Source organism: Butyrivibrio sp. INlla18 (assembly GCF_900103635.1).
Taxonomy (GTDB): Bacteria; Bacillota; Clostridia; order Lachnospirales; family Lachnospiraceae; genus Butyrivibrio.
The window spans coordinates 1-57,671 of the sequence record NZ_FMXK01000022.1; the positions used below are offsets into that span (position 1 = coordinate 1).

Sequence of the window (57,671 nt, forward strand, 5' to 3'; positions counted from 1 at the left end):
TATTGGATGAAGGGAATTTTAATAAGAGTGACAGGATCCATGCTGGGCCTGCCCATGTCTGAAGAATACTTATCTTCAACAAGATCATATATGAATGACCAGTCTATGGCTTTATCAATAAGCCTGAGCATGTGATCCTGAGGTACCAGGTCATCCATGCTCACAAACTGCATTTGCTCACGTTTTCTTTCGGTATTAGAAGTCATCATAAAGGCTATCCCCATCCCCAACTTTGATACTTCTATTATACCATAAAAAGTGCTGCAATCTCAGATGAATACTGGGTTTATAGCGCTTTTGCAAAGAAAAATCCACGGCGCATGCCGTGGACTTTGTCTACAGTCTGAAGAGTGCAGAATAATCTGCACTCTTTTTATTATCATTTAAGGTCATATTCAAGCTTAACTGTAATAGTTGCTGTCTTGTATCTGGAGCTTGTATCAAATGCTCCATCATAAGAATAGCTGCTTGTTCCTGAATTCTTGGCTGTTATCTGGAATACACCAAGACTTGAATTCTTGAGTTTTCCAAGCTTAGCACCAGAGTTCTTGGCAACTATATCAATTCTATCCTTGGCATTTATTGAGGCCTTATCAATAAGATCAAGCTTAAGAGCATCAAGATCTGAGTAGTAGTACTCAGGTGCACCTGATGAAAGTTCTACGCCCTGATCAAGAAGGCTTGAAATGTCGCGTGAGATCTTTTCGATATTATCAAGGTTTGAAGATGAAACAGTTACATCCTGTGTGAGCTGATAACCATCTGCCTCAGATCCAACATAATTACCATTTACATCATAGACATCTCTATAGGTCCTACTGATATCTACTGAGTTAAATACGATCTCCTCATCAGTTACGCCGTTACTTGTAAGATAATTCTTAACAAGCTCAGCATCCTGCTTAATCTTGGAGTATGCATCCTGTGAAGTATAAGCCACAGCTGAGAAAGAACCTCTCCAGATAATTATATCTGCTTCAAAATCTACACTGGCACTTCCAGTAGCTGTAATAACATGACTTGACTCTGATCTGAAATGAGCAAGTCCAATTGCGAGCGAAACGCAGCTTACCACGATACAAAGGCCAATAATAAGCGCGTTAACCGGACTGTTTTTCTTTTGTTCCATAACACTTTCCTCCCTAACAACAAAACTCTACTAACGCCTCTATTGTACCCTACTAGTAAGATATCAACAAGTTTTAGACAGAAACGTCAAAGCCTCCACTTATAACAGGTGCTGCCACTTTGGCGCCGCCGACCTCTCCCGGCATCGATATTACAGGATGAACCTTAGGTGATGGGTCTATTCCAAGACTTTGAGCAGATACCCCAGTATTCACAGGCATTCCTGCCTCTGCCTTACTCTTTTCATGTTCCATCATACCCTTTAAATACTCTTTATCAGCTTGTGCTATCTCCTTAAGCTCTTTATATCTATGCTTTATCTTGAGCATCTTAAGGTCATCCTCTGACATGTTAGGGTCAGGAGCATACATAGATTCTGCTAGATCAGTAAGGTCAAGCTCCTCCATCATGTCCATCATTTCATCAGAAAACTCATCCATAAGATCTGACATAGACTCAGTCATCATATCCATAAGGTCTTCATCTGAATATTCATAAGCAATTACATCCGGATCAAGGTAATACTCATCACCATAAGACGCGCCAGCAAGCTCTTCCTCTAATAATTCCTCATCTTCAGGAATTTCTTCCAGCTCTTCTTCAGGTGTTCCCTCTGTTTCCTGCTCATCTGTCTTTAATTCTTCTTCAAGTGACGCCACACCTTTGCCACCACGCTCTATCATCTCTTCCTGCTCGAGGTGACTTACTTTTTTCTTGGCAACCTTCTCCATTGCCTTGGCATGATCTATAGCAAGCTGGAGTTCCTCTTCATCGTATTCTCCACCTGCCTTAAGCCGTTTAAGGCGCATTATCTCTCTCTTTGTGGCTTGAACGGCTTTTCTAGCACTTACTGAATTTTTACTTCTGATTATTTGTGAAGATATCTTCTTGAAACTGTATTGTAGCTTTTTCTTCTGAAGAGAATTATCCTTGGACTTAGCCCTTGAAGCACTGAGTTGCTTAGCATAGCTTAAGGACTGATCTACAACACTACTTTGCTTATTACTATCCCTCTGCTGATATTCCATTTTTCTAAGGGATGTTTTGTCTCTGGAATTTGCTGATTTTTGCGCAGAACTATCCTGTGATCCATTCTTGACGAACATATTAGCAAAAGCATTTTTACTAATAGCATTAAGAATCATCGCATCCTCCGTGACGCATAAACCAAATTCCATTTTACATATTATGTTTCGGCAATTCTATAGTAAAACTTAACCCTTATAAAGAGCAGATCCAGTCTGCATGTTTGATACAGATATCCATGCACGCCATGCCCATAGCAAAAAATGACATCAAAATGATCACAAAAACTGCTGACTTATCATATACAAACTTATCAGTGAGCATATTTGTTATCAGGATCTCAACGCCCAATCCCACCAGGATAAATGGCCACATGCTAAAAACAAATTCATAGCTAAGGACATTAAAGATCGTAGAAAAAACAAACATGACTCCAAAAGCGATCAGTGTAACACCTGCAGTTATAGTACCTGTTTTATGCATTCTGGTTGTTTCCATCATCTACCTCCTCTATAGAATCAATCTCTTTCTTCTTTCCTTTTATCAAAAGAACTCCGATCACAATAAGGATCACTGCTATCACGATCTGTGGAAGACCATCTACGATAGGATAAAGATCCTCCCACATGCTATCAGGAATGATTCTACAGAATATATCTTTTATATAGCCCCATAAGATCGAAGTACCAAAGATTATAAGAAGGGCCGCGCCCCAAGTGCGCACCTTTTTATCAGTGAATTTAACTGAACCTTCACCAAGGTACTCTTCCCAGATATATCTGTCTTCGTAGTTTGCGAACTCTTCAGCATCCATTGACGCAACTGACCTTGCGTGGAAAAAGCTTACAATATAGATAATAGCCACAAATCCCATAAAAATGTCGCTGATCCCGCCAACCATCACGCAGGCAAATATCATAAATATTGCAAGAAGACTAAATCCGCTCTTGTTAAATCCCATATAGAGCTCTGCAGCTCCTGGCATGAATGAAAATATAAATGTCATAAAAGCATTTTTCTTTTTTGGTTTCATTTTTAACCTCCGATTTATCTTAAATATTCTTCAATCTTGTTTTCTATAAGTAACTGAACATCACTGATCTTTTCCAAAGCTCCTTTATCTTTTATGGCTTCTTCTTTTGTCATGATGTCCCTTTCTGCCATTGCTTCTTCTTTGGATGCAACCACTCTAGACTGCTCAACAACCTCTCTTGAAGGAACCTCTGTCTGCACTAAAGGATTAAACGGTCCAACAAACAATATAGCTATGGCTGCTGCCACCGAAAGACCCACTCGCATACAATATAGACGAAAGTATGTAACTTTCTTTTTCTTGATGTGTATCTCTCGAAGTACATTTTTTTCGATCCTATCAGGAGCTTTGGCCAAGCCTTCATCTTCGACTTCAGCCATTAGCCTTAATAGTTCTTCATCAGAAAGATAATTATTACTCATGCCAGTAGATCCTCCTTTCTCATAGTTTTTTTAAGCATATCTCTCGCCCTGTAGATATGTGTTTGAACCGTTTTTAAAGGCTTTCCTCTCTTTTCAGCAATCTCTTTTGCCGTTAGTTCATTTATAAAATAGTCTTCAGCCACTTCTCTGTAAGGCTCTGGAAGCGCATTGCAATCGTCTCTGAATTTCACCAGCACATCCTTGTTTACAAAGGATTGCAGTGGCCCATCCCTTTCCTGAGTGATCTCCTGCGGCATCTCATCTTCTTCTGTCGCTATAGCGCGCCTCTCTGCCGCTCTCATATAGTCAATACATTTATTAGTGGCTATTCTACAAAGCCAAGCCTTTTCGGCTGTTCCATCAAATTTGTCCAAGTGCTGATAAGCAGAAATAAAGGTTTCCTGAGTTATATCCTCCGCGGCAAAATAATCACCAGTCATCTTAAGGCATACAGAGAAAACCAGATTCTTATACTGATTCATCAGCTCTATTAACTTTTTCTCAGAATCTATTTTCCCCACCTTCTTTTTCCTTTATTTTTGCCTCTCATTTATATAAACGAGACACTGATAATAATGTCTTCAAATAATTATCATCTTTTTTTAGTATAGTGCCATTTACCTGTTTAGGCCACATAAAAAGAGCCATAACCATCACGGTTACAGCCCTTATCATTTCATTAAAGATTATCTTTGATCTTCTGGATCATCTCATCATATTCAGCATCTGTAAGGAACTTCTTTTGAGGATTCATCTCAAAAACGCCGCCCCACTCAAATTCATCCTTATACTTTGGTACAAGGTGCATATGAAGATGGCAACCAGTGTCAGCATATGCTCCGTAATTAACCTTATCTGGGTTAAATGCTGCATGAATAGCCTTTGATGCTCTTGCAACATCAGCAAAAAATGCATCTCTTTCCTTATCTGAGATATCTACAAGCTCACTGATGTGATCCTTGTAAGCTACGATGCAACGTCCAGGATGACTCTGCTCCTTAAAAAGAATAAGCTGGCTCACCTCAAGATCACAGATCTTGATACCAAACTTTGCAAGAGGCTCTCCTCCAACGCAATATCCACAATTACAGTCTTTCATACCTTTTTCTCCCGTTTTGTCTTTATTTAAAAAGTATACTGCAGAACAAGCTCACTAAGTGTTCTGTAGGTTCCTCTTGGAACTGCAAATTCCGTGCCATCCTCCATGGCAATTGTTTCTTTGGTGATCCTAAGAACCCTTTTCAGATTGATTATCACATTTTTACCCAGAAGATAAAAATATGGTTCCTTGTTAAGATCACTTAAAAGCTCCTGAATAGTGCTGCGAACCAGATAACTCTTATCAGTTGTGATGATCCTCTTGTAATGGTCCTCAGATTGAATGTACATTATGTCATTCATGGCAACTTTACTAAGTTCGCCGCTATCTCTGATGGTGAGATAATGTATCTCTTCAGCAATACACACTCTGTCCATTGCAGCAAAAAACTCTTCTTCAAGAATAGGCTTTTCTAGATAATGAACCGCATGGATCCTGAAGGCCTCTTTATAAAATGCATTAGAAGAAGTCATAAAGATTATCTGACCATTATCATCTCTTTTCCTGATAAGATCAGCAATCTCTATGCCATTCATTTTGTCTATGTAGATATCAAGAAGGTAAATATCATAGATATTCTTTTCAATTGCCCCCAAAAGCTCAATTGAAGAATTAAAGATATCCACATCCATCACGATGGAAGGATGAACTTTTCTATACTTATCTAAAAGCTCTGCCGCAGCAACAGCAGAGCTTTTTTCATCATCACATATAGCGATTCTGTACATATTGCCCCCAGTTAAGGTCATTAGCCCTTGAAGTCTATGTTCTGCCCCACATTTTTCTCCATCGGAGTCATTACCGTGTCTGCTCTTAAATTGAAGTTAAAATCATCTATCTTTTTGAGAAGTTCCTCTACGGAATCAGCCATGAGAATCTCATAATCTTCCTCATCTTCAGAGCCCTTTTCCCGTATCTTTTCTAGCTGCGCTTCTCTGGCTTCTTTCTTTTCTGCCTTTTTCTCAGCTTCTTTTTCAGCCTTCTTGCCTGCTGCTCTCTTTGCTGCAAGCTTCTCTGTCATATCCTGTGATGACTTCTGCATAACTGCAAAGAAAGAAGCTGTTCCATTATCATTAACCTGCATTCCAATGGTCTTTACATTGCCCTTGGTCTGCATAATAGACTTAAGTTCAGGCATCTGAGACTGTGCTTTGGCGATAAGGCCTTCATACTTAGCTCTGTATGTCTCATCGGTAGCCATTCTCTCGATCTTTTCTTCATCGATGAGAACTACCATTCTGTTAGCATTACCAAAAGAGCTTGCATTCTGCTTGGCGTATTCCTTCATATCCTTACTTACAAGAACAAAGTCCATGTTGGAATACTTTTTCTTGAGCTCTTCATAGTACTTGGCACCTTCCTCAGAAAGCTGAGCTTTTCCGATGGTCTTTCCGTAGTTGCCTGTCTTGGTAGTTGTAGTATCTTTTACGCCTGCACTTTTGGCTGCATCGTAAATACTAGAATTATTGTTAAAAACATCAGATATTGCCATGGTTCCCTCCAATCCCGGACTCACCGTCCGCTAAGCATCCTTGCTATCAACAGATCATTTTATAGGCTCACCTGTTTTTGTGCTGTACTCTGCTGATTCTATAATGACATCATCATTTCCATATTCTCTTTTGCTAAAAAGAACCTTTTTAGCCTTTTCATCTATCTCTTTCGCATATATATATCGGCTACCACCTTCAATTACTTCACGGTATCCATACCAAAATGGGCAATTATTTATAAAAATATTAGAATTGCATTTGCTGTCGGTACTAATAGTTTACCACACTTTTTATTTCCACATGTCTGACACAAAATACATAAGCGCAGCCCAGGTAAATACAGAATAGAAATGTCCTTTGTCATCTCTTCCGTTCTTTAATAGCTCTTTTGCCTTATCCTTGGTCACGAATTCAAATCCATCAAAAAACTCCTGTCCAACAGCTCCATCCTGATTAAGTGTGGACAGATCTGGATTTCTTAAGACAACCAGCACAAGGCCATTACTCTCATCAGTCATGCCAGGTGTACTGAAAACAAATGGATTTATCATCTCTACCTTGTCTGTATCCTTAACTGTAATACCAGTTTCTTCAAAAATTTCCCTCTTTGCAGTTACAAAAAGTGGATCCTTGACCTCTTTATCCTCAGGATCAATAAGTCCCGCAGGAACGCTTAAGAGAAATCTTCCAGCTGGATATCTGTATTCATAGGATAAAAGAAGTCTTGGTTCCTTGCCATCTTCCTCGATCACAACTACGCAGCTCACTGCATCAGGGAGCATGCTCTTAAACTCCTCTTCGCTCTTTGCTGCAACAAGGTCATCAAGTGGTCTTCTTGAAGCATCGAAATAATGTCTGCCCTCCTCATACTGAAGATCAAAAACTCTGATGAACTTCTTATCAAGCACTGTCTCTATCTTATCTTTTGTTATATCTATTCCTTTCATAAACGCCTCCGTCTGATAATTCTTGTCGTTACCACGCTACTTGCATTATACCAAAATCCCCTTATAAATGTTAAAATTGGTGTTAGAGATATAGAAAGAGGAAATGATAATGATAAAAGAAATACATATTGATACCCTTGAAGAGCTCTTGCCTCTTCTGACTGAGCAGGAATACAGACCTGATCTAGACAGGAACAGAAGTCCATATGTATATAGAGGAATGTCAGACTCATCCTTTAAGATGTACACAAGTCTCAGCAGAAATTGCAAAGGTCTTCAGGAGCATCTTGAGCCAGCAATTCTCGAGAATTTTGCAAAATATGCCATAAATGATGAACCATCAATTGGCCACTCAGTATGGAGACAGATGATCCTTGGTCAGCACTATGGTCTTCCTACAAGGCTCCTTGACTGGACACAGTCAGCCCTTGTTGGTCTTAACTTTGCCATGACCGAAGAGAACCTTGAAGAAATGGATCAGCACGACTGCATGGTCTGGAGGATCAACATGTCTGAAATGGTAGATCACCTTCCAGAGCCTTACAAATACGCGGTCAACAGGAAGCACTCCACCATCTTCACAGTAGATATGTTAAAAGAGCTTACTGGCAACAGCTTAAAGCAATATGATACCGACATGGGCTCATCCTCAATGGTAATCATCGAGCCCCCATCACTTAACCAGCGTATCATCAACCAGCACTCCTTCTTCGCTGTTGTCCCATCAGGAATAACCGATATAGAGAAATTCCTTTCAGATAACACAGAAGATACTGTAAAGTATATCATTGACAAGAAATTAAGATGGCGAGTTCGTGATATGTTAGATCAATTAAACATGAGCGAACGAATCGTATATCCCGGCCTTGAAGGCCTTTCTAAATGGATTGCAAGGCATTATTATGTTAAGTAATCAAGGAATTTGATAGCAGGCAGTATGAAGAATATAGTATTGTATCTTGAGCGATTTATTTTTTGTAGAAGATACATTTCATGAAAATAACCCCAGATGATTTATGTTCTGAACGAACGTGATATAAATCATCTGGGGTTATTTGAATGTTTAATGTATCCTACAAAAAATATCGGAGCGAAAGATACAATACTATATCTTCATACGTCCGGTACCACTGCCTAAATTACTTTACAGTAACCTTTGTGATGTGTGGGTTAGCACCCTCGTACCAGTAAAGGAATCCCTCTACGTCTACAGTCTGACCAGCCTCAAGGCCGCTTACAAGATTGTAGAACTCTTCATCACTACCATTTAAGTAATACTCAAGGCAGAAATCATAGTTGTTTCCATCCTTTGAAAGAGTAAGGTAGATATCATCACCAGGAGTCTCGTTCTTGAATGCAACTGACTCAACTGTCATATCTGTGAAAGATACGAGCTGGTTCTGCTTGTCGATAAGCTCATCCTTGCCAAGAAGATCTGTAACATCTACAGGCTCTGCAACGAAGTTTCCTTCTTCGATCTCGAATGTAGCATCAACGATCTCAACTTCGCCAGACCACTCTGACTTTGTTCCAGTTACTTTGATCTTTGTTCCAGGTGTGAGTTTGTTGTAATCTTCCTCTGAGCAAGCCATCTCATAGATGAAGTATGCTCCATCCTGATCCTGTGTATAGAATGTAGCCTTGTCTTCCCACCATGACTGCTTGTTCTGTACGTATGTCTCAACAACAACCTCTGAATCAAGCTCTGCTGCAGCGAACTCTGCATAAGTCATAACGCCTTCAGCCTTAACATCCTCTGCAACTTCTTCTGCAACTTCCTCTGCTACTGACTCAGCTTCTGTAGCTGCATCAGATACTGCCTCTGCTGCTGTCTCTGTAGTCTGTGCAGGTGTTTCCTTACCACATCCTACGAAAGCAAGAGCAAGGCCCATTGTAAGAACTACTGCTAATGTCTTTTTCATAATGTCCCTCCTATTTTTTGACAAGTAACAATACCATAAAAAATTATACTAAAAATAACTCAAATATCAATCTGAATTATTGTCTAGCCTTCATTTTATCCTTAAGTGCGACTGCTCCGATCATCACCCAGGCAAGAATAATAACAACGATAAGTGCCACCGACGCCGCTGGAAGCTTACCAAGGTCTTTTTTGCCACCAGCCACATTGCCGCTAACGCCGCCCTGATCAAGGTGATACAAGGATTTCATCTCTTCATAAAGCTCATTTATAAACTTATCATCCACAGTCTTTTTTCGGCGCACAGACTTGGTCACATTCTCGATCATCTGTCCCGCTGCGTCTCTGACTGAAGTTGAGCCATTGAATACAGGAGTTACAAAGGTATTCTCTGTATTTGCCATAAGAAGCTTTGCTGCCTTTATCTTTACATCATAGTGCTCCACCCTATCAGAGCCCTCTTTTGCCAGGTAATCCTGATATTCAGGAGCTTCCTGAGCCTTCTTGGTTACAGGAACATAGCCTTCTGTCTCTGAATATGCGATCTGCACATCATTTGTTAAAAGATACTGCGCAAAGAGCCAGGAAGCTAATACTTCCTGAGAGTTTGCTTTATTGAACACACAGATTGATGGGCCCTGTGAGATCATCTTTGGATTATCCACATCGTACTGAGGAATTGTCATTACCTCTGTTTCAAAATCAACTATTTTGTCCTTAGCAATATCAACAAGTGGCGCCTTACTTCCCATCCAGGTTGCACCTGCTGTTGAATCAACAGCAAATATGCACTGACCAGCATTTAAAAAGTTTGCTGGATATCCTGAGATCTTAAAGGTAGAAAAAGCTCCAGTCTTGGTATGCTCTGCCACGGTATTTAATATCTCTTTTGTATCATCATTAAAAAGTAAGATGTTGCCATCGGCATCAGAATATTCAGCCCCCTTCTGCCAAAGGCTCTGGATCATCATGTTATCAGTAGACTTATAGATAAATGGGATCATGACCTGCTGCCCATTTATCTTGAAGGTACCATCAGCGTTTTTCTCCATTGCCTTCTCAGAAACCTCCCATACAAAATCCCAGGTAAGCGTGTCTGGAAGCTCATATCCAAGAGCCTCTACGTAAGTCTTATTAACATAGCAGGCCTCAGTAGATCTCATGTAAGGAATAGCGTAGTGCTTGTCGCCTATCATACACTCATTTAAAAACTCAGGAACGATCTCATCTACACTTGGTGAATCAAACTTAAGCTCTGAGCCCCCAAGACCATATCTCTCATCAGTGAAAAGTTCGTCCAAAGGAACTACTGTATTACTACCTGTAAGATACGTAGCGATGTGGTCAGGGTATGTAATACATACGTTAGGTGTTGTATTAGTTGAGATATTCGTGATGACATCGTTGTAGATCTTGCCATAGTCCGTATACAGACGCATATTTACTGTAATGTTTGGATAGAGCTTTTGGAAATCTTCTATAGCCTTGTTGTAAATAGCTGTCTGGGTCTTGTTGGTATCATTCTTGGCCCAAAACGTGATCTCTATATTCTTGGATTCATCAAAGCTTTCAGGAATTTCAAAGGAATTACCACCTTTAGAGCCATGACATCCTGTCAAAAGCCCTGTCACCATTATCATGCTTAAAATTACTGTAACCAATCTTTTCATTTTATTTCTCCATACAAGGAAGTTATGCTCTCGCTCCGCTCGCCATAACACGTTCGCACTAAATTCGCTTTCAGCTCATTAAGTGCTCTCAGCCCTTTGTTCCACCTCTGGCAACGCCTTCCATTATCTTATGTCTGAAAACAAGGAACAGCACAACTAGTGGAACTGAAATAACTACAACTGCTGCCATCATGGCTGGAACATTCTCACGTCCAAATCCATTTTCTCTGATCTCCTGAATTCCATTTGAAACAAGGAAATAGTTCTGGTCATCAGTTATAAGTCTTGGCCACACATAGGAATTCCAGCACTCGATAACCTTCAAGATAGTGATCGTGATAAGTGTAGGTCTAGAGATAGGAAGCATAACCTTTGTAAGATATCTAAAATCTGAGGTCCCATCTACTTTTGCAGCCTTGTACAGATTCTCAGGTATCTGCTCAAAGTTTTCCTTGAGAAGATAGATGTAGAACACCGAAGTAACCGATGGAAGTATAAGTCCTAAAAAGGTATTTCTAAGATTTAAGTTCGTGATAGTTACAAAGTTTGTGATGATAACTAATTCATTAGGGATCATCATAAGAGAAAGAAACAGCGAAAACAGAATGTCTTTTCCCTTAAAATCAAGCCTTGCAAAGGCAAATGCAGAAAGTACCACAACCACCATCATTATGGCTGTTGTCACCACTGTGAATATGAAGGTGTTAAAAAAGTACTTGGCAAGTGGCACTGCTGTAAAGGCTGTCACATAGTTTTCAAAGGTAGGACTAAGTGTAAAGAACTTTGGCACGTATTCACCGTTATAAGATCCATAGCTCTTAACCGAAGTCAGTATCATCCAGTAAAAAGGAAACAGCACTATGATGCCCCACAAGATAAGGAGCATATATATCAAAATGTTTCTGGTCCTAGTCTTCATTGATAGTACACCGTCTTTCTACTAACCATCAGATTGATAGTAGTAATAGTAAATACAATAGCAAAAAGAATAAGCGCTGCCGCAGATGCATAGGATGGATATCCGCCGCTATTACCGTAGAGCATGTCGTATACATATCCAACGATGGTGTTCATTCCTGCAGCATTAAGGTCTGTGCCAAAAAGAGCTACCTCATCGCTATAGGCTTTGAAAGCGCCGATGAAACCTGTGATCACAAGGTAGAACACCATAGGAGATATCATAGGAAGAGTGATCTTGTAAAAGATTCTCCACTTTGGTGTGTTATCAACCTGCGCAGCCTTGTAATACATAGGGTTAACAGAGGCAAGGGCGCTTGTCAGTATTAAGATCTTAAAAGGCATTACGATCCAGATTGTGTAAAAACACATAACAAACATCTTGGCCCAATATGGTCCGTCAATGAAATCCACTGATGGTCCGCCAAAGAGCTGGATCAGGATTGAGATAAGTCCATCAGAATAGGCTGTCTTTTTAAAGAGGATCATGAACACCAGACCAACTGCCAATGTATTAGTAACGTAAGGCAGGAAATATATAGTCTGGAAAAGATCTCTCAGGGCCTTGATGGAACTAAGCTCAAGAGATATCAAAAGAGCAATTCCTGTAGATAAAGGAACTGTGATTATAACGATTATAAAGGTGTTCTTGAGAGCCTGTATAAAAAATGGATCATGAAGAACATAGGAATAGTTATAAAAACCTACGCTCCAAAAGCTCTGAGAAGCGAAGTTATAACCTTCCTCAAAGGAATAAACAAAAACATCTATAAGAGGGTATACCATAAATACCCCAAGAAAAAGAATGGCCGGAAGAAGACACAGCCATGCAGTCAGATTCTTTTTCATAGCATTATCCTCTCCGTAGTTTCGCCATCAAATACACATACCTTCTTTGGCTTAAGTGAAAATCTTACCTTGCCGTCTTTTTCATGTACTGCTTCATCTGAAGGAATGATGGCACGGATCTTTTCACCAATAAATTCAGGATGAGTAACAATAAGGCTTGTATCTCTTCCCATAACTTCGCGGTTTACAAAGGTGCACTCAAATGGGCCATTTTCATCAACCACAAAGCCTTCTGGTCTAATGGCAACATAAACTTCTAAATCATCTTTGCCAGGAGCATCCAAAAGAACTGAATCGCCAATGCAGACTTTCTCATTCTTGATACATCCTGTAAATACGTTGATCTGTGGTGTTCCAAGGAAGCTTGCAACAAAAAGATTTGCAGGCTCATCATAGATTGACTGTGGGTCACCCATCTGCTGGAGAACGCCGTCCTTCATAACAACGATCATATCAGAAATACTCATGGCTTCTTCTTGGTCATGAGTTACAAATACTGTAGTAATGCCTGTTTCCTGCTGGATTCTCTTAAGCTCTTCTCTTGTCTGAAGTCTAAGTCTTGCGTCAAGGTTAGATAAAGGCTCGTCCAAAAGGAGCACTTCAGGAGTTTTAACAAGAGCTCTAGCAATGGCAACTCTCTGCTGCTGACCACCAGACATCTCATTTGGTCTTCTGTCTAAAAGTTCCTCGATCTGAACAAGCTTTGCAGCTTCTCTTATCTTCTTGTCCATCTGCTCTTTGGTAAGCTTATTTTCTCCGCGCAGATTCTCAAGTGGGAATTTGATATTGTCATAGACTGAAAGATGTGGATAAAGGGCATAGTTCTGAAAAACAAGACCTACTCCACGCTTTTCTGGTGGAAGCTCAGTAATATCCTTTTCGCCAAAAAAGATCTTGCCTTCACTAGGCTTTTCTAATCCACAGATAAGATTAAGGGCTGTACTTTTTCCACATCCGGATGGTCCAAGTAAGCCAATAAGTTTTCCGTCAGGAATAGTAAAATTGAAATCATTTACCGCAACAACATCTTCCTTTATCTTCTTGTTTCTGTTAGGAAACCTCTTAGTAAGATGTTCCAAAACTATTTTCATAATCTCCTCCAAAATTACATTTGGTGTCTAACCACCTTGTACTCATCATTGTCCTGATAATAAGGGCACTCGCTCTTGCGATTACTCATGAGTCTTGCGTAATCGTCTTCGTCCATATTCACCATGCATGTGTAGCATTCCCAATCTTCATCGTACACATAGTTGACACATGTATCACAGATCATACAAAATCCTCTCTCATTGGATTGAAAATATCCAGCAGAATTCCTGCTTCAAGGCACTTGCAGCCATGCTCAACGCTATTAGTCTTGAGCATTGTATCTCCTGCCTGCACAATCTTTTTTACTCCATCGATCTCAAACTCAAACTTGCCACTAACTACATATGTGATCTGTGTATGTGGGTGATGATGAAGAGCTCCGATAGCTCCCTTATCAAAAGTATTCTCCACACACATAAGATTCTTACTGTATGCAAGAACCCTTCTCACAACACCATTTCCAAGGTCCTCTGCCTTAGCATCATCGTGAAAAACCCATCTCTCGTCTAACATAATAATCTCCTTTTAAAAATTCATTGCTTCCAGATATTCTGAATTAAAGCTATTATCATCTGCAAGGACTACCGTTTCAGCCTTTTTTGTTATCTCTTCAATAGCTTCGGTTGCCTCTTTTTCTTTTCCCATAAAGACTTCTGATAAAAATCTTATGACTCCCTTCAAAGAGGAATTTCCTATAGGCAACATATTACCATTAAATTCCTTTGGAAACATATTAATATTAGAAATCTTGTCCGTATCAATGTGGGAGCCAAAGCCTCCGGAAATATACACCTTAGAAGGTATAGTTTCTTTGGTAAGCGCCTTGATTCCTGTATATATTGCGGCCTTAGCTAGCTGCACATTTCTAATATCCTGCTGGGTAAAAAATATCTTTTCATCCGCATAAACAGGATATCCCTTTTCAAAAAATTCTATAGTTAAAAGTCCCGTTTCATCTACGTAATCATTTCGAAGTAGCTCGGACATAGTCTCTATTACGCCCGTTCCACATAGGCCCATGGGAGCTTCATCTCCGATAGTCGTAACCTCAGCCCTTCCATTATGGATAGTGACATGGTCTATAGCTCCTTTAACAGAAGGAACTCCTGATGATATGCCGCCGCCCTCAAACACCGGGCCCGCCGCTGTAGATGTAGTGAAAAGTTTATCTCCATCGTAGTAGACGATCTCGCCATTGGTTCCAAAGTCTATCAAAAGAGCTGTCTCACCCTTCCCTCTTAATAGATCAAGACTATAAATTCCTGAAACTATATCAGCTCCGACAAATGCTGAGATACCAGGAAGCATGATGGTCTTAATATCTCTAAGTTCTTCCGTTCTAAAGGAAAGATGACTTGCCTTATAAGGGTACTGCCCAAGCTCCTTTGTATCATCGCCGCACAATAGATAAAGCATTGTTGTGTTTCCGGCAAGACAGATGAGCTCAGGTCTTTTGCCTATAGAATCTGAAACTTCACCTATAAGAGATTCTATATCCGCTGTCACAAGTTCTTTTAACTTATGAGCACACGCCTCATCTTCTGCGGCGGCGATTCTACTGATAACATCGCTTCCGTAGGCTCTCTGGTGATTGACTGTAGAAGCTGTCTTTATGATCTGAGTTTCATTACTATCTGCATCAAATCCAATCAGCGCAGCCGCAATAGTTGTAGTTCCAAGGTCTATTGCTATTCCATATTTATCAAAGGCCCTATCAGACATATCAGCAGTCTCTACGCTCTGAACCTCCATTGAAGTCTCATCAAAGGTAAGGCCCTCTGCTGATATGATGCAGTCCTTGTCCAGCACGCATCTGCAGGCAAGTCTGACACCGGCTACTATCTCATCTTCTGTCAAAAAAGCTTGATCCAGGCTATTAGGCTCTGGCGCCCCTTTGATAAAGGTAACTTTGCACTTGCCGCATCTACCAGTTCCTGCGCAGGGCATGGACATAGTAATGCCTGCATCAGAAAAGAGCCCCTTTAGTAGCTTTCCATAAGGAGCTGCAACATAAAAACTCTTAGAGCTGTTCTTAATATAGACGGCAAGTTTTTTTGCTTTCATAATAATGTAAGCATAGCACAATTATCCGTCAAATAATATTGGTATTTTCAGCGTAAATATGCGAAAATATATGATGCAGACCTTATGAAATCTGCTAATTTTTTATTCTTTTTAAGTATGAAAGGAGATTAGTTATGGGGCTTTTACAGGCAGCACTTGTTGCAGGTGGTAGTGTATTAAAAGATCAGTGGAGAGATTATTTCATTTGTCCTTCACTTTCAAATGATGTTCTTCTTACAAAAGGTGTTAAGAAAGCAGGAAAGGGTTCTGACAATATCATTTCAAACGGTTCAATAATCGCCGTTAATGAAGGTCAGTGTATGATCCTTGTTGATCAGGGACAGATCACAGAAATCTGCGCTGAGGCTGGTGAGTTCGTATATGACACATCTTCAGAGCCTTCTGTATTCTATGGAGATCTCAGCGAGAGCATCGTTGCTTCCTTCAAGGAATTTGCAAAGCGCTTAAGCTTTGGTGGTTCAGCTCCTAAGGATCAGAGAGTTTACTATTTCAATACTAAGGAGATCATCGGAAACAAATACGGCACTGTTAATCCAGTTCCTTTCCGTGTTGTTGATACAAATATCGGTCTTGACCTTGATGCAAGCATCAAATGTCATGGTGAATACAGCTACAAGATCGTAGATCCTATTCTCTTCTACAAGAGCATCTGCGGAAACGTAGAAGGCGAATTCAGAAAAGACAAGATCGATTCACAGCTCAAGAGTGAGCTCTTAACAGCTCTTCAGCCAGCATTCGCCAAGATCTCAGAGATGGGCATCCGTTACAGCGCTCTTCCAGGACACACAACAGAGATCGCTGATGCACTTAATGAAGTTCTCTCAGATAAGTGGGAAAAGGTTTATGGTATCAAGATCTCTACATTCGGCGTAAGCTCAGTTGTTGCTTCTGAAGAAGATGAAAAGACAATCAAAGAGCTTCAGAGAGCAGGCGCTCTTAGAAATCCTAATATGGCAGCTGCAACTATTGCCAGCGCACAGGCTCAGGCAATGCAGGATGCTGCAAAGAATACAGCAACTGGTCCTATGATGGCTTTCGCTGGAATGAACATGGCTCAGCAGGCTGGTGGTATGAATGCTACTCAGCTCTTTAACGCTGGTGCTCAGAGTGCTCCTGCTACAGGCGCATCTTGGACATGCTCATGTGGAACAACTAACAGCGGAAACTTCTGCTCTAACTGCGGATCACCAAGACCTTCTGCTAGTTGGACATGTTCTTGCGGAACAACAAACACTGGTAATTTCTGCTCTAACTGCGGCAAAGCAAGAGCTTAATCTTTGATCCTAAGAGGAAAATATGGCTTTACAAGAATATGAGTGCCCCGCCTGTGGCGGGGCAATGGAATTTAATCCTAAAACCCAAAAATTAAAATGTCCTTACTGCGACTCAGAATTCAATGTAAAGGACTATGTTGCTAATCACAACTCATCCAGTACTGGACAAGCTACAGAGTCTAGCACTCCTGGTAGCGAAGAAATGTACATTTACTCCTGCGGTTCCTGCGGCGGTGAGATCCTTGCTACAGAATCCTTAGGATCTCTTAAATGTCCTTTCTGCAGTAACAACGTTGTTGTAAAAGAGAAGTTTACTGGCGAGTTCAAACCTGATTACATTATTCCATTTAAGACCACAAGAGATGATGCTATGGCGACTTATGAAAAATATGTTAAGTCCAAAAAGCTTGTTCCAAAGGTCTTTTTTGAAAAGAACCATATTGATGAGTTAAAGGGTATCTATGTTCCTTTCTGGCTCTATGATGGTGTTCAGGATTTCAATGGAACCTATGAGTGTACCAAGACAAGGTCTTGGAGTGATAGCAGATACAACTATAGAGAAACCAAGTACTACGAAGTAATCAGATCTGGTACTGAGAAATTTGAATTCGTTCCTGTTGACGGATCCAAGGAAATGCCTGATGACCTTATGGAATCTCTAGAGCCATTTGATCACAATGCAATAGTTCCTTTTAACATGGGATATTTAGCAGGCTTCCTTGCAAACAAATATAATGTTTCTTCTGATGACTGCAAAAAGAGAGCCTTTGACAGAATGGCTGACTCTACAGCCAGTGATTTTAGAAACACTATTTCCGGATACAGCTCCGTCAGACCAGTAAATGAACAGTGTGGCACAAGAGAATCATCTTACAAATATGCCCTTTACCCAGTTTATATTCTGAATACTACTTGGAATGGCAAAAATTACCTCTTTGCCATGAATGGTCAGAGCGGCAAATTTATCGGAAATCTTCCATGGAGCCCAGCTAGAGCAGCCAAGTATTACTTAGCTTTTGCAGCGGTGTTCTCCATCATTGCCTTTATTGTTCAGTTTTTATTTTTGTAATGTACAGGTGAATTTACTATTATGAATAAACTCAAAAAAGTATTTCTTTTGATAATCGCGCTTGTTGCGATCATATTGCCCAGCACAACAGCCTATGCAATTTCTGGTCCGCTCTGGGATAGTAATACTGTTCCAACCAGTAGACAAAAGGACAGGCTTCTCGATAACGCAGATCTTTTAACAAATGAGGAAGAAGCTGATATCCTTGCAAAGCTGGATGCTGCCAGCCAAAAATATAGATCAAATATTGTTATCGTAACCGTAGACGATTATCGTGATTATGGTTCTTATGGGGACATTCCACAAGGCTTTGCTGATGACTATTTTGATTACAATGGCTTTGGCGCTGACTACGATGATAGCGGAATTCTTTTCATGCTGAGCATGGAAGACAGATCATGGGCTTTCAGCACTTCAGGAACAGCAATCGACGTATTTACTGATTACGGTCAGGATGAGCTTATAGATACAATGCTCCCTTACCTTTCAAACGGCAAATACCATGACGCTTTTGACCATTTCATAAGCGCTACAGACAGATATTACTCCGCTTATGCAAACGGCAACGCAATTGATGTAAATAACGATCCAAAGACAGCAAAGGAGATTTTGGGTTATCTACCCCTTAGTCTTATCATTGGACTTATTCTTGCACTTATTCCTGTGCTGGCTATGAAATCTCAGCTGGATACAGTGCACATGAAGCCAAATGCAGCTGGATACCAGTCACATCAAGGGCTCAATATGAGGATACATGAGGACAGGTTCATCAGAAGCCATGTTTCTCATACTCCACGGCCTCAGAGCAGTAGCTCAGGCTATAGCGGCTCTAGAGGTGGCCATTATGGTGGTAGTTCCGTGCATCACTCAAGCTCCGGACACTCTCATGGCGGAAGTCACGGACATTTTTGATAGATAAGTGTTTTAAAAAAAACAAAATGACGATATACTAATTGTGAGATACTAGGAGATATGCTTGTGGAGATAAAGACCAAAATAAAAGCAGCTTCTTTATCAATTCTGGCTATCATCATAATTACTATAACCGTTATTGTTTTAGGAACTGCTAAGTTTAATACACCTTATGATCATCCTTTAGTTCAGCTGGATTCCGGCTGGACTATTTCTCGTGACGGCAAGTCACATCCTATAGAAAGTTTATCAACTGCAAGTATTGGTCTGGCAAACAAAGGGGATGTCATTTCTGTTAGTACTACAATACCTTCTATCGGAAACATCCCTCAGACCACACTTGAGTTTAGAAGTATCTTATCAACTGTAGATATCTATATTGATAACGAACTTATCTATTCTTATGGTTATGATTACACCATCAAAAACCTAATGCTTCCCAAGTTCCATCACTTCATTCCATTACCCAAAGACTCAGCTGGCAAAACAATAAATATTGTTTTTACTGCTACAGAAGACAATGCCTTTTCCAGCTTCTCACCTTTTTATCTTGGAAGCTATAAAGACATTTCTAATAAGCTTCTTCAGCCAAACAGACTTCCTATCGTTATCGGTAATTTCCTTTGTATGTTCGGTTTTGTTCTCCTTGTTTTATCACCATTTCTTATCTTTAGTGATAATCATGACTATAGCATCATGTTCAGTGCTCTAGTATCTATTTTCATGGGCTTTTACATCCTGTGTTACAACGACATCTTATGGTATGTATCAAATAGCCCTGCAGTTTATACATTCTTGGAATATGTATCTCTTTTCCTTATTCCGCCATGTATCATTGGATTTATAATATCCACCAAGCAGGTTAAAGCTCTTGGGATCGGAAAGGCACTTCTTTCAATAAATCTTGCTTTCGTCTTGATCACATTTGTATTACATGCTACAAATCTGCTTCATATCTGTCACTTTGTAACAAGTTTCCACCTTTTAGTTGTGTGTGAGGCTCTATTCTTTGTGATTTCACTTGTTCATGCCATAATCATAAGACGCAAAAAAGCTTCTGATAACGGTGTAGCCTCCATGTCAGCCACTATGCTGATTCTAGGCCTCATCTGCTTCCTTACTTGTGCTATTACAGATATTATTCTCTTTAATCTGCTAAAATACGGTTCAACAGGTGAATCTAGTGCAACGATCAACTTCACTACAGTAGGCGCTCTTCTATTTATGATCTGCCTGTTCCTTAACTATTTCTTCCACTGTATTGAATATATCAGCGAGCTCACCACCAAAAAGCATTTGGAAGGTCTTGCTTATTCAGATGCTCTTACTGGACTTTCAAACAGAACAAAGTGTGAGCTTGTCTTTGCTGAGCTAAAAGGCGATTACACCATCATCAGTCTTGATCTTGATTACCTTAAATATACTAACGACAACTACGGCCACCTTGAAGGCGATAAGCTTATAAGCGGCTTTGGAAATATTCTTAAAAACAGTTTCACTGATGCTAGCCTCGTAGGTAGAATGGGCGGCGACGAGTTTATTGTCATCCTGCCTTACATTGACACTGAGAGAACAGAAAGAGATCTTAGCTGTATGTCTGATCTCATGGCTTATGAATCCTCTAGGGAAGTACATATCAAGTACTCTGCTTCCTGGGGATATGCAAACAGTAAGGAGCGAAATCTTCTCAAGGTTGTTACTCCTCAGAAAGTATATCTCCTTGCTGATTCACGCATGTATGAAATGAAAAAAGGTCATCACAATCAATCACTTTCAAGACTTTATGACGACCTTTTGAAAAATCTTTCAGGAAAGGCTGGTGATACAGAAGATGCTTAAAAAATACCGTGCGCCAGCTATATTCTCAGCTGTAATAATCATAGTGCTTGTTGTAGCCTGCCTATCACTGTTAAATGTACATCCCAAGAAGGAATACACTCATCTAGAGCATGGCTGGTGTGTAACAATTGGTGAAGAGTACTTTACTGGCAAAAACATTGAGCAGTTGTACCAGCTTCATCCAGGCAAGCTATATAGAGGAGATGTGATCACTGTATCTACTACTCTTCCAAATCTAGGATATCTGGAATTTCCAGCGATCATTTATAAGAGTAAGTATACTACTTTGGATTGTTACCTTGATGATGAACTGATCTATTCATTTGGAAATGAAAACTTTAAAAATGGCGATTTTGTAGGACGACTCTACCATATCATTCCTCTTCCAAGAGAGTATGCTGGCAAGACGCTGACATTCTATATGACAGTTACAGAAAATAATCCTGTCACCGACCTTGAAGCTCCTATTCTTGGAAATCAGGCAGATATTGAAGGCAAGCTTATCCATGCAAACATGTTTGTAATATCAACAGGAATATTCATGTTTATATTTGGAGTCATATTCCTGTTTGTTTCACTGATCTTTGCATCTGCTATTCCTACCATCACAGCCCAGATCGTGGAATCTTTATTATGCATGAACCTTGGCGTATGGCTCCTTAGTTATTACAACCTCTTCAACCTGTTCTATTACACACCGCTCGAAACCCAGCTTGAGTACTTTACACTGTACCTCATCGTGCCATACTGCTACCTCATACTTTTCTTTATTCAAGATGTTGAAAAAAAGACTATATTCCTCACAGTAGCAGCACTTAGTACAGCCCAGGTTATAATACAGCTGATTCTACAATTTGCTATCAACATACACCTTAGAGAAACTCTTGCTGTATACCATGTAAATGCCTTGATCGGTTTTGGCTTTATCATTTATTTTGCCCGCAAGAATATCAAGAACAAGAATACTCCTGCATCGACTGTAGTGCAGATGCTTGGACTGACAGCTTTTTCTATAGCTCTTTTGATCCATCTGTTCTTCTATGTACTTGATAAGGCTCATATCAGAACTGACTTCTTGATCAGAAATACTATCATTTGCTCTGGTTGCCTGATATTTGCCACAAGCATGCTGGCAAACTATTTCCTTTATATCACCAAGAGCTACGCCGAGCGAAAAGAGTCCGCATCACTATCTCATCTTGCTTATGCCGACGGACTTACTGATCTGCCTAACAGAGCCATGGCTGATAAGATGTTAAAAGACCTATCAAATGTGACAACAGACTATTGCATAATAAGTATCGATCTAAACGGACTAAAGACTGTAAACGATAAATTTGGCCATCCTTCTGGAGACCGCTATATCAAAGACTTTGCCAAAGTTCTTACTAGTACCTTTGGCGAAGAAGATTTCATAGGAAGAATTGGAGGAGATGAATTTGTAGTTATCATCAATGACTCCTCTTCAAAAGATATTATCTCAATGATAGAAAGGATGAACAGCGCTCTTAACGTAATGAACGCCATTTATCCTGAATATCACCGAAGCGCTGCTGCCGGATTTGCATTCCTTCATGAAGTACCAGTTAATGACTCCCATGAAGTATATCTTCTTGCAGATCAGCGAATGTATGAGCAAAAGAGACAGATGCACGAAAAGCTCGGCATCAATGTAAGACTCTAAATTAACCTTTTATAAGTTTTGAATTTCTGAGGGTGCAGTATTCTGCGCCCTCTTCTTCATATACATCAAAAACTCCCTGTACAACTACAGTATCACCTTCTGTTGGGTAATCATCCGGATATGAATAATCGCTTGTAAGCTCAAACTCAACGCCTTGAGAACAGCACTGGGTAGCATCCATGATAAAGCAAGCCAGATATCTTTTACCTGTTGCCTGGTCGAAGTATTCTGTATATATGCCTTCCATTCTAATGGTCTTGCCAATAAAGTTCTCCGGATAAAACATCATGTTGTAGACCTGACTGTAGACCATGGTACTTGAAAGAGCTGTAAGATCCACATCAACGCCGTCAATGCTGCTGAGCACCACGCTACTGTCTACCTCTTCTGGTAATGGAATAGATGAAGTAGATGCTGACGCACTTGTCTTTTCTTCTAATACATCGCTTACTGAAGACGGACTTGAGACCACCTTTTTGGGCTCATTTGAAGTCTCTTTTTCCTCGCTTCCACAGGCGTTAATTGACATTGTCATAGACGCTAACGCCAACAAAATCGCAAGTTTCTTGATCACTTTTTTCTTCATGCTCTTCCTCCCACAAGCTTTCCAGCAAGATAGCAGATTGCAAATGCTACCGCATCTGCTGCCACAATCGTAGATCCAACTGGTGTTCCGGCAAGGATCGATATTATGATTCCCGTAAAAGCGCACACTACAGAAAGAATTGCAGCGCATACAGTAACTTTCAAAAAGCTCTTAAATATGCTCATAGCCGACAAAGCTGGAAATATCACAAGGGCTGAGATAAGCAGTGATCCCACAAGATTCATTGCAAGCACTATTATCACTGCGATCATTACCGCGATCAAAAGGTTGTATCTTTTGGTATTAGTTCCAGTTGCTGATGCAAAATTCTCATCAAAGGTAACAGCAAATATCTTGTTATAGAGAAAAACAAAAACAACAACTACAATGATAGAAAGCACCACGCAGATAACAACCTCTTCCAATGTAAGAGTCAAAATTGATGTGGAGCCAAAAAGCGTACTACACACATCACCTGTTAGATTCGAAGATGTTGAAAAGATATTCATAAGGAGATAACCAAATGCTAGTGCCCCTACAGATATCATGGCTATCGCAGCATCGCCCTTTATCCTGGCATTTTCGCCGGTTCTCAAAAGAAGTACTGCGCTTATTATGGTAATAGGCAGTATCAAAGCCATCTGATCAGCCATCTTAAGAACGCTTGCTATTGCCATTGCTCCAAAGGCAACATGTGAAAGTCCATCTCCAATATAAGAAAACCTTTTAAGCACTAGCGTAACTCCTAGAAGAGACGAAGACAGTGCGATGAGAACGCCAACTATTACGGCGTATCTAACAAATGGATATTGAAAATAAAATATAAGCTTTTCTATCATTTGTTTTCACCATCCTTCTGACTTAAAAAGAATCTTCCTTCATCACTTTCCAAGTACTCTTCCTTACTTCCAAAAAATATCTCTTTTCCTATGTGGAGGATCTTAGTGGCATACTTAACTGCTGCCCCTATATCATGGGAGATCATGATTATAGTGATACCGCTGTCATTAAGTTTTTTTATCACCTCATACATTTCAAGTGTTACCTTAGGATCAAGTCCTGCCACGGGCTCATCAAGTAAAAGAACCTTTCTGGTGGCGCAAAGAGCTCTTGCAAGAAGGACTCTTTGCTGCTGTCCACCAGACAACTCTCTATAGCAGCGGTCTTTATATTCTGTAATTCCCATGCGTTCCATATTTTTTCTGGCAATTTCTTTTTCTTTTTTGCTATAAAAAGGTCTAAGGCCCATTTGTCCCTGACATCCGGATATCACTATCTCTTTTACCGAGGCAGGAAAATCCTTCTGGATGACTGTCTGCTGAGGAAGATATCCTATCTCTTTTGACAAAAGGCCATCACCAACAAGGACCTCTCCTTTTAACGGCTTTTGAAGTTGCAGGATGGTCTTCATAAGAGTAGATTTTCCAGAGCCGTTTTCTCCTACAATACAGAGATAGTCCCCTGCTTCTACTGTGAAATTTAACCCATCCACAACAGTCATATTTTCATATCCAAGGGATAGATCCTTAATTGTTAGTAATGACATTTTTCCCTCCTAGCCCTTTATTTAAGAGCTTCCTTTAATACCTCAAGATTACCCTCCATAACTGAAAGGTAAGTTGTTCCGTTTGCCACATCCTCAGATGTTGTAGCCTGCATAGAATCAAGTGTTAAGATGTTCTGATCCTTAGTCTTTGTGTTGTCTCTGATAGTCTCTGCAATCTTATGGTCCTTACCTTCAATTGTCATGATGCTTGAAAGTGAAAGCTCATCAACTTTACCAGCAAAGAATGTGATAGTCTCAAAGCTAGCCTCAGTCTCAGCTGAGCATCCAACAAAGGCTGCATAGTAGCTAAGGCCATAATCATCAACCATATATCTAAATGGGAATCTGTCCCCAAATAAAAGAGTCTTATTAGAAGCCCCATTCACAACTTCTTTATACTGTTCGTTAAGATCACTTAACTTCTGACTGTAATCAACAAAGTTCTTATCGTAAACGTCCTTATTGGCTGGATCAACGCTTACCAAGGCCTCTGTGATCTTGTTGCAGATCTTTTCAGCATTGCTAAGTGAGAGCCAAACATGTTCGTCATACTCAATCTCTTCCTCTTCAGAATCGCCGTCTTCACCTTCTTCATCTTCGGCCTCCATTCCCTCTACAACCTCTTCTTCCTTGATCTCATCTGCGAGAATATCAAGAAGATCGATCACGATCATATCCTTGTTAGTAGCTTCCTTAAGAGCATCATCAACCCATTCATCTGACTCGCCGCCGACGTAAATAAATACGTCACAGGTTGAGATCTTCATGATATCTTCAGCTGTTGGCTGATAGCTGTGAAGATCTACGCCGTTATCAAGCAGCATAGTAACTTCTGCTGCGTCGCTATTCTCACCAAGAATAGACATAACCCAGTCGTACTCCGGGAAGATAGTTGTTACAATCTGAAGCTTATCGCCTGAAGTTTCTGAATTTACTGATGCTGTATTTCCGCATGCACAAAGAAGGCTTACCATCATGATGGCAGCGCAAATAATAGAAATATACTTTCTCATAATATTCCTCCGAAAAATATTAAATTGTCTGTTTGTTTTTTGGAAAAAAGATCTGGAATAATGAGGAACTTAATTATTTAGACGTACCTTGAAAGATACTAAAGTGTTAGATAAAAAGCCACCTTTAAATGACTGAACAGTTTTAGAAACAGCAAAGATAACTGCAGCGATAGCGATAAAAAGAATTACGCCTGTACTGATCTGATTAACAAATGCTTCGCACTCAGCAATACACTGACAGATAGGGCACTCCTCACCAGTACAGTCATGATGATACTCGTTTGCAATATAAATGTTAGAAAAGAGCATGCCAATTAAAAGCATTGCACCAACAAAAGCTGCAATACCGCTGCGCATATAGTTTTTCTTATTATCTGCGCTATGCATGTTTATCTCCTTTCTTATATCTTTGTCTGATTCTTATTTTACTATAACAGATGTGTCAAGCCTTCTTCGTGATATAATACATAAGCGAGGTAGACCTATGAAAAAGATACTAGAACTTTTTTTGACTTTCATGAAGATAGGCGGATTCACATTTGGCGGAGGTTATGCCATGATTCCACTTATTCAAAGGGAAGTCGTTCAAAATAAAAAGTGGATAAAAGAAGAAGACATCCTAGAAATTGTAGCTATCGCAGAATCAACGCCTGGCCCTATTGCCATAAATGCCGCTACCTTTGTAGGCTACAAAGTTGCAGGTTTTGCTGGCGCTCTTGCAGCAACTGTTGGCGTTGTATTTCCTTCTTTTTTGATAATTCTTATCATCTCATATGTACTCAAAGAATTTGAGAGCTTCAAAGGTGTTCAGTATGCCTTTAACGGAATACGTGCTGGCGTCCTAGCTCTTATTATCAAAGCTCTTTTTAACATGTACAAGCAGTGCCCTAAAAATCTATATGCCTATATCATTATGGGAGCTGCCTTTATCTTAGCAGCCTTCCTCCATGTAAGCGTTTTGATCGTGATCATCGCTTGTGCTCTCTTTGGACTTATTACTTATCTTGCAGATGAAAGGAGGGCTAAATAATGGAGCTTTTGATCTTGTTTTGGACCTTCTTTAAGATCGGCGCCTTTACCTTTGGTGGTGGATACGCTATGCTCCCTCTTATTCAGGAAGAAGTCATTAAGCATAACTGGCTTGATTCCAAGGCGCTTGTTGATTTCATCGCAGTAAGCGAGAGTACTCCTGGTCCCTTTGCAGTAAACATTTCAACCTATGTTGGAAGGGAAGTTGCTGGAATTCCTGGTTCTATCTGCGCAACCTTGGGCGTTACTCTTCCATCATTTATCATCATTTTGATCGTAGCTAAGTGCTTTGAAAAATTTAAATCAAGTAAGATCGTAAAGGGATGTATGAGCGGTCTAAAGCCTGCTGTAGTGGGACTTATTGGAACTGCAGTTATTTCTGTTTCCAAGACTGTATTTATTCCTGATGGATTTAGCCTTGCTATCTTTTCTGATATAGGCTTTTATGTATCTGCAGTGATCTTCATCATATGCCTTATCCTTGCATTAAAAAAGCTACACCCAATCCTGATAATATGCTTATCAGCTGTACTGGGTATAGCTTGTGGATACTTATTGTGATCATAGGGATGTCAGCTTTACGCTGGCATCTTTTTTAATCTGTGCACACATCTGCGTAGGATACTCTTACTACCTTCTCAAGATCTTTTACCGCAAGCTCTACCTGATAGCCCACTTTACCTGCAGAGAAAAAGATCTCTTCAAAATCCTGTGCTGTCTCATGGATAGTAGTTGGGAATGACTTCTTCATTCCGATTGGAGAACAGCCTCCATGCACATAACCTGTAAGTGGCAAAAGCTCTTTTTGTGGAATCATTGAAATTGACTTCTCAGAAACAGCCTTTGCAGCCTTTTTAAGATCAAGCTCTCTTTTAACAGGAATTACAAACACATAGTACTGATTGGATTTGCCCTGAGTTACAAGGGTTTTAAAAACTTTATCTGCATTCTCTCCAAGGATAGCTGCAATCTCTTCGCCAGACATTGTAGCATCTGGTTCATACATGTGGCTCTTGTAGTTTATCTTCTTGCCATCAAGAACTCTCATTACATTTGTCTTATCATCTTTTGCCATTGATACTGCCTTTCTACTTCTAAAAAATTATATATCAAACAGACTCATCTGCTGGTACTTCTCTGGAAATTCGCTCATATACTTAAAGCAAGCATCGGGCTTTGACATCATGCCGTGTTCGTTACAGATTTTGTAGAATAATGTCATCAGCTCTTTTGCCCTGGGGCTTGGCACCTCATAGGCATTTCCATATTCACTAATATACTTGTGCTTAAGGCCTGGAAAATGTTTATCAAGGGCTTCGTAGTAATACTCTCTGTCACCTTCTCTAAGAGTAAGTCCCATTCCAAAATCAATGATTCCCTTAACGCCAACTCTTGTGCACTCTTCAAGTATAGACCTAATATTCTCTTCTGTGTCATTTATATACGGAAGGATCGGACACAGCCACACAATAGTTGGAATGCCTCTCTCCTGCATCTTGGCAAGAACTTCTATACGCCTCTTGGTATTGCAGACATTTGGTTCAATTATCTTACAAAGCTCATTGTCGTAAGTTGTAAGAGTCATCTGAACTACGCATTTAGTGGCTTTATTGATATCATCCAAAAGATCTATATCTCGCAGGATCCTGTCTGACTTGGTCTGTATTGCTAGTCCAAATCCATATTGATAAATTTTCTCAAGACATCTCCTAGTAAGTCCAAGCTGCTCCTCACAGTGCATATATGGATCAGACATTGCTCCTGTTCCTATCATACACTTTTTTCTCTTGGACTTAAGAGTCCTTTCAAGGAGCTCTGGTGCATTCTGCTTAACTTCAACATCTTCAAACTCATGAGTAAACTGGTAGCACTTACTTCTGCTATCACAATAAATGCAGCCATGAGTACATCCTCTGTAAATGTTCATGCCTACTTGCCCATTGTTTCCAGTTAATATACCTTTTGCGTCAACAAAATGCATTCTGCGCCCTCATAAGTATAATCCGTCTTTCTTGCCCATAATTATAACAATAATTTCTTCATCTGTTCTAGGCTCTTTTTAAGTGGTATTGTAATATACAAATGTGATGAACAAATGAAGGTGATACCACTATGGAAAACTTAGTCTTTAGCTTAAACGCAACACTGCCTATATTTTCCCTTATGATCTTGGGATATATATTTAATAAAATTGGACTTATAGATGACAAAGCAGCTTCATGGATGAACAAATTTGTTTTTAAAGTAGCTCTTCCAGTCTTGTTATTTGAAGATCTTGCTAAACAGGACTTCGCCGGAACCTGGGACGGTAAATTTGTCCTTTTCTGCTTTGTTGTTACTATTATCAGCATCGCTGGAATATATCTTTTATCTCGCGCACTCATCAAGGATACAGGTAAAAGAGGTGAATTCGTGCAGGGAGCATATAGAAGTAGCGCCGCCCTTCTTGGAATCGCCTTTATACACAACATTTATGGTGAAGCTAGCTCCGGCATGGCTCCACTCATGATACTCGGAAGCGTTCCTCTTTATAATATTTTTGCTGTAACAATTCTCATGTTTACTGCTGAAGATAATGGAAATGAAAAAGACTCAAAGAAAATATTTAAGAAAACTGCTAAAGGAATTATCACAAACCCTATAATTCTAGGCATTGCAGTAGGCCTTTTGTGGTCTCTACTTCAGATTCCTATGCCTAAGATAGGCGAGTCGATTGTAAATAATATAGCAAAGCTCGCAACTCCTCTAGGACTCATGTCTATAGGTGCGACCTTCGATTTCAAAAAGGCTGCAAAGGACGTAAAGCCAGCCCTTGCTGCTACATTTATCAAGTTGTTCTTACTAGTTGCTATCTTTATTCCGGTAGCTGTAAGCTTCGGATTTAGAGGTGAGCAGATTGTGGCACTTCTTGTTATGCTTGGCTCTGCCACAACTGTAAGCTGTTTTATAATGGCTAAGAGCATGGGCCATGAAGGAACACTTAGTAGCAGCATCATTATGATGACAACCTTTGGATGTTCCTTCTCTCTGGCCTTTTGGCTCTTTATGTTAAAAACATTTGGAATAATTTAATTCTTCTTTTTTACAGGTATGCAGATCTCACTGACATAATCCTGAGATGTTGGATCTCCTGGAAGATAATTTTCCAGATCCACATCTGGAATAAGTTCATACTCTGCAACAGGAAGCCACTCTTTATAGATTCTCTCCCACATTGCCTGTATTGCATCTGGAGATGATCCAACGCATTTAAAGATTGCCCAGTCATACTCAGGAACATGGATGATCTCAAATCCCTCTGGCACGCCCTTTACATCTGATGCCTTGCATCCAATTCCATATTTAAAAACATTTCCATTAGTCTTGTTCTGAGCACAAACTCCAAGATAGCTTGGCACCTTGCTATACTCCTTATTTGCAAAGTACTCATTCCAAAAAGCTGGAATCTCCTTCTCACTTGTCTCAGCATTAAAATCCTTTGCGTGCACAAGCAGATCCATTGACTCCCATTTTTCAATTTTGTATTCCATGATACTACCTCCTTCAATTGTAATCCGGACGGTATACCTGCTCATGAACTGAATAGGCTCTCCCTTTTTGGCCTGCGCAGGTGAAACACCATGAAACCTTGTAAAAGCCTTAGTAAAGCTTTCTGGTGAATCGTAACCATATTTAAGTGCAATATCTATAACCTTCTCATTTCCTTTTGCCAGTTCAGATCCAGCCTGAGACAATCTTCTTTTTCTAAGATACTCCGCTGGAGTCATTCCTGTCAGTAAAGTGAACGCTCTCTGGAAATGAAATGCAGACAGATTAACACTCTTTGCTATATCAGCAAGTGTAACTTCATTAGTCAGGTTCTGCTCCATATATTCTATTGCATCATTGATCGTCCTTACCCAATCCATCGGTATCCCTCCTTTCACTATTGATTCTAAGGTTATACCCAAATACAATCCTGTCTTTTATTGCTTAATTCTGTCGGATAATTATTAATCCATTCTTTCTGATATCGTCTAGTTCCTCTGCGCTCAGACAGCCACTCTGATATAGCCTTAAATATTCCTTGGATACATCAGAATCAAAAATTAAGACATCGTCTGAATTGATAGTCACATCTACGCCTTCACGATATAGCTCAACAATAGGATGTGTCTTTAAATCAGCCACTCTTCCCAAAAGGTAATTACTAGATGGCGTGATATTCAGCCTGATATGATTATCTACAAGAAAACGTATAACTGAAGGATCACTCACAGCTGCAATTCCATGCTGCACCTCTTCAAGCTCAAGCTCCTCCACAGCTCGTCTAACATCTTCTGCTGTTCCCCACTCACCAACATGTGCCTTAAGCCTTAGTCCTTCCGCCTTGGCTCTGCGATAAATTGATTTGAAGTTTTCTATTGGCTGCGCCAATTCATCTCCATATAGATCAATTGAATAAAAAGCTTTACATCCCCAGAAATAAGATAAGCAATCCTCTAAATATGCTATATCACAGTGCCTAGACATTCCTATCTGAAGTCTCAGTTCAATATCTGGAGCAATTTCTTTACGCGCAGTTTCAAACGCTTCCACAAGTTCATCTATGTCTCCATGGAAAAACTCTCCAAGTCCCCATACATCTTCGCCAATTTCAAGGATGCTGACTCCATCCTCTTTTGCCTGCTCAAACGTCGCTCTTATGAGCATCTTACGACCTTCAGTTAAATTAAAATAATTCCCTATATTCTCTGCATTCCAAGAATGCATCTCATCCATTGAATTAAGTGGCTTAGTTATTGGCTTTATATCTCTTCCAGTCTTTTCTAACAAGAACCTTCTACTTCCACCAAGTACAAAGTGATTATGAAGGTCGGCTTTTGGGCATCTCCTGATAGCCTCGAGATTACCTTGTTTTAATGCCTCTACAAAATCCATTCTGTCCGTCACCCATGTTTTCAGAAAATGCTTGCCGCGTTTTCATCCATTTCTTTCACAGTACTGAAGTATTTGAAACTATTATCAGCTTCCTGGCTGTCAAAGACGAAATTGCCATGTTCTGCCACCAATTTTGAAACATCTATGAACAGCCTGCACATAGATTCCACGGCGCTCCACATGTCGTTAACATCGGCGCCGCAATAAGTATCCAGATACTTCTGCCACTCTTCCTCAGAGAGCCATTTCTTCATATACTTTCCGGATTTACCGACGCTGACAGAATAACCTGTCAGTTCTCCTATTTTCCAGGAAAGCATCTTTTCAAGCTGCTTTCTGACCACGAAGTTCAACATATCCTGTGCATATGTCACTTCTTTTCTCCAAAGGCCCTTTGCGATATTGTTAAGGCACCACCAGAATTCGTTGCAGACGGCCGCATACTGTTCCTTTGACGGCCGATGGACTAAATAAGTTTCTTCCGATGCCTCGGGAATCGGCGGAAGAATTCCATCTTTATCAAGCAAAATCTTGCACAAGCTGTCTTCCGTAACATTTTCCTTTGCATGTGGGATCGATTTCACAGTAAGATCCAGCCGGTTCCCATCCGTGAAGATCATAAGCCAGCCATAGGAGTTTTCTTTATCACTCGGATAATCCGGATGTTCGTCCGGATACTGCATAAACAAGATATCCCCGAATCTTTTGATCCACTCCCTGTCCCTTATAAAGGATCCGGTTTCTTCTACGACATAAACAATGTCATAATCCTGAAAAATATCCTTTGGTGCATTGGGATTGGTTCGTGATCCATTCATATAAACAGCTCGGATTCTGGCATCTTCCTTCGCTGTACGCAGGATCAGTCCCATCATATCTTTCTCTGTGTGCATTTATCATTTACCTCGCGTTATTAATTAAGAAGTCTTAGGCATTTCTTTCATCATTAATAACATGAATCAGTGATCCGCCCTCAATTACTCCCTTAAGCTCAGTCTTCAAAAAAGCCGGACGAATATCATTGTTTACAAGCTCATCGAGGGCAACCCATTCCAGTTTCTCGTCATCATCAGTTGAAGTTTCAAATATAGCCTCCTTGGGCATATCCATTAAATAGTAATACTCTAACTCATGACAATCTTTGCCATCAATTGCTCCTCCCACGCCACGAAAGAAGTTCTCGCATATTATAGCAATACGTCTTGCTGTACATTTCGCACCTGTTTCCTCGTATGTTTCCCTTTCAACGCAAGACTTGGAATCCTCTCCCAAATGAACACCACCACCGATCATATAGTAGTATCCGCCATACTTGGACTTTACAAACAGCATCTTATTATCGCGAACAATAATAGCTCCGGTCCTATACCTAAACCAATAATTGTCCTTTTCCATGCCACAATCAAAATACTTCGGAATTCTCACAAAAAAGTGCCCATCATCCTTCCCGACAACTTTTCCGCCATTCTTTTGCATGACTTTCTGCGAGGCGATATTATCTTTATTTACTCGGAGATATATCTCGTCCTCCGGTATTATTTTCCTTGCCTCAAGGAGAGTAAGTTTAAGGCCCGCTGTGGCATAACCTTTTCCCCGTTCATCTCTCCTGATGCTATAGCCTATATGGCCGGCGCCACTCTTAAGTGCTTCTGTGAGATGATGTCTGATACGAAATTCTCCAACCAGACGCCCCTCATCCCAAAGGTAATAGTATGTTTCCGGCACAAACCAGTCAGGCATATTAACCGGGTGTTCATAAGAAATCAACGTCGGTAAAACCTTCTCGATATAATCATCGTAAGAAACTCCGTTATACGGATTTGTTAAACCATTTTCGTCTGTTGGAAGTGCTGTAGTGTATTCCCACTGAGCTTTAGCATCTATTTCATTTATTTTACGCAGTTCCATTTTTTCAGTCCTTTCTTGCAATCGCTGTAAACTCACCCGGGAGTTTTTCATTTTCCCATGAAGGATGTTCATCAAAACGCTCCAAAATAAATCCGCTACCGATGATAGAATTGATGATCTCGCTGATGGTGTACTTCCTGTAATGGCATTTCGGGATCTGCTTACGGATCTCCTCATCGTAAAATCTTGCGTGCGCCATCTCACCTTCAAAGATATCTGTTGAGAAATAACTCATGGTAGGCTGCTGTAACCCTAGTATATCGGAAATCTTAGTAAATGGATGGAAGTCACTGCAAATCATCTTTCCATCGTGTTTAAGCAATCCGTTCATAACATTCATAAAAGCATTTATATCGTGGAAATAATGAAGAATCCCACCTTCCATGAATACGACATCAAAGAAACCGGCATACTTGTCCATATCGATTTCCATGATGTCGCAGACTTCATATCCGATCTTCACGCCTGCAGCTTCAGCGGTTTCCACAGCGTATTTCCTGTTGGCTTCCGAAATATCAAACACTGTAACCTCTGCTCCCAAAAGAGCCAACGGAATAGCTTTCTTTCCGCAGGATCCGCATATATTGGCAACCTTGATACCATCAAAAGAATCAAAGTAATTTACATACTGTTTCAGCATTTTTCTGGGATTTTCTTTGTCCTTCGCTGCTCTTTCCTCCGGCGTTCCTGCAGTCCTAACCCAGAACTCGTAAGCATCAAACTCCCAAGCTTTCTTATGTTGTTTACTGTATTCTTCCAAAATATTATTCTCCCGGCTTTTTATATGGACATTTATCCCTCAAGTTGAATTGCGCCATAACCTGCTAAACTAGTGTAGCTGTTTTTATATTTCTCGACTATATTGATTAGATATGATTTGTAATCTACAAGGCGGAAGAAGGCGTCGATGGGGTTCCATCGACAACTGATGACAACGCAGTAGCTTCAAATTATAGCAAGCATATAGTCGAGTTAATATAAAACAGCTACACTAGATATTCTTTAATCATAGCCTTTATTATATTAGAACTGATGGCATGTTGAGAAGTCTCAAATGTCATGATCATATTTTTACCCAGAAAATATCCACTTTGCTCATATGCCTCTATCTTAACTATATTTTTGTTTGCATAAGCTATGTTATCCATCATTCCAAAATGTTCCCAGATATATTCCTTTCTAGTTCTGATATTAAGGCATGTAAAATCTGGTCTTACTGCTCCCATGCCCTTAAGTGCAAGTGGGTATTCATACCTGTATGGAATGCCACTTTGTTCCAGCATATTGGCTATTATCAGCTCAGATTTTGATCTTACCCTTATTCCATTGTTTGAAAAAAACTCTGTAACACTTTCATTAAATCCCATAGGCTCGTAGATTTCTTTTTTCCAATTCTCAACATATATTTCCAGAGGTTCAATGATCGGTGTAACAAGCTTTTTCCTTGCATCTGCCATGCCCATATACACATTTTCAAGTGACTTTATATCATAGAGCTTTAAAAACTCCAAAATATCATTTCTGATTTTTACAAGTTTCTTTTTAAGTAGCATTTCATAATCTCGCTGTGCCACCTTCTTCAGCTTGTCCATTTCTTCGATTCTCGCATACTTCCGCTTTTGTGCGAGCTTGTCTACCCAGTAATACTGGTCTTTCCCGTTACTCTTACTTATTGCAATACCACAATTGCTCAAGCTTTTTACCCTTAACGCATTCTTATCAATTTGGGTTATTAGAGCATCTATCTCCTGTATTTGTTTTTCCAATTTTTCCTTATAATCCTGCATCACCAAACTCCTTTTTTCAGATCTACGTGACTCCACTTTATCTTTTGACTATTATCACGTAGTGCTGCACTGATATTCAGGCATTCTACGTGATACACCTTGTCAACCAGCCCTTCCTCACGTAAATTTTCCAGATATCTACTTATTTCTACGTGGACCACAAGAATCAAGAACAACACCTCACGTAGATGCCATAAATATCATGCATATCACTACGCGAATAGTAGCTCAAAAAAGCAACTGCTCACGTAAGCCGTCTTCTTTTGCCACTTCTTTATCTATTATTTTGGGATTTACCAAGCTGTCCCAGAAAGAACAGCCATTTCAAAACGAACTTTGAAAAAGAACTATCTTGAAATACAAATGACAATATATAACAACTCAGATAAAAAGTAAATAAATTTCTAACTGTATTGATTCCCATACGGTTATGCCTTAAGGATAAGACTCTGACGAATTCAGTCAGTATAACAACAAAGCCCCAGAAGCGCCTATGCGCTTCTGGGACTTAATTCAATAATGCATATTATTTTATTCAAGCTCTACAGTTCCTGGTGGCTTACTTGTGAGGTCGTACATTACGCGGTTAACACCCTTAACCTCGTTGATGATACGGCTCATAACTTTCTGAAGTACTTCGAAAGGAATCTCAGAAGCCTCAGCTGTCATGAAGTCTATGGTTTCAACAGCGCGGAGTACGATCGCATAGTCATATGTACGCTCATCGCCCATAACACCAACTGATCTCATATTTGAAAGAGCTGCAAAATACTGATCAGGTAATTTCTTAAGTCCTGCTGCAGCAAGCTCTTCTCTATAGATAAAGTCGGCATCCTGAACGATTCGAACCTTCTCTGCATTTACTTCACCGATGATACGGATGCCAAGACCAGGTCCTGGGAATGGCTGACGAAATACCAGGTATTCAGGAAGTCCAAGCTCAAGTCCAGCCTTTCTAACTTCATCCTTAAAGAGTGAACGAAGAGGCTCGATGATCTCTTTGAAATCAACATAGTCAGGAAGTCCGCCAACATTGTGGTGAGACTTGATAACAACTGACTCTCCGCCAAGTCCTGACTCAACAACGTCAGGATAGATAGTTCCCTGTGCAAGGAAGTCTACTGTACCAATCTTCTTGGCCTCTTCCTCAAATACACGAATGAACTCTTCACCGATGATCTTACGCTTTCTCTCAGGCTCTTCTACGCCCTTAAGCTTGGCATAATATCTTTCAGCCGCATTAACGCGAACAAAGTTAATATCGAAATTACCATTTGGTCCAAATACGCTCTCAACCTCATCACCCTCGTTCTTACGAAGAAGACCATGATCCACGAATACGCAGGTAAGCTGCTTACCAATTGCCTTAGCAAGAAGTGCCGCAAGAACTGATGAATCAACACCGCCAGAAAGAGCAAGTAAAACCTTGCCATCTCCAACTTTCTCGCGAATCTCCTTGATCGTATTTTCAACGAAGGAATCCATGCGCCATGAACCAGAAGTAGCGCAGATATTTCTAACGAAGTTATGAAGGATATCTTTACCCTTAACTGTGTGAAGAACCTCTGGATGGAACTGGATAGCATAGAGCTTCTTGTCTTCACAAGCCGCTGCAGCAACTGGGCAATCTGCTGTGTGAGCAATGATCTCAAATCCAGGAGCCACCTTGCTGATGTAATCGAAGTGACTCATCCAAACGATGGTCTTATCTTCAACGCCTGCAAAAAGAGCATCCTTAGAGCCATCAATAAATGTCTCTGTCTTACCATACTCTCTGACTGGAGCCTTCTCGACCTTACCACCCAGAACGTGCATCATAAGCTGCGCTCCGTAGCAAAGACCTAAAACTGGAATTCCAAGTTCAAAAAGCTCTTTGGTATATGTTGGAGCACCTTCCTCGTAACATGAGTTAGGTCCACCAGTTAAAATGATTCCCTTAGGGGACATTTCCTTGATCTGCTCAATCGGAGTACGATATGAATAGATCTCGCAGTAAACGTTACACTCTCTGACGCGCCTTGCAACCAGCTGGTTGTACTGTCCGCCAAAGTCAATGACTATAACTTTCTCTTCTGCAGCCATGCTTCCTCCTACCAAATCTATATTGTTGGGTATCCTCAAACAAAGAAAATACCCGAGTGATGTTAAAATCCATCAATCGGGTATGATTATACACTAGCATGCTGGATATTAACAACATGAATATTCCATAAAAAAGTGAATTTCTTGCTTTAGTTAATATACCTTCTTACGGAAATGATGGATCTGTATGTAGCGGGACTATACTTGATACCTGTTTTCTGGGTACTAGCATGAACTATCTGTCCGCCGCCTATATATATTCCAACATGTCCGCCGTAGTAAATAACGTCTCCTGGCTGGGCATCCGCATAGGATACTTCTCTACCATAAGAGCCCTGTGCCCACGAAGTTCTTGGAACTGAAATTCCATAGGCCTTGTAGACTGCCATTACAAAGCCGGAGCAGTCAGCTCCATCTGTAAGGCTTGTTCCACCCGGAACATAAGGATTACCTACAAACTTGCATGCGTAATTTGCTATATTAGATCCCGTTGCGCTTCCTGTTGGAGCAACATATCCGGAACCTCCAGATGCACCACCTGAACCAGATGATGACTGGGAATAATTTGATCCAGAATCTGAATCCGAATCATTATTTGCTGCCTGTTCAGCCTGATATGCATCTTCCTTGGCTTTCTTGGTCTCGGCAACTTCTTTTTGCTTTTGTTCTATCTGCTTTTGAAGACTTGCGATACTGGACTGCTGGCTCTTAACTTGGGCTGTATACACAGCTGCGTCCTGCTTTGCCTTGGCAATCTTAACTTCATAATCAGCGTAAGTTGCCTTGTACTCTGCAAGCACTTCTTCCATGTATGCCTGTTCTTCTTCTAGCTCCATCTCTGAAGTTTCAAGCTCTGCCTTTTCTTCTTCAAGCTGCTTGCCATAGGCTTCAGCAGCTTCCTTGGCAGCTACATATTCAGAGAGCTTCTGTCTGTCATATTCATAAAGCTCTTCTACATACTGAACTTTATTGAGAGCATCTGCATAACTTGTAGCAGTTAAAAGAATCTGCACATACGATAGGTTTCCCTTTTCATACATGAACTTGATTCTCTGAGTCATTGCTTCGTACAATGTCTCTTCCTGTTTCTTGGCTTCATCATATTCTGCCTGAGTTATCTCTATCTGCTCTTGCTTAGCCGCAATGTCTTCTTTGATAAGTTCAATGTCAGTCATGAGACCTACGATCTCAGCATTGGTCTCATCAATTGCTTCCTTTGTCTCACCCTGAGCTTCTGAGTAATCATTTATCTGGCTGTTAGCGTTATTAAGCTTGTTCTGACTGTCTTTCTTCTGGTTTTCAAGAGCTTTCTTTTGATTCTCCAGCTCTTTTTGTTCGTTTTCAAGCTTCTCTTGTTTTTCCTGTAAATCAGTACTGGTGGTAGCCCATACAGGGTCTGCCACCAGTAAACTCATAACAAGGGAAATAGCTATCATATTAAAAAGACTTCTTTTTTTCATACGCATCCCCCTTGTCTAATCTCTATAGTCTAAGTATATCACATGCGTGCATTAAAGCTCACAATTTCCGACTGTTCTAGGGAATGACTCAACGTCTCTGATGTTAGCCATGCCTGTAAGGTACATTACGCAACGCTCAAATCCAAGACCAAATCCTGCGTGACGTACACTTCCATATTTACGAAGATCAAGATAGAACTGATACTCGTCCTTCTTCATTCCAAGCTCATCCATACGCTTCTCGAGGATTGCAAGGTCATCCTCTCTCTGGCTACCACCGATGATCTCTCCGATACCAGGCACAAGGCAATCAGCTGCTGCAACTGTCTTTCCATCTGGATTAAGCTTCATGTAGAATGCCTTGATTTCCTTTGGATAATCAGTTACAAATACAGGCTTCTTGAAGATTTCCTCTGTAAGGAATCTCTCATGCTCTGTCTGGAGATCACATCCCCATGATACCTTATAATCAAACTTGTCATTGTGCTTCTCTAAAAGCTCAATAGCCTCTGTATATGAGATACGACCAAACTCGTTGTTAACTACGTTGTTAAGTCTGTCGATAAGTCCCTTATCAATGAACTCGTTAAAGAATGCCATCTCTTCTGGGCAGTGCTCTAATACATAGCTGATAACATATTTGAGCATTGCTTCTGCTGTGTCACAATCATCCTTAAGATCTGCAAAGCACATCTCAGGCTCGATCATCCAGAACTCAGCTGCATGTCTTGTTGTGTTTGAGTTCTCAGCACGGAATGTAGGTCCAAATGTGTAAACATTCTTGAATGCAAATGCATAAGTCTCTACGTTAAGCTGTCCACTTACTGTAAGGTTAACTGGCTTTCCAAAGAAATCCTTGGAGTAATCAACAGCTCCGTCCTCAGTCTTAGGAACGTTGTTGAGGTCCATTGTAGTAACCTGGAACATCTCGCCGGCACCTTCACAGTCACTACCTGTAATAAGTGGTGTGTGAACATATACGAAATTTCTCTCCTGGAAGAAAGAATGAATAGCATAAGCTGCTACGCTTCTAACCTTGAACACCGCCTCAAATGTGTTTGTTCTAGCACGAAGATGAGGGATTGTTCTAAGGAACTCAAGTGTATGTCTCTTTTTCTGAAGAGGATAATCAGCTGTTGACTGTCCTTCAATCTCAACAGTCTCTGCCTGCATCTCAAATGGCTGCTTGGCTCCTGGTGTTGCAACGATAGTTCCTGTTGCGATAACAGCTGCACCAACATTTAACTTACTGATCTCTGCAAAATTTGAAAGGGCATCAGAATATACAATCTGTAAAGGCTTGAAATATGTACCATCATTTAAAACGATGAATCCGATTGCTTTTGAATCACGAATGCTTCTGATCCATCCGCCTACAGTTACCTTCTGGCCTGCGTATTTTTCCTGTTCTTCGAATAGTGCTCTGATATCTACTAAATCCATGGCGACCTCCCTGATCAAATTTTATTTATTCTGCTGGCTCTACAACGTTTGCATTTTCAACGAGGTAATCCATAACCTTCTCGGCAAGAAGACCTTCTCTATAAACTTCAGGATCTACTGTAGCCTTGAACTCCTCATATGTGCTATATGCTGTAGTTGAAGCATTATCGTATGCATTCTTAAGGTATGCATCAATATCTTCTTCTGTAACTTCAATTCCTTCATTCTTGGCAATTGCTGCAAACATAATGAACTGCTGAGTAGCTTCTGTAACCATTGCCTTAAGATAATCATCAGGAGTATCTGTTGAACCTTCCTGCTGGATCATCATTGTAACAATGTCGCTAGCTGTAAGCTGCTGTCCCATGTACATTGAATACATGCTTGCATAGTACTCAAGTGACTCATTCTGCTGAATGAGATATCTGTTATAAAGATTCTGTGGAACCTCTTTAAACTCACAAGCTTCTGTTACCTTTGCAAGAACAGCCTCTTCAAGATCTGAATCATACTTGCTTTGTGCATCAGTTATCATACCATTCTTGACATATGCTTTAAGCTCTTCAAGTGTTGTAACACCCTCTGCTCCAAGGCCTGCTGCCCACTCATCTGTCATCTCATCTGAAGCCACCTTGATGCTGTTAATTGTAACTGTGAATACAACATTCTTACCTGCAAGGTCTGTTGCACCGTAATTCTCTGGGAATGTAAGGTTAAGGTCTACTGTATCACCAACATTTGTGCCTACAAGTCCTGACTCAAAGCCTTCAATGTATGAATTAGAACCGATCACAAGGTCAGCACCTTCAGCTGTACCGCCGTCAAATGCCTCGCCTGAATCAGCATACTTACCAACATAGTCGATATTAACTGTATCTCCATCCTGAACTGCTCTGTCTGTTACCTCAGTCATTGGTGGGTTATTTGTAAAGATAGACTTGATCTGCTCATCAACCTGCTCATCTGTTACATTTGGAGCAGCAAGTTCAACTGTGACACCCTTATACTCGCCAAGAGTAACGAACTCTTCTGGATTGATCTCTGCAAGGGCCATTGTCTCAAGGTTCTCAAGATTCTGAAGTGCAGAAATAGTCTGTGTCTGTGCACCATCTGATGAGCTTGTGGCAGCTGCATCATCTGCTGATGAACCTGTAGATGCATCTGTAGTTGCTTCTGTGCTCTGGCCATTACATGCTGTAAGGGCTGTCACCATGAGTACTCCTGCCATTAAAAAAGCTATTTTATTTCTCATAATAGTTCTCCTCAATGATCTATTTTTGTTTACATATTATTAGTAAAAACAATATTTTTTATACTACCACACTCTACCATTAGATTAAAGTATTTATTTGCCTTGTAGACCAAAGAATGCTAAAATAAACTCTGTTCATAATCAAATGGAAAAAGAAATTCGGAGGAACAAGTTTTGAGCACAGGAGCAATCGTTGCAATCGTTATTGCAGTTATTTTAGTAGCAGCTATCGTTGCACTTATCATAGTTGGTAAAAAAGCACAAAAGAGACAGGAAGAGCAGCAGGTTCAGCTTGATGCAATGAAGCAGACTCTTACAATGCTTATCATTGATAAAAAGAGAATGAAGCTTAATGAGTCAGGTCTTCCTCAGTCAGTTATCGAGCAGACACCTAAGCTTCTCAGAAGATCCAAGCTTCCAATCCTTAAGGTTAGAGTTGGTAACAGAGTTATGAGTCTTATCTGCGATGAGAAGATTTATGATCAGGTACCTGTTAAAAAAGAAGTTAAGGCTTCAGTAAGTGGTATCTACGTAACAGAAGTTAAAGGTCTACACGGTAAGGTTCAGGCACCTGAACAGAAGAAAGGATTCTTCAAGAATCTCGTTTCTAAGGCTCAGGAAAAAGCCGGAGCAAAGATGGTTAAATAATAAAGCAAAAAATAATTCGGAGTCAGTATTAAACTGGCTCCGAATTTTTTATTTCGATTATTATCATGGATGCTGATAGAACCTGTCCATCCATCTCTAGTTCATATTCAGCCATGAGTTTCATCTCATCTTCCTGTCTGATCTTAGTAAAGTCAAATTTAGTAGTATTGACCTTCATCTGCATTGTTCCGTAAGGAGTAACATATTCCGTGTCGTACTTTAGCTCTTTTCCAAAGGCAAGCTTGGAATTCATATCGCCGCCCCTTACAATTTCCATACTGTTCTCATCCTGAGCTATTGTGACTGTATTGTGGATATGAACACTCTCAGATCCAGCCTGCTGTTCCTCGTCATATTCAAGGACTCTTGTTCCATCCTCCAGAAATTCGTAGTATCCCTTGGAATTAGTAATTATCTTTTCTGCGGGTTCCCCAGCCCTTACGTGGATACCTGTAACACTAACATCTACATTTCTCTTCATAATATCACCGCCTCACCTATTGGGGTTAATAGGCTTTGTCAAAAATAATTCTGGTGCTAATTTGCTATCTTCAACTGCTTTATAAGCAGCTCTAGCCTTATCCTCGTTATCAAAGATACCAAATACTGTTGGGCCACTACCTGTCATAAACGCCCTAATAGCGCCATTATCTTCAAGTACCTTCTCGATCTTGCCGATCTCTTCGTACTTAGAAGCTGTCACATGCTCCAAAACGTTATCGATAAGGGCACACATACCCTTAAGGTCACCACTTTCTATAGCACTTCTGATGCCATCGATGTCTGGGTGCTTCTCAATAGGCTTACTATCAAGCTCTGTGTATACCCATCCTGTTGAAACTCCGATTGCAGGCTTAGCTACCACGATCAAACACTCTGGCATATCAGCTATAGCTGTAAGCTCTTCGCCAATACCCTCTGCAACCATTGTACCACCCATGATGCAGTAAGGAATATCTGCTCCAAGGCTTACTGCAAACTTGCAGAGATCTTCTTTGGACTGTCCAAGTCCCCAGATGTCATTAAGTGCAAGGTATGCTGCAGCGCCATCTGTACTACCGCCTGCCATTCCAGCTGCTACCGGAATTCTCTTTTCAAGGTGAATATTGATACCTTTATCCACATTAAATTTCTCTTTTAACTGTTTAGCCACCTTACAGATGAGATTAGAATCATCTGTTGGAATAGATTCTGATGATGCTGTTAAAACAATTTCGCCCGTTTCATTTTCTTCAAAAGTTAATGTGTCATATATATCAACATTCTGCATTATCATTCGCACAATGTGGTAGCCATCAGCTCTTTTGCCAGTTACATCCAGTCCAAGGTTTATTTTTCCGTATGCTTTTCTACTTTGTTTCATGAAAACCGCTCCACTTCTACTTTTCTCAATCTTCTCATTCTTACTATACAAACTCAAGAAAAAAAATGCAAAAAAAAGCTAAAGTTTTTTTTAATTTGACCGATAAACAGATTAGGTAAACTATAGTTTCGTTTCAGCGCGATTTTAGTACCATCGCAGAAAAGGAGTTCTATATGGGCGTAAACGGAGTTACCGAGGTTACTAACAACATCGCAACCGCCTATGCTTCAAGCGTGAATCCTAACTCTGTAGAAGAGAAAAAGAAAGACGAAGAAGTAAAGGTAAAAGCTGAAGCCGCTGCAGTTTATGAGAAGTCTGATGAAAAGCAGGAAACTGCCAAGACTTCGCAGAACGACAGGACCCAGATCATCAAACAGATGCAGGCTGATGTGGCTACTCGCCAGCAGCAACTTTTGGACATTGTTCGAAAGATGATGGGCAAGCAGGCCAAGACATACGGCATTGCAAACAGTGACAATGACGAGGATTCTATCTGGAAATTCCTTGCAAAAGGTGATTTCACTGTTGATGCAGCGACAAAAGCTCAGGCAGAGGCTGACATTGCTGAGGATGGCTATTGGGGCGTTAAACAGACCTCCGAAAGAATCCTTGATTTTGCCAAGACCCTTGCAGGTGATGACCCAGCTAAGCTCGATAAGATGCGAGCAGCCTTCGAAAAAGGCTATGCACAGGCTGAGAAAACATGGGGCGGAGAGCTTCCAGAAATCTCTAAGCAGACCTATGCAGCAGTTATGAAAGGCTTTGACGAGCTTACAGGTGTCAACACAGAACAGTAACATAGTAGTTGCTAGTAACAAAAGGACCGCCGCTTTTTGAATAAAAAGCGACGGTCCTTTCCGGTGTATAAAGGTATTATTCTACAATACCTCTTATGTCGTTTATATCTTCAACGCCATATTTCTTCATATACTCTTCGATTCCAGTTACAACCTTTTCAGTAGTATATGGATCATGGAAGTTCATGGCACCAACGGCAATAGCTGTAGCTCCTGCCATGATAAATTCGATGGCATCTTCTGCATTTGCTATTCCGCCCATTCCAATAATAGGAATATTAACAGCATGTGCTGCCTCGTATACCATTCTAACTGCTACTGGCTTGATGGCTGGACCAGAAAGTCCGCCAGTTCTATTGGCAAGAGCAAACTTTCTCTTGTAAATATCAATCTTCATGCCAGTAATAGTGTTGATAAGAGAGATTGCATCAGCACCTGCTGCCTCTGCTGCCTTAGCCATCTCAGAAATGCTAGTAACATTTGGGCTTAGCTTCATGATGATTGGCTTTTTGCTCTTCTCTTTTATTCTCTTCGTGATATCAAAAAGTGCATCCTTGTTCTGACCAAAAGCAATAGCACCCTCTTTTACGTTAGGACAAGATACATTTATCTCAAGCATTGATACCTTCTTTTCATCAGAAAGTCTCTCAACTACTTCAAGGTAATCTTCAACTGACTTGCCGCAGACATTAACGATAACCTCTGTGTCGTACTGCTCAAGGAACTTAAGATCTCTTTCTACAAAGACATCAATTCCAGGATTCTGAAGCCCGATGGCATTTAGCATGCCTCCATAAACTTCAGCCACACGTGGAACTGGGTTTCCTGGCCATGGCACATTGGCAACGCCCTTAGTTACTACTGCTCCAAGCTTATTTAGATCAACAAAATCCACATATTCCATACCAGAACCAAAGGTTCCTGATGCTGTCATAACTGGATTTTTGAATTTAACACCTGCTATCTCAACTGCTGTATTCATCTTATTTCTCCTCAATCATAGATCCAAAGTATCGGCATCAAAAACTGGTCCATCTGTACAGATTCTTGCATTGTGAACATGAGAATGCTCATCAACTTCCTTGGTCTTGCATACACATCCAAGGCAAGCTCCTACGCCGCAGGCCATTCTCTCTTCAAGAGAAAGATATGCTTTTGCCCCAATAGATTCTGCATATGCCTTGATTCCCTTGAGCATTGGCATTGGTCCGCAAGCAAAGATAACGTCGCACTCAACACCCTCATTTTTCATAGCATCAATGACATTTCCCTTTGTTCCAACGCTTCCGTCTTCTGATGCAATGTGCATCTGCGCATACTTAGAAAACTCATCGCTAAGGAATGTATCACTATTTCTATATCCCATGACTGCGCTTATCTTGGAAGGCGCTTCTGATCTATCAAGCTCAGACATTCTCTTTGCAGTTTCAAGAAGTGGAGGAACACCGATTCCGCCGCCTATTACAACAGCTCTTTTGCCTGCTGCCTTATCTATTGGGAAGCCGTTACCGAGAGGTCCAAGGATCATAAGGCTGTTCCCTTCTGAAGCCTTAGAAAACTCTGTTGTGCCACTTCCTACAACTCTGTACACAAGCCTAATTGCTGATCTAGCCTTATCCACTTCGCAGATACTGATAGGTCTTGGTAAAAGAGTTGATCTATTCTCCGGATAAACTCCTACAAACTGTCCTGGTCTTACATCTTTGGCCATTTCAGTTTCAAGCCACAGATCAAAAATGCCCTCTGAGAGCTTTTTCTGGCTTAAAACCTTGGCTTCTTTTTTCATTTTCTCAGCCATGAGATAATCTCCTTATTGTTTATCTATCTTCATATACTATCTGACCTTTGCAGATAGTATCGTGGATCTTGCCTGGTAGTCTCTCACCCAAAAATGGCGTGTTAGAAGACTTGGAATTACTCTGAACAAAGTTCCATTCTGCCTTTGGATCAAATATAACAAGGTCAGCCATGCCGCCTTCTGTAATATATCCAGCATCTATTCCATAAACCCTTGCTGGTCCTATTGTCATACGATCAATAAGTTCCATAAGCGTCATATATCCTGTATTTACAAGCTCTCTGATTCCAAGAGCAAGGGATGTTTCAAGACCAGTTATGCCACTTGGCGCAAGCCTTAACTCTTTTTGCTTTTCTTCTCTAGCATGAGGAGCATGGTCTGTAGCGATTATTCCAATCGTTCCATCCTTAAGTCCCTCAATGATGGCCTTTCTATCGCTTTCTAGTCTAAGTGGCGGATTCATCTTGGCAAGGGAACCATACTTAAGAACGGCATTTTCAGTAAGAGTAAAGTGATGAGGTGTAGCTTCTGCGCTAACCTTCACACCTCTCTTCCTAGCATTTCTGATAAGTTCAACTGATTCAGCAGCACTGATATGCTGAACTACAATGTGTGCCCCGGTTTTCTCTGCTATATCTATATCTCTTTCAACCATGGATATTTCTGCTTGTCTTAGAGACCCTTTAAGTCCCAGTTTCTCCGCAACTTCTCCGGCGTTGATTCCGTTATCTGTTATAAATTCTGGATTTTCTTCATGAAGGCTTATTACTTTTCCTAGATTAGCTGCCTCTACGCAGGCTTTCTCCATAAGCTCTGCATCAGTTATAGGCTTTCCATCATCTGTAAAAAGAACTGCTCCAGCATCTATAAGTTCCTTCATTGCGCACAGCTCTTTTCCCAGCATATCTCTTGTAACATTGGCGCAGGTATATACTCTAAGACCAGTCTTAGCGCCCCTAGCAAGGACGTCCCTTATAGTCTCCACATTGTCCATGTGAGGCTCAGTGTTGCCCATCATGATGACACTAGTAAATCCGCCTCTTGCCGCAGCCTTTGATCCAGATTCAATGTCTTCCTTGTAGGTAAAACCTGGATCTCTAAAATGCACGTGGCCATCCACAAGCCCTGGTGCTACAGTTTTGCCAGTAGCATCAATCACTTTATTAGATGAATCCTTCAAAAGTTCTGCAACAAAGTCGCTTCCTTCTTCGCAGATCTTAAGTATCTTGTCCCCGTCTATGACGATGTCCCTGATTCCTTCAGTTCCAGAAGCAGGATCTACCATGTAACCATTCTTTATGATCAGCATATATCCCTCCAACATGCTCTGCGTGTGCATTTCAAATTTGCATTAGCTATATAATACTATATAATCCCTTAAAAGAGAAAACTCTATTCCATTTTTCTTTAACTCATGAGAAAATAGACACGTAGTAAAGAAACTTATAGAAAAGAGGCATTATTCATGATCCGTACAATCTTAGCTGTTTTATTTGTAGCTATTTTCTTAATAGTAAGCTTACCTATCCAGCTTGTTCTTTTTATCATCGGCAAATTCAATCCTATGTTTCTCAAAAAGGCTTCTCTTGCCATCGTAAGCTGGGCCTTCAACGTAGTTAACTTTATAAGCGGTGTCAAAAGAACTGTCATCGGCGAAGAGAACGTGCCAAAGGATCAGGCAGTACTTTATGTTGGTAACCACAGAAGTATCTTTGATATCGTTATCTGCTATCCAAGAGTTCCAAATCCTACAGGATTTATTTCTAAAAAAGAAGTTCTTAAGGTACCTCTTTTGAACATCTGGATGATCTTCATGGATTGTCTCTTCCTTGATAGAAAAGATATCCGCAAGGGCCTTGAAATGGTTCTCACAGCCATTGATAAAGTAAAGAATGGCATTTCGATTTTCATCTACCCAGAAGGAACAAGGATCAAGACAGACGAGCCAATGGGCGAGTTCCACAAGGGAAGCTTCAAGATCGCTCAGAAGTCCGGTTGTCCTATCGTTCCAGTAGTTATCAACCACTCAGAAGATATCCTTGAAAAGCACAAACCATTTATTAAGAGTGCCAAGGTAACCGTTGAGTATTGCAAGCCTATCATTCCAAGTGAGTTGTCAAAAGAGGATCAGAAAAACATCGACAACTATGTCAAGAACATCATGCTTGAAACCTATCTCAAGAACGAAAAACTCTATTCAGAAAACTAATAAAGCACATAAAAAGGGCCATCGCTACTGCGATGGCCTTATTATTATCCCTTTGCGCCCTTACTTCCGCCGCCAAGATGTACTCCTTCAAGTACATTTGTCTCAAATGAATATACTACCTTATGAGATTCTCTGTCTGCTTTAAGTGCAAGCTGGATCATTCTGTCTAAAAGAACGTCATACTTAACTCCAACAGGCTCCCATAAATAGAATGATAATGAACCAGGAATAGTATTGATCTCGTTAAGGTATACCTTATTTGTCTTCATATCGATCATAAAGTCGATTCTGGAAACACCAGAACATCCAAGGCAGATAAATGCATCTACTGCCATCTTTCTGATCTCATCACGCATTTCTGATGTGATATCTGCAGGAATCTTTCTCTTAAGAGAAGCCATGCCCTTTGAACCACCAGTCTTGGCACCGCCCTTAGCTGAACCCTTAGCGCCGCCAATATACTTATCCTCAAAGCTAAGAATCTCATCTGAGTTAATAGGCTCTTCGCACTCAGATGCTTCTGCACTCTCGTAATCACCAAGAACTGAGCAGTTGATCTCTTTGAGATCAGTGATAGCTGGCTCAACAAGGATCTTTTTAGAGAACTCAAATCCAAGATCAAGAGCCTCTAATAATCCGTCTCTGTCAGAAGCCTTCTTGATACCGATACTTGAACCAAGGTTAAGAGGCTTGATGATAACAGGATATGAAAATGCAGCTTCGATCTTAGCAACTAACGCATCTACATCCTCATAGTCTTTCCATGTATAGCACTTACAGTCAAGAACTGGAATACCATTGTCCTTGAGAACTGTCTTCATTACGTACTTGTTCATTCCAACAGCTGATGAAAGAACATCACAGCCAACTACTGGAAGTCCCATAGTAGCAAGATAACCCTGAAGTGTACCATCTTCTACGTTTGTTCCATGAACGATAGGGAATGCAACGTCAACAGTTGTGATAACGTTGTTTCCAAACTTCTTCATTGGGTATCTTACAAGAGAAACCTTATCGCCTTCCTTGATCCATACAACCTGAGTGCTCTTCTTGATAAGCTCTGGAATATGTGTGTACTCCTCAATCTTGTCAACGTACTCACCAACATAGAAATCGTTGTTCTTGGTCATGTAAACAGGAATAATGTCGTACTTGTCTCTATCGATGTATCCAATAGCCTGAATAGCAGAGATAATTGAGATCTCATGCTCTGTACTCTTTCCACCAAATAAAACTGCAACTTTAAGTTTCATAATATGCCTTCTTTCCAAAATCTGATTCATTAAAAGAATTATTTATAATTATCAGGAAGATCATTCTCAAGGAGAATAACCTTTTCTCTTCCTGCATCGATCTCATACATAAGAGCTGTTGCCTCATTAAGAGTACTCTTTACAAATACTCTCTCAGGATCAAATCCAGCCTCTAATACGCCGCGCTTAATAGAAGCGCTGTTCTTTTCGCCAACAAGGATGATGTAGTCACAAACAGCTGCTGCCTGTCTGCCAAACTCTGCATTGTACTCATCCTCTTTTTCTCCAAGCTCTACCATACCTGGTGTAACAAGGATCTTGACCTTATCCTCAAAAAGAGAAAGTGTCTCAAGAGCAACCTTTGCTCCGTTAGGATTGGAGTTATATGCATCATCAAGAATTGATACCGTGCCGCGCTTAACAAGTTCAAGTCTGTGTGGAACAGGCTGAAGCCTTCTGACTGCGATCTTGAGCTTATTCATAGGAATGCCAAGGCTGTTGGCCGCTGCAATAGCTCCTACGATGTTCTCAACGTTATGCTGTCCTACAAGCTTGGTTGTATATTCTGCGCTGTCTCCGCTTGGAGCAGTAACTGTAAATGTTGTACCTGCGCTAGTTACCCTGATATCTGTAGCTCTGTAGTCATTGCCCTCAGATGTGCCATAGGTAATGGCATCATTATATTTCATGTGGCTACGAATGATCTCATTGTCGCCATTTACAAACTTAAGGTGTTTGCCAGCTTCTTTTCCCTGCTCTTTTTCTTTTTCATCAACTGCATCTAAGAGCTCGTACTTGGTGCTGATGATATTATCAAGAGAATGGAAGGTCTCAAGGTGCTGATATCCGATGGATGTCACGATTCCATCATCAGGATGAACAATATCTGTGATCTCCTTGATATCATGGAGGTGTCTTGCACCCATCTCACATACGAATATCTCATGTGTTGGCTTAAGATGTTCTCTAATAGTCCTTACGATTCCCATTGGAGTGTTGTAACTCTCTGGAGTCATGAGAACGCTAAATCCCTCTGATAAAAGAGTTGTGAGGTAATACTTAACGCTGGTCTTACCGTAGCTTCCTGTAATACCAACGATTCTGAGTCCTGTGTGCTCTTTTAGCATTCTCTTGGCATCATCGATGAAGTACTGATTGATCCTATTCTCGATAGGCTTATTGATAAGATTAGCAAGAGCTGTCATAAGAGGGAAGAATCCCATGTATACAGCCCAGATAAAGTAAACTGCAAGCTTATTTGTTATAAGTAAACTGATCACTGCCAAAATCAAAACAATTACAGCATCTGTAATGAACAGTCTCTGAATTCTCTTAGTAACAACAAATTTCTTTTTTGCTTTCTTTGGAATGTACATTGCAACTATTCCCAGCAAAAAGACTATTGTCAAAATGCCAGCTAGTATCTCAAGTCCAGGTACAAGCCTTAGCATAGCAAGAGTGACCATCACTCCGATATGAGGTCCATACTTAGTCTGCTGTGATCTTAGGAATCTAAAATACCCCTGAAACTGATAGCTTGAAAGCTGAAGCATGTGAGCATAGTATCTAAGTCCTAATATGGCCGCTGTCACATATAAAATTATTATCGCGTATATCATCTCAATTCTCCATTAATCTGCTATCTTGAGGAAGCTTCCCAAGATTCTGTTATATAAATAAGGATTCTCCAAAAATGAATAGTGACCTACTCCGTTAATAACCGCAAGTCCAGCTTCTGGCATAAGTTTCTCCATCTGCTGACCATCTGATAAAGGAGTTGCTGTATCCTTGTCACCCCATATCAAAAGAACCGGCTGAGTAACAGAAGGCATGTAAGGAACACAGTCCTCATTGACTGCCATTACAAGGCTCTTTCTCATAACTGGTGAAGCAGCTGCATAATCAGCACTTCCAAATTTCTTTTGAAGCTTGTTAAGAGCATCTGGATCTATCTTAAGAATTCCGCTCTTTTCAATGAAATTCTTGTAGAAATGATATCTCTTGGTTCTCTTCTTTTGAGCCTTTGTTTTAACAGGAATGATGCCTGCTGAGTCTGTAAGAATGATCTTGGGTATTGTGAAGTCAGCCTTGATCCTACCTTCATTGATACCTGATGCAAGCTTTATTATGATCCTTCCGCCCATGGAATGACCAAGGAATATTACTTCCTTATCTTCTGGATAGAGCTTTCTAAGGAACTTCTGAACAAAGTCCACATATGCATCCACATTCATTGGCTCTGCTGGCTCATCACTTTTTCCAAAGCCAGGCATATCCATTGCTACCACGTGATAGCTCTTTTTGGCAAAAGAAATAACTCCAGCAAAAAGATCTATGTTGGAGCCCCAGCCATGAAGCATCACAAGAAGCGGACCGCTTCCTTCATCTATGTAGTTAATATTTAATCCATCAATATTTGTATTCATAGTCAATTCATATTATCACTCGTAAAAGGCACATGCAAATCATATATAGTGTCAGCCTATATGTAAAAAATGCGCTCTTACTCTTTTACCAATATACTCAGCATAAAGACAAACAAGGAATCATAGCTAGGATTATTGAGGATTCCAGGCTTCTGCCCATCAACATAAGTTCTCTCTGTGTACTCCGTAACATAATTGGTCACATCAGGATTCATACCCATGAGATAATGAGCGTGATTCTCAACTATAGTCGTGTACTCGTGATTATAGATAATGTAATCCGTGATAGTCAGGCACCTCATATTGAACAAAATGCTGGCATATACATTTTCACTGTCATAATCTGCCACAAGATATTTTGACTGAGTGGCCTTAAGCGCAATATCTTCAGATCTTTGCATCAGATACTTCATAAGCTTACTACAAAGGTCCATATCAACTTTCTGATTGGTAGAAAGATATGTGACAGAACCAAGGAAGATATTCTCATCTGTGTTAAACAGCTCTGCAAAATCTCTTTTCTCAAAAAAAGCCTGAAGAATCTGGTCATAAGAGCTGTTGCCTGTTGCTCTATAAAGCTGCGCCGCCGCATTGAAGGCTCCGCTACTTTCCAAAACCTTTTGGTTATTGACATAGCAGTTCCAGGCTTTATCTGCTGCCCTTAGACACTCTCTTGCAAAGTCTGGATCATATTCCTGGTAAAAGAAGCTGAATCTGGCCAAAGTTGCTGCAAAGCTGATAGTAGAATCCATGGACACAGGAGTTACTACTACAGGATATGAGAAAAGGTCTCCGCCCTTAGTATTATCTGTAAGAGCTGCGCCATACTCACCGCCAGTCTTTGGATCCTGCATCTTAAGAAGCCATTCTACTTCGTATCTGACTTCATCCAGAATATCAGGAATACCATTGCCACTTTCTGGAATTCCAGTTTCATCAGTAAATGCCTCTTTATTTAGCTCATAAGCTAAAAGGAAGTTTTCTACGATCTTGCAACCTACAACAGTATCTCTGTCGGCCTGCTCATCCATGTGCCATCCACCTGTAACGTCTATCTCGACACTAGGGTCATCCTGAAGATGAGCTGCTATTGTATGGCAGGCGCTGTGAGCATTCTCTCCAGCAAGGTTCTCTGAAAGTGCAATTCCGCAGCGGTTATAATAAAACTTCTTACAGGCGTCGTTAAAAAGATCTGTATAAACAACCTCAGAAATTGCAAATGCATAGGACTCACCAACTATATCAGCGCAGGCATAGTAGGTTCCTTCATCTTTTAGATCTGTGAAATGTCCGATAGCAGTATATTCGCCAGTCTCCTCGTCAAAAGTAGGTTTGACCAGCTTTCCTTCGTATACTACTTCACCTGTCTCAAGATTTCGTATCTGAAACTCAGTTGGCAGTTCTTTGGCTCTGATCAAAAGCTCTTTTTCTGAGTCAGGCTTAAAGCCTACCTGATCAACTAGGATATTAGGAACCTGCTGCGGAACTTCGTAGTCCACATTTATAGTCTGACTCTGGCCATTTCCAGTGATACCAGGGATCTCTATTCCATTCTCACTAGAAGAAGCGCCGCAACCTGCGACGCTTCCTGTAAACAGCATGACCATAGATGCTGCAATTATTCTTTTTGCCCCTCTTTTACTAAAAAACATAATGTAATCTTATCCTACTATCCCCTAAATAACTACATTATTATTTTACGCGGTTATAATTGATAAGACAACCATCAAGGATTATCTGCCTCTCATCATCTGTGAGGTTTCCAAGCTTAAGAGTAAACTCAGTCATCTTGCCGCCTGATACTGCTACAGCCTTGATGCTGTCATCCTTATTTGCTACAGCACTTCTGATTCCTGGGAAGAAGATGTAATCCTTATTCTTGAATGGAAGGTCCTCTGAATCAATGATAAATGGGAGCATTCCCCAGTTTATCAGATTGGAGCGATATCTCTTGGTAGCATATTCAACAGCGATGTTAGCCCATCCACCAAGAACCTTCTGGCAAGATGCAGCCTGTTCTCTGGCTGATCCATCACCTGGCTTAACTGCAAAGATCGTAGATCCAATACCAGTGTTCTTGCTAGATACATCTGGATAGCTCTTTAAGATCTCTTTTACCACATCTGAAACCTCTGCGCTCATGCCATCAAGTGGAGTATCCTCACGTCTCTTGAGCTCCTCTGCGTATACTTCCTTGGCAAGGCCAACGTATTCAGGGTCCTTTCTAGAAAGAGTAAACTCAGCAAGTCCAAGAGGATTTGATCTATAAGATGATGTCTCACCTGAAGGAATAAGTTCGTCTGTTGTTGTAACTGGATCATGGATCTCAGATACAACCTTGAGAAGAAGGTTTTCTGGAAGAGCAACCATGCTAGGCCAATCCTTGATGTTTGGTCCAAGAACAAGCTCTACGCTTGGGTCTGCCTTACCATGTGAATCAAATACTCTGTTCTTGTAGATATTGCTATCGAAGTGATACTTATACTTCTCAAAATCACCATCAAATTCTGTTGCTGGTGTAAGAATTCCCTTATTGGCTGCTGTTGCTGCAATTGAACGAGCGTCCATAAGTGCAACAGATGCAACCTGTCCATTCTGAACCTTAGAACCTTCTCTGTTAGGGAAGTTTCTGGTTGAATGTCTGATACTAAATGCGTTATTTGCTGGTGTATCGCCTGCTCCAAAGCATGGTCCGCAGAATGCAGTCTTCAATATTGCGCCTGATTCAAGGATTGCAGCTGCTGCGCCATTTTTAACAACTTCCATATAGATTGGAGTAGATGCTGGATATACGCTAAGTGTGAACTTGTCGTTTCCAATAAATTTACCTTTGAGGATATCTGCAGCTGCGCAGATGTTCTCAAATCCGCCGCCGGCACATCCTGCAATGATACCCTGCTCTACAAGGAGCTTGCCGTCTTTGATCTTGTCCTGAAGTGAGAACTCAACCTTGTCGCCAAAGCTTACTCTTGCTCTCTTTTCAACATCTGCAAGGATATCTGCTGCATTTCTGTTTACTTCATCGATCTCATAGACGTTACTTGGGTGGAAAGGCATAGCGATCATAGGATTGATAGAATCAAGATCAACCTTAACCACTGCATCATAATATGCCACACTTCCTGGCTTTAATTCTTTATACTCAGATACTCTTCCGTGAATATCATAGAATTCCTTGATAGTCTCATCTGTCTGCCAAATAGATGAAAGGCATGTGGTCTCTGTTGTCATAACATCAACGCCAATCCTAAAGTCAGCGCTTAAGTTCTTGACACCAGGTCCAACAAACTCCATAACCTTATTCTTAACAAAGCCATCACCAAATACTTTGCCGATAATAGCAAGGGCAACGTCCTGAGGACCAACACCCTTCTTTGGTGCGCCTTCAAGATAAATAGCAACTACGCCTGGCATATCAACATCATAGGTCTGTCCCAGGAGCTGCTTAACAAGCTCTGGTCCGCCTTCTCCGATAGCCATAGTACCGAGTGCTCCATATCTTGTATGAGAATCAGATCCAAGGATCATGCTGCCACTTGAAGCAAGCATCTCTCTTGCGAACTGATGGATAACTGCCTGATGAGGTGGAACATAGATTCCGCCGTACTTCTGGGCAGCTGTAAGACCAAATACGTGGTCATCTTCATTGATAGTACCGCCAACTGCGCATAATGAGTTATGGCAATTTGTAAGAACATATGGAATTGGAAACTTTGTAAGTCCTGAAGCTCTTGCTGTCTGGATAATACCTACATAAGTAATATCATGAGATGTAAGCTTATCAAATTTAACACAAAGCTTTTCCATATTACCGGAAGTATTATGAGCTTTTAAGATTCCATAAGCGATAGTATTCTCTTTTGCCTTGTCTTTTGAAATATCTGAAACGCCATGAGCCTGAAGCTTGCTTGATGCCTCGGCATCATCAGCTATAAGGGTCTCGCCGTTTACGAGATAATATCCATTGTTTAGGGTTGTAACCATTGCCACTCCTCCTGCCTTTATACATGTATACAATACTACAAGCGATATTCTACCATAATTAGCTCATAGATTGTATGATCTTTTTTAATGTGAATTAGAAATGATCTGAAGCTTTCGCGTCACCGTCTCTATTCCGGCATTCTTTAAAGCCAGTCTGAACTCAGCAACCTCTTCTTCAGGTGTGACATCATACTGTCCATAGGCAATCTTGGGCACATATTTGTCACAGACTTCGATGATAGGCTTTATCTCATCTAATATATCTGAAGACGCAAATGGCACACTATCCCAAGGATAGTCTATTGCATACTTCTCATATTCATCATTAAGTCTATAGTAGTCTTCCCAAAAATATGTAGCATCCTTGATCTCGTATTCATCTCTTCTGCCCCACCAGAAATTAAGGAGGATACTATCCCTATCTGCATTATATCCACTTGGTCTTTCAAGCATTCCTTCACTATTTTTTTCGTACTGTACGCCTTCTATTCCGTAGTGGATCAGGTTGTAACACTCCCTGTCATTTCTAAGAAGGTCATAGACCATAAGCGCTCTTTCAGGATTTTTAGATCCTGCATAAATTGCCATAGCACCATGAAGTATGCTATTTTTAACTACATTTCCAGATTCTTTGCCACACCAGTAAAAATCAATATCTGCATCAGGAAGCATAACTACCATTCTAGGCTTTATGATAGTGTAATAATTCTGAGTATGATGTTGTATTACTGAGCTCATTCCATTGTAGAATTCTTCATCATTATCTTCAGCATCGCTGAGCTTATCACGCCAAACACCAAGCTCTTTCCATTCTTTCATAAGCTTTGCATATTCAACAAATTCATCACCTTCATAATAAGGAGAAACTATTTTTCGTGGATCTTCCTGATATGCTCCCCAAATTCCATAGGTTCCAAGTTCATAGATAGGTATGAACTTCCTTACTGACATCAAATAACCAAGAGTACCTATGGTACTTGTGCCGTTTGCATCCCATGGGATCATATTAGGGTATTTTTCTTTTACATATTTAAAATAGGCATCCAGATCTTTCCATGAGGACACTCCATTTAAACCTGCTTCATCTGCAATATCTTTTCTGTAGATGAAGCCGTGATTAACCCACTGAGTATATTCATTTTCTGGAATAAAATAGATCTTGCCCTGATAACTGCACTTCTGCCACTGCTCCTTGGATACGCAGTTATAAGTAAGGGGACAATATTTACTGAGCATATCTTCAGTAAGCGGCATGAAATTGCCATCTATAGCATTTGGCCAGGCATCTAGCCAGTCGCTTGATGTTGCCACCAGATCAAGGCTCACATCTCCTGAACTTAGAACCTTATTATATTTTGCAAGATAATCATCCCAGCTTACATAATACACGTCCAGCTGGGCATTAGCCTTTTTCCTTAAAATGGTGTTCAGCTTCTCAATGACCTTTTCAGACTGACCATTAGAAGGCTTATCACCTATCGTAAGATATGTAATAGTTACTACACTATTTATTGAGTACTCATCAGCCCGGTTGTCACATGCAAAGCAAGTCATGACAAGTGCACAAATCAAAAGAACTGCAAATACTCGTTTCTTCACTATTAGCATCCCTTCTGCTCTTTTAAAAGCTTATTTCTATTTCGTAGCTCCAAAAAGAATTCTTTAAG

59 protein-coding genes and 1 pseudogene (1 of these 60 running past the window's edge) are annotated in these 57,671 nt (G+C 40.5%); 12 read left to right on the plus strand and 48 right to left on the minus strand.

The genetic code is table 11. The features are described from left to right. From BLS24_RS13685 to BLS24_RS13735, 11 genes and pseudogenes are all read right to left on the minus strand, one after another. A pseudogene (locus BLS24_RS13685) lies at positions 1 to 209 on the minus strand (IS5/IS1182 family transposase); the annotation flags it as partial. A 170-nt stretch (positions 210 to 379) separates the two neighbouring features. Continuing rightward, the gene (locus BLS24_RS13690) at positions 380 to 1,129 is read right to left on the minus strand and encodes an SIMPL domain-containing protein (RefSeq protein WP_091760349.1); all 750 of its coding nucleotides are present in this window, start codon (positions 1,127 to 1,129) and stop codon (positions 380 to 382) included. 73 nt (positions 1,130 to 1,202) lie between these two features. Further along, complete coding sequence (locus BLS24_RS13695) at positions 1,203 to 2,273, minus strand: hypothetical protein (protein ID WP_091760352.1); 1,071 nt, start codon at positions 2,271 to 2,273, stop codon at positions 1,203 to 1,205. A gap of 76 nt (positions 2,274 to 2,349) precedes the next feature. Then, entirely contained in the window at positions 2,350 to 2,655 is a 306-nt protein-coding gene (locus tag BLS24_RS13700) for a LiaI-LiaF-like domain-containing protein (protein WP_176764444.1), read from the minus strand. Next, positions 2,630 to 3,187, minus strand: a complete 558-nt coding sequence (locus BLS24_RS13705) for a hypothetical protein (RefSeq protein ID WP_091760359.1) — start codon at positions 3,185 to 3,187, stop codon at positions 2,630 to 2,632. The genes BLS24_RS13700 and BLS24_RS13705 overlap by 26 nt, the downstream gene beginning before the upstream one ends. Positions 3,188 to 3,201: 14 nt before the next feature. Continuing rightward, on the minus strand, positions 3,202 to 3,609 hold the full coding sequence (locus BLS24_RS13710) for a hypothetical protein (protein ID WP_091760362.1): 408 nt from the start codon (positions 3,607 to 3,609) through the stop codon (positions 3,202 to 3,204). After that, complete coding sequence (locus BLS24_RS13715; protein ID WP_242872313.1) at positions 3,606 to 4,130, minus strand: RNA polymerase sigma factor; 525 nt, start codon at positions 4,128 to 4,130, stop codon at positions 3,606 to 3,608. Before BLS24_RS13715 ends, BLS24_RS13710 begins: the two co-directional genes overlap by 4 nt. Before the next feature lie 158 nt (positions 4,131 to 4,288). Then, positions 4,289 to 4,708 (minus strand): HIT family protein, encoded by a 420-nt coding sequence (locus BLS24_RS13720; protein ID WP_091760365.1) that lies wholly within the window; start codon positions 4,706 to 4,708, stop codon positions 4,289 to 4,291. Positions 4,709 to 4,734: 26 nt separating this feature from the next. Continuing rightward, entirely contained in the window at positions 4,735 to 5,436 is a 702-nt protein-coding gene (locus BLS24_RS13725) for a LytR/AlgR family response regulator transcription factor (protein WP_176764445.1), read from the minus strand. Positions 5,437 to 5,456: 20 nt separating this feature from the next. Next, positions 5,457 to 6,200: a DUF6033 family protein gene (locus tag BLS24_RS13730; protein WP_091760371.1), complete on the minus strand. Its 744-nt coding sequence runs from the start codon at positions 6,198 to 6,200 to the stop codon at positions 5,457 to 5,459. 291 nt (positions 6,201 to 6,491) lie between these two features. Further along, positions 6,492 to 7,148, minus strand: a complete 657-nt coding sequence (locus BLS24_RS13735; protein ID WP_091760374.1) for an NUDIX hydrolase — start codon at positions 7,146 to 7,148, stop codon at positions 6,492 to 6,494. A 109-nt stretch (positions 7,149 to 7,257) separates the two neighbouring features. Between BLS24_RS13735 and BLS24_RS13740 the strand changes: the two genes are divergently transcribed. Beyond that, positions 7,258 to 8,061, plus strand: a complete 804-nt coding sequence (locus tag BLS24_RS13740; protein ID WP_176764446.1) for an FRG domain-containing protein — start codon at positions 7,258 to 7,260, stop codon at positions 8,059 to 8,061. A 226-nt stretch (positions 8,062 to 8,287) separates the two neighbouring features. Here BLS24_RS13740 and BLS24_RS13745 read toward each other — a convergent pair whose 3' ends face one another. The 8 genes from BLS24_RS13745 to BLS24_RS13775 all read right to left on the minus strand — a co-directional run bounded on the left by BLS24_RS13745 (position 8,288) and on the right by BLS24_RS13775 (position 15,701). Then, positions 8,288 to 9,070: a hypothetical protein gene (locus tag BLS24_RS13745; RefSeq protein ID WP_091760379.1), complete on the minus strand. Its 783-nt coding sequence runs from the start codon at positions 9,068 to 9,070 to the stop codon at positions 8,288 to 8,290. Positions 9,071 to 9,146: 76 nt separating this feature from the next. Further along, positions 9,147 to 10,739, minus strand: coding sequence for an ABC transporter substrate-binding protein (locus BLS24_RS13750; RefSeq protein ID WP_091760382.1), 1,593 nt, complete (start codon positions 10,737 to 10,739; stop codon positions 9,147 to 9,149). 88 nt (positions 10,740 to 10,827) lie between these two features. Continuing rightward, positions 10,828 to 11,658, minus strand: coding sequence for a carbohydrate ABC transporter permease (locus tag BLS24_RS13755; protein WP_071177191.1), 831 nt, complete (start codon positions 11,656 to 11,658; stop codon positions 10,828 to 10,830). Beyond that, a complete protein-coding gene (locus tag BLS24_RS13760) occupies positions 11,655 to 12,545 on the minus strand; it encodes a carbohydrate ABC transporter permease (RefSeq protein WP_071177192.1) in 891 nt (296 codons plus the stop codon). Before BLS24_RS13760 ends, BLS24_RS13755 begins: the two co-directional genes overlap by 4 nt. Then, positions 12,542 to 13,636, minus strand: a complete 1,095-nt coding sequence (locus BLS24_RS13765) for an ABC transporter ATP-binding protein (protein WP_091760386.1) — start codon at positions 13,634 to 13,636, stop codon at positions 12,542 to 12,544. The genes BLS24_RS13760 and BLS24_RS13765 overlap by 4 nt, the downstream gene beginning before the upstream one ends. A gap of 14 nt (positions 13,637 to 13,650) precedes the next feature. Continuing rightward, positions 13,651 to 13,821 carry a DUF6472 family protein gene (locus tag BLS24_RS15315; protein ID WP_176764447.1) on the minus strand — a complete coding sequence of 57 codons (171 nt, stop codon included), beginning with the start codon at positions 13,819 to 13,821 and terminating at the stop codon, positions 13,651 to 13,653. Next, a complete protein-coding gene (locus BLS24_RS13770; protein WP_091760389.1) occupies positions 13,818 to 14,150 on the minus strand; it encodes a cupin domain-containing protein in 333 nt (110 codons plus the stop codon). The genes BLS24_RS15315 and BLS24_RS13770 overlap by 4 nt, the downstream gene beginning before the upstream one ends. A 12-nt stretch (positions 14,151 to 14,162) precedes the next feature. After that, positions 14,163 to 15,701 (minus strand): ASKHA domain-containing protein, encoded by a 1,539-nt coding sequence (locus tag BLS24_RS13775; RefSeq protein WP_143015188.1) that lies wholly within the window; start codon positions 15,699 to 15,701, stop codon positions 14,163 to 14,165. A gap of 134 nt (positions 15,702 to 15,835) precedes the next feature. Here BLS24_RS13775 and BLS24_RS13780 point away from each other — a divergent pair, with 134 nt between their 5' ends. From BLS24_RS13780 to BLS24_RS13800, 5 genes are all read left to right on the plus strand, one after another. Beyond that, positions 15,836 to 16,996 (plus strand): SPFH domain-containing protein, encoded by a 1,161-nt coding sequence (locus BLS24_RS13780; RefSeq protein ID WP_091760395.1) that lies wholly within the window; start codon positions 15,836 to 15,838, stop codon positions 16,994 to 16,996. Positions 16,997 to 17,018: 22 nt separating this feature from the next. Continuing rightward, positions 17,019 to 18,065: a TFIIB-type zinc ribbon-containing protein gene (locus BLS24_RS13785; RefSeq protein WP_091760398.1), complete on the plus strand. Its 1,047-nt coding sequence runs from the start codon at positions 17,019 to 17,021 to the stop codon at positions 18,063 to 18,065. Between the two features lie 21 nt (positions 18,066 to 18,086). Next, positions 18,087 to 18,977, plus strand: a complete 891-nt coding sequence (locus tag BLS24_RS13790; protein ID WP_091760401.1) for a TPM domain-containing protein — start codon at positions 18,087 to 18,089, stop codon at positions 18,975 to 18,977. A gap of 66 nt (positions 18,978 to 19,043) precedes the next feature. Beyond that, positions 19,044 to 20,816 (plus strand): GGDEF domain-containing protein, encoded by a 1,773-nt coding sequence (locus BLS24_RS13795; protein ID WP_176764448.1) that lies wholly within the window; start codon positions 19,044 to 19,046, stop codon positions 20,814 to 20,816. Then, positions 20,797 to 22,500: a GGDEF domain-containing protein gene (locus BLS24_RS13800; RefSeq protein ID WP_143015189.1), complete on the plus strand. Its 1,704-nt coding sequence runs from the start codon at positions 20,797 to 20,799 to the stop codon at positions 22,498 to 22,500. Before BLS24_RS13795 ends, BLS24_RS13800 begins: the two co-directional genes overlap by 20 nt. Before the next feature lies 1 nt (position 22,501). Here the strand turns inward: BLS24_RS13800 and BLS24_RS13805 are convergent, their stop codons facing one another. The 5 genes from BLS24_RS13805 to BLS24_RS13825 form a co-directional block, all read right to left on the minus strand. Next, positions 22,502 to 23,086 (minus strand): hypothetical protein, encoded by a 585-nt coding sequence (locus BLS24_RS13805; RefSeq protein WP_091760412.1) that lies wholly within the window; start codon positions 23,084 to 23,086, stop codon positions 22,502 to 22,504. Next, positions 23,083 to 23,925, minus strand: coding sequence for a metal ABC transporter permease (locus BLS24_RS13810; RefSeq protein WP_091760416.1), 843 nt, complete (start codon positions 23,923 to 23,925; stop codon positions 23,083 to 23,085). Before BLS24_RS13810 ends, BLS24_RS13805 begins: the two co-directional genes overlap by 4 nt. Beyond that, positions 23,922 to 24,632 (minus strand): metal ABC transporter ATP-binding protein, encoded by a 711-nt coding sequence (locus tag BLS24_RS13815; RefSeq protein WP_091760419.1) that lies wholly within the window; start codon positions 24,630 to 24,632, stop codon positions 23,922 to 23,924. The genes BLS24_RS13810 and BLS24_RS13815 overlap by 4 nt, the downstream gene beginning before the upstream one ends. A gap of 17 nt (positions 24,633 to 24,649) precedes the next feature. Next, on the minus strand, positions 24,650 to 25,645 hold the full coding sequence (locus BLS24_RS13820) for a metal ABC transporter substrate-binding protein (RefSeq protein ID WP_091760422.1): 996 nt from the start codon (positions 25,643 to 25,645) through the stop codon (positions 24,650 to 24,652). A 69-nt stretch (positions 25,646 to 25,714) separates the two neighbouring features. Then, on the minus strand, positions 25,715 to 26,032 hold the full coding sequence (locus BLS24_RS13825; protein ID WP_091760425.1) for a hypothetical protein: 318 nt from the start codon (positions 26,030 to 26,032) through the stop codon (positions 25,715 to 25,717). Positions 26,033 to 26,129: 97 nt separating this feature from the next. Between BLS24_RS13825 and BLS24_RS13830 the strand changes: the two genes are divergently transcribed. Together BLS24_RS13830 and BLS24_RS13835 are read left to right on the plus strand one after the other, a co-directional pair. Next, on the plus strand, positions 26,130 to 26,675 hold the full coding sequence (locus BLS24_RS13830) for a chromate transporter (protein ID WP_091760427.1): 546 nt from the start codon (positions 26,130 to 26,132) through the stop codon (positions 26,673 to 26,675). Then, positions 26,675 to 27,235 carry a chromate transporter gene (locus BLS24_RS13835; RefSeq protein ID WP_091760430.1) on the plus strand — a complete coding sequence of 187 codons (561 nt, stop codon included), beginning with the start codon at positions 26,675 to 26,677 and terminating at the stop codon, positions 27,233 to 27,235. The genes BLS24_RS13830 and BLS24_RS13835 overlap by 1 nt, the downstream gene beginning before the upstream one ends. A 34-nt stretch (positions 27,236 to 27,269) precedes the next feature. Here BLS24_RS13835 and ybaK read toward each other — a convergent pair whose 3' ends face one another. After that, the gene (ybaK, locus tag BLS24_RS13840; protein ID WP_091760434.1) at positions 27,270 to 27,749 is read right to left on the minus strand and encodes a Cys-tRNA(Pro) deacylase; all 480 of its coding nucleotides are present in this window, start codon (positions 27,747 to 27,749) and stop codon (positions 27,270 to 27,272) included. Positions 27,750 to 27,776: 27 nt separating this feature from the next. After that, positions 27,777 to 28,655, minus strand: a complete 879-nt coding sequence (locus BLS24_RS13845; protein WP_091760436.1) for an SPL family radical SAM protein — start codon at positions 28,653 to 28,655, stop codon at positions 27,777 to 27,779. A 131-nt stretch (positions 28,656 to 28,786) separates the two neighbouring features. Between BLS24_RS13845 and BLS24_RS13850 the strand changes: the two genes are divergently transcribed. Continuing rightward, positions 28,787 to 29,746 (plus strand): AEC family transporter, encoded by a 960-nt coding sequence (locus BLS24_RS13850; protein WP_091760439.1) that lies wholly within the window; start codon positions 28,787 to 28,789, stop codon positions 29,744 to 29,746. Here the strand turns inward: BLS24_RS13850 and BLS24_RS13855 are convergent. From BLS24_RS13855 to tig, 10 genes are all read right to left on the minus strand, one after another. Next, positions 29,743 to 30,582 carry an AraC family transcriptional regulator gene (locus BLS24_RS13855; RefSeq protein ID WP_091760442.1) on the minus strand — a complete coding sequence of 280 codons (840 nt, stop codon included), beginning with the start codon at positions 30,580 to 30,582 and terminating at the stop codon, positions 29,743 to 29,745. The genes BLS24_RS13850 and BLS24_RS13855 overlap by 4 nt on opposite strands. Before the next feature lie 64 nt (positions 30,583 to 30,646). After that, on the minus strand, positions 30,647 to 31,594 hold the full coding sequence (locus BLS24_RS13860; protein WP_091760444.1) for an amidohydrolase family protein: 948 nt from the start codon (positions 31,592 to 31,594) through the stop codon (positions 30,647 to 30,649). Positions 31,595 to 31,614: 20 nt separating this feature from the next. Beyond that, a complete protein-coding gene (locus tag BLS24_RS13865) occupies positions 31,615 to 32,487 on the minus strand; it encodes an aminoglycoside 6-adenylyltransferase (protein ID WP_091760448.1) in 873 nt (290 codons plus the stop codon). A gap of 34 nt (positions 32,488 to 32,521) precedes the next feature. Beyond that, positions 32,522 to 33,502 (minus strand): GNAT family N-acetyltransferase, encoded by a 981-nt coding sequence (locus BLS24_RS13870; RefSeq protein ID WP_091760451.1) that lies wholly within the window; start codon positions 33,500 to 33,502, stop codon positions 32,522 to 32,524. Positions 33,503 to 33,506: 4 nt separating this feature from the next. Continuing rightward, a complete protein-coding gene (locus BLS24_RS13875) occupies positions 33,507 to 34,262 on the minus strand; it encodes a class I SAM-dependent methyltransferase (protein ID WP_091760454.1) in 756 nt (251 codons plus the stop codon). 226 nt (positions 34,263 to 34,488) lie between these two features. Next, complete coding sequence (locus BLS24_RS13880; RefSeq protein ID WP_091760457.1) at positions 34,489 to 35,289, minus strand: hypothetical protein; 801 nt, start codon at positions 35,287 to 35,289, stop codon at positions 34,489 to 34,491. Positions 35,290 to 35,820: 531 nt separating this feature from the next. Beyond that, positions 35,821 to 37,371 carry a glutamine-hydrolyzing GMP synthase gene (gene guaA / locus BLS24_RS13885; protein WP_091760460.1) on the minus strand — a complete coding sequence of 517 codons (1,551 nt, stop codon included), beginning with the start codon at positions 37,369 to 37,371 and terminating at the stop codon, positions 35,821 to 35,823. Positions 37,372 to 37,520: 149 nt separating this feature from the next. After that, a complete protein-coding gene (locus BLS24_RS13890) occupies positions 37,521 to 38,831 on the minus strand; it encodes a C40 family peptidase (protein ID WP_091760462.1) in 1,311 nt (436 codons plus the stop codon). A 51-nt stretch (positions 38,832 to 38,882) separates the two neighbouring features. Next, entirely contained in the window at positions 38,883 to 40,274 is a 1,392-nt protein-coding gene (gene asnS, locus BLS24_RS13895; protein ID WP_071177218.1) for an asparagine--tRNA ligase, read from the minus strand. 25 nt (positions 40,275 to 40,299) lie between these two features. Next, a complete protein-coding gene (gene tig, locus BLS24_RS13900; RefSeq protein WP_091760465.1) occupies positions 40,300 to 41,526 on the minus strand; it encodes a trigger factor in 1,227 nt (408 codons plus the stop codon). Positions 41,527 to 41,700: 174 nt separating this feature from the next. Here tig and BLS24_RS13905 point away from each other — a divergent pair, with 174 nt between their 5' ends. After that, positions 41,701 to 42,174, plus strand: coding sequence for a hypothetical protein (locus BLS24_RS13905; protein ID WP_091760468.1), 474 nt, complete (start codon positions 41,701 to 41,703; stop codon positions 42,172 to 42,174). A 28-nt stretch (positions 42,175 to 42,202) separates the two neighbouring features. Here the strand turns inward: BLS24_RS13905 and BLS24_RS13910 are convergent, their stop codons facing one another. Continuing rightward, positions 42,203 to 42,655: a YwiB family protein gene (locus tag BLS24_RS13910; RefSeq protein ID WP_091760470.1), complete on the minus strand. Its 453-nt coding sequence runs from the start codon at positions 42,653 to 42,655 to the stop codon at positions 42,203 to 42,205. Between the two features lie 12 nt (positions 42,656 to 42,667). Continuing rightward, positions 42,668 to 43,537, minus strand: coding sequence for a 4-(cytidine 5'-diphospho)-2-C-methyl-D-erythritol kinase (ispE, locus tag BLS24_RS13915; RefSeq protein WP_091760473.1), 870 nt, complete (start codon positions 43,535 to 43,537; stop codon positions 42,668 to 42,670). A gap of 173 nt (positions 43,538 to 43,710) precedes the next feature. On the opposite strand from ispE, the gene BLS24_RS13920 reads away from it, so the two are divergent. Then, positions 43,711 to 44,334 (plus strand): hypothetical protein, encoded by a 624-nt coding sequence (locus BLS24_RS13920; protein ID WP_091760476.1) that lies wholly within the window; start codon positions 43,711 to 43,713, stop codon positions 44,332 to 44,334. Between the two features lie 76 nt (positions 44,335 to 44,410). On the opposite strand, the gene BLS24_RS13925 is transcribed toward BLS24_RS13920, so the two are convergent. Genes BLS24_RS13925 through BLS24_RS13935 form a run of 3 tightly spaced genes read right to left on the minus strand, consistent with a single transcriptional unit; the run spans position 44,411 to position 47,441 of the window. Beyond that, complete coding sequence (locus BLS24_RS13925) at positions 44,411 to 45,316, minus strand: dihydroorotate dehydrogenase (protein WP_091760479.1); 906 nt, start codon at positions 45,314 to 45,316, stop codon at positions 44,411 to 44,413. Positions 45,317 to 45,331: 15 nt separating this feature from the next. Further along, complete coding sequence (locus BLS24_RS13930) at positions 45,332 to 46,132, minus strand: dihydroorotate dehydrogenase electron transfer subunit (protein ID WP_091760482.1); 801 nt, start codon at positions 46,130 to 46,132, stop codon at positions 45,332 to 45,334. A 19-nt stretch (positions 46,133 to 46,151) separates the two neighbouring features. Beyond that, positions 46,152 to 47,441 carry a dihydroorotase gene (locus BLS24_RS13935; RefSeq protein WP_091760485.1) on the minus strand — a complete coding sequence of 430 codons (1,290 nt, stop codon included), beginning with the start codon at positions 47,439 to 47,441 and terminating at the stop codon, positions 46,152 to 46,154. A 156-nt stretch (positions 47,442 to 47,597) separates the two neighbouring features. Between BLS24_RS13935 and BLS24_RS13940 the strand changes: the two genes are divergently transcribed. Further along, positions 47,598 to 48,341: a lysophospholipid acyltransferase family protein gene (locus BLS24_RS13940; RefSeq protein ID WP_071177227.1), complete on the plus strand. Its 744-nt coding sequence runs from the start codon at positions 47,598 to 47,600 to the stop codon at positions 48,339 to 48,341. A gap of 44 nt (positions 48,342 to 48,385) precedes the next feature. Here BLS24_RS13940 and BLS24_RS13945 read toward each other — a convergent pair whose 3' ends face one another. From BLS24_RS13945 to tadA, 7 genes are all read right to left on the minus strand, one after another. After that, positions 48,386 to 49,594, minus strand: coding sequence for a D-alanine--D-alanine ligase family protein (locus BLS24_RS13945; protein WP_091760488.1), 1,209 nt, complete (start codon positions 49,592 to 49,594; stop codon positions 48,386 to 48,388). 38 nt (positions 49,595 to 49,632) lie between these two features. Then, positions 49,633 to 51,213, minus strand: a complete 1,581-nt coding sequence (locus BLS24_RS13950; protein ID WP_091760491.1) for a Mur ligase family protein — start codon at positions 51,211 to 51,213, stop codon at positions 49,633 to 49,635. Positions 51,214 to 51,225: 12 nt separating this feature from the next. Further along, on the minus strand, positions 51,226 to 52,020 hold the full coding sequence (locus tag BLS24_RS13955) for an alpha/beta fold hydrolase (RefSeq protein WP_091760493.1): 795 nt from the start codon (positions 52,018 to 52,020) through the stop codon (positions 51,226 to 51,228). A gap of 77 nt (positions 52,021 to 52,097) precedes the next feature. Then, on the minus strand, positions 52,098 to 53,672 hold the full coding sequence (locus BLS24_RS13960) for a glycoside hydrolase family 9 protein (RefSeq protein WP_091760496.1): 1,575 nt from the start codon (positions 53,670 to 53,672) through the stop codon (positions 52,098 to 52,100). A 40-nt stretch (positions 53,673 to 53,712) separates the two neighbouring features. After that, complete coding sequence (locus BLS24_RS13965) at positions 53,713 to 56,004, minus strand: hydratase (protein ID WP_091760499.1); 2,292 nt, start codon at positions 56,002 to 56,004, stop codon at positions 53,713 to 53,715. Positions 56,005 to 56,088: 84 nt separating this feature from the next. Next, positions 56,089 to 57,603, minus strand: a complete 1,515-nt coding sequence (locus tag BLS24_RS13970) for an extracellular solute-binding protein (protein WP_091760503.1) — start codon at positions 57,601 to 57,603, stop codon at positions 56,089 to 56,091. 2 nt (positions 57,604 to 57,605) lie between these two features. Next, positions 57,606 to 57,671, minus strand: the 3' end of a protein-coding gene (gene tadA / locus BLS24_RS13975; protein ID WP_091760507.1) for a tRNA adenosine(34) deaminase TadA. Its footprint extends 456 nt past the window's final position; 66 of the gene's 522 nt are visible here — the last part of the coding sequence; its start codon lies off the right edge, out of view; the stop codon is at positions 57,606 to 57,608.

Coding starts and splice junctions, on each gene's coding strand:
- BLS24_RS13825 (WP_091760425.1), bottom strand. CDS start 26,032: ATGCATAGCGCAGATAATAAGAAAAACTATATGCGCAGCGGTATTGCA.
- BLS24_RS13960 (WP_091760496.1), bottom strand. CDS start 53,672: ATGTTTTTTAGTAAAAGAGGGGCAAAAAGAATAATTGCAGCATCTATG.
- BLS24_RS13785 (WP_091760398.1), top strand. CDS start 17,019: ATGGCTTTACAAGAATATGAGTGCCCCGCCTGTGGCGGGGCAATGGAA.
- BLS24_RS13910 (WP_091760470.1), bottom strand. CDS start 42,655: ATGAAGAGAAATGTAGATGTTAGTGTTACAGGTATCCACGTAAGGGCT.
- BLS24_RS13760 (WP_071177192.1), bottom strand. CDS start 12,545: ATGAAAAAGAATCTGACTGCATGGCTGTGTCTTCTTCCGGCCATTCTT.
- BLS24_RS13705 (WP_091760359.1), bottom strand. CDS start 3,187: ATGAAACCAAAAAAGAAAAATGCTTTTATGACATTTATATTTTCATTC.
- BLS24_RS15315 (WP_176764447.1), bottom strand. CDS start 13,821: ATGATCTGTGATACATGTGTCAACTATGTGTACGATGAAGATTGGGAA.
- BLS24_RS13790 (WP_091760401.1), top strand. CDS start 18,087: ATGAATAAACTCAAAAAAGTATTTCTTTTGATAATCGCGCTTGTTGCG.
- BLS24_RS13725 (WP_176764445.1), bottom strand. CDS start 5,436: ATGTACAGAATCGCTATATGTGATGATGAAAAAAGCTCTGCTGTTGCT.
- BLS24_RS13880 (WP_091760457.1), bottom strand. CDS start 35,289: ATGCAGGATTATAAGGAAAAATTGGAAAAACAAATACAGGAGATAGAT.
- guaA (WP_091760460.1), bottom strand. CDS start 37,371: ATGGCTGCAGAAGAGAAAGTTATAGTCATTGACTTTGGCGGACAGTAC.
- BLS24_RS13720 (WP_091760365.1), bottom strand. CDS start 4,708: ATGAAAGACTGTAATTGTGGATATTGCGTTGGAGGAGAGCCTCTTGCA.
- BLS24_RS13890 (WP_091760462.1), bottom strand. CDS start 38,831: ATGAAAAAAAGAAGTCTTTTTAATATGATAGCTATTTCCCTTGTTATG.
- asnS (WP_071177218.1), bottom strand. CDS start 40,274: ATGGATTTAGTAGATATCAGAGCACTATTCGAAGAACAGGAAAAATAC.
- BLS24_RS13955 (WP_091760493.1), bottom strand. CDS start 52,020: ATGAATACAAATATTGATGGATTAAATATTAACTACATAGATGAAGGA.
- BLS24_RS13780 (WP_091760395.1), top strand. CDS start 15,836: ATGGGGCTTTTACAGGCAGCACTTGTTGCAGGTGGTAGTGTATTAAAA.
- BLS24_RS13740 (WP_176764446.1), top strand. CDS start 7,258: ATGATAAAAGAAATACATATTGATACCCTTGAAGAGCTCTTGCCTCTT.
- BLS24_RS13925 (WP_091760479.1), bottom strand. CDS start 45,316: ATGAATACAGCAGTTGAGATAGCAGGTGTTAAATTCAAAAATCCAGTT.
- BLS24_RS13945 (WP_091760488.1), bottom strand. CDS start 49,594: ATGAAACTTAAAGTTGCAGTTTTATTTGGTGGAAAGAGTACAGAGCAT.
- BLS24_RS13855 (WP_091760442.1), bottom strand. CDS start 30,582: ATGGATTGGGTAAGGACGATCAATGATGCAATAGAATATATGGAGCAG.
- BLS24_RS13870 (WP_091760451.1), bottom strand. CDS start 33,502: ATGGAACTGCGTAAAATAAATGAAATAGATGCTAAAGCTCAGTGGGAA.
- BLS24_RS13810 (WP_091760416.1), bottom strand. CDS start 23,925: ATGATAGAAAAGCTTATATTTTATTTTCAATATCCATTTGTTAGATAC.
- BLS24_RS13755 (WP_071177191.1), bottom strand. CDS start 11,658: ATGAAGACTAGGACCAGAAACATTTTGATATATATGCTCCTTATCTTG.
- BLS24_RS13845 (WP_091760436.1), bottom strand. CDS start 28,655: ATGCATTTTGTTGACGCAAAAGGTATATTAACTGGAAACAATGGGCAA.
- BLS24_RS13850 (WP_091760439.1), top strand. CDS start 28,787: ATGGAAAACTTAGTCTTTAGCTTAAACGCAACACTGCCTATATTTTCC.
- BLS24_RS13950 (WP_091760491.1), bottom strand. CDS start 51,213: ATGATATACGCGATAATAATTTTATATGTGACAGCGGCCATATTAGGA.
- BLS24_RS13765 (WP_091760386.1), bottom strand. CDS start 13,636: ATGAAAATAGTTTTGGAACATCTTACTAAGAGGTTTCCTAACAGAAAC.
- ispE (WP_091760473.1), bottom strand. CDS start 43,537: ATGAAACAAAGTAGAAAAGCATACGGAAAAATAAACCTTGGACTGGAT.
- BLS24_RS13865 (WP_091760448.1), bottom strand. CDS start 32,487: ATGCACACAGAGAAAGATATGATGGGACTGATCCTGCGTACAGCGAAG.
- BLS24_RS13750 (WP_091760382.1), bottom strand. CDS start 10,739: ATGAAAAGATTGGTTACAGTAATTTTAAGCATGATAATGGTGACAGGG.
- BLS24_RS13745 (WP_091760379.1), bottom strand. CDS start 9,070: ATGAAAAAGACATTAGCAGTAGTTCTTACAATGGGCCTTGCTCTTGCT.
- BLS24_RS13820 (WP_091760422.1), bottom strand. CDS start 25,645: ATGAGAAAGTATATTTCTATTATTTGCGCTGCCATCATGATGGTAAGC.
- BLS24_RS13830 (WP_091760427.1), top strand. CDS start 26,130: ATGAAAAAGATACTAGAACTTTTTTTGACTTTCATGAAGATAGGCGGA.
- BLS24_RS13835 (WP_091760430.1), top strand. CDS start 26,675: ATGGAGCTTTTGATCTTGTTTTGGACCTTCTTTAAGATCGGCGCCTTT.
- BLS24_RS13710 (WP_091760362.1), bottom strand. CDS start 3,609: ATGAGTAATAATTATCTTTCTGATGAAGAACTATTAAGGCTAATGGCT.
- BLS24_RS13930 (WP_091760482.1), bottom strand. CDS start 46,132: ATGGCTGAGAAAATGAAAAAAGAAGCCAAGGTTTTAAGCCAGAAAAAG.
- BLS24_RS13965 (WP_091760499.1), bottom strand. CDS start 56,004: ATGGTTACAACCCTAAACAATGGATATTATCTCGTAAACGGCGAGACC.
- BLS24_RS13735 (WP_091760374.1), bottom strand. CDS start 7,148: ATGAAAGGAATAGATATAACAAAAGATAAGATAGAGACAGTGCTTGAT.
- BLS24_RS13770 (WP_091760389.1), bottom strand. CDS start 14,150: ATGTTAGACGAGAGATGGGTTTTTCACGATGATGCTAAGGCAGAGGAC.
- BLS24_RS13935 (WP_091760485.1), bottom strand. CDS start 47,441: ATGCTGATCATAAAGAATGGTTACATGGTAGATCCTGCTTCTGGAACT.
- BLS24_RS13920 (WP_091760476.1), top strand. CDS start 43,711: ATGGGCGTAAACGGAGTTACCGAGGTTACTAACAACATCGCAACCGCC.
- BLS24_RS13700 (WP_176764444.1), bottom strand. CDS start 2,655: ATGATGGAAACAACCAGAATGCATAAAACAGGTACTATAACTGCAGGT.
- BLS24_RS13775 (WP_143015188.1), bottom strand. CDS start 15,701: ATGAAAGCAAAAAAACTTGCCGTCTATATTAAGAACAGCTCTAAGAGT.
- BLS24_RS13695 (WP_091760352.1), bottom strand. CDS start 2,273: ATGATTCTTAATGCTATTAGTAAAAATGCTTTTGCTAATATGTTCGTC.
- BLS24_RS13940 (WP_071177227.1), top strand. CDS start 47,598: ATGATCCGTACAATCTTAGCTGTTTTATTTGTAGCTATTTTCTTAATA.
- BLS24_RS13730 (WP_091760371.1), bottom strand. CDS start 6,200: ATGGCAATATCTGATGTTTTTAACAATAATTCTAGTATTTACGATGCA.
- BLS24_RS13815 (WP_091760419.1), bottom strand. CDS start 24,632: ATGTCATTACTAACAATTAAGGATCTATCCCTTGGATATGAAAATATG.
- BLS24_RS13860 (WP_091760444.1), bottom strand. CDS start 31,594: ATGGATTTTGTAGAGGCATTAAAACAAGGTAATCTCGAGGCTATCAGG.
- tig (WP_091760465.1), bottom strand. CDS start 41,526: ATGAGAAATAAAATAGCTTTTTTAATGGCAGGAGTACTCATGGTGACA.
- BLS24_RS13805 (WP_091760412.1), bottom strand. CDS start 23,086: ATGAAGAAAAAAGTGATCAAGAAACTTGCGATTTTGTTGGCGTTAGCG.
- ybaK (WP_091760434.1), bottom strand. CDS start 27,749: ATGGCAAAAGATGATAAGACAAATGTAATGAGAGTTCTTGATGGCAAG.
- BLS24_RS13690 (WP_091760349.1), bottom strand. CDS start 1,129: ATGGAACAAAAGAAAAACAGTCCGGTTAACGCGCTTATTATTGGCCTT.